Origin of the sequence: Kitasatospora xanthocidica (assembly GCF_014656195.1) — a bacterium.
GTDB classification, from domain to species: Bacteria; Actinomycetota; Actinomycetes; order Streptomycetales; family Streptomycetaceae; genus Kitasatospora; species Kitasatospora xanthocidica.
This window is the reverse complement of record NZ_BNBY01000012.1, coordinates 111,832-167,441: the sequence shown is the minus strand read 5'-3', so window position 1 is coordinate 167,441 and position 55,610 is coordinate 111,832. Positions and strand designations below refer to the sequence as shown.

Genomic DNA, 55,610 nt, shown 5'->3' with positions numbered 1-55,610 from the left:
GGGTGGACAAGGCCACCGCGCGGCGCCGGGCCGCCGAACTCCTCGACCTGGTCGGCATCCCCGCGCCCGACCGGGCCCTGGACAGCTTCCCGCACGAGTTCTCCGGCGGCATGCGCCAGCGCGCGATGATCGCCATGGCCGTCGCCAACGAGCCCGACATCCTGCTCGCCGACGAGCCCACCACCGCGCTCGACGTCACCATCCAGGCCCAGGTGCTGGACGTGCTGCGCACCGCCCGCCGGGAGACCGGCGCCGCGCTCGTCCTGGTCAGCCACGACCTCGGGGTGATCGCCGGGACGGCCGACCGGGTCGCGGTGATGTACGCCGGACGGGTGGTCGAGACGGCCGGCGTGGACGAACTGTTCGAGGCCCCGCACCACCCGTACGCGCTCGGACTGATCGGCGCGCTGCCCCGGCTGGACGGGCGCGGCGGTCCGCTCGTACCCATCCCCGGCGCCCCGGCGCCGATGGCCGAGCTGCCGCCGGGCTGCCCGTTCGCGCCGCGCTGCCCGCTGGCGCAGGACCGCTGCTCGACGGCGGAGCCGGTGCTGGAGCCCGCTTCGGAGGGGGCGGGTGACCACCTGTCGGCGTGCGTGCGGTCGGCGGAGCTCGCCGGCCGCCGGCCCGCGCCGGCCGAGGTCTACCCCGTGCCCGAGCTGCCCGCGCCCTCCGGCGGCTCCGGCCGCTCCGGCCGCTCCGATGGCTCCGACCGCTCCGACCGCTCCGACCGCTCCGGGCGGGCGCCGGTGCTGGCGGTCAGCGGCCTTGGCAAAACGTTTCCGCTCCTCAAGGGCACGGTGTTCAAGCGCAAGGTCGGCGAGGTGTACGCGGTCGACGGCGTCGACCTGGACCTGCGGGAGGGCGAGACCCTCGGCCTGGTCGGCGAGTCCGGCTCCGGCAAGTCCACCACGCTGTTCGAACTGCTGCGGCTCGGCGCCCCGGAGAGCGGCCGGATCGAACTGCTCGGCCACGACACCGCCCGGCTCACCCGGGCCGAGGCCCACCGGCTGCGCGCCGAACTGCAGATCGTCTTCCAGGACCCGATGGCCAGCCTCGACCCCCGGATGCCGATCGGCGACATCGTCGCGGAACCCCTGCTCACCCAGCGCGCCCCCCGCGCGGAGATCGCCCGCCGGGTGCCCGAGCTGCTGCGCCAGGTCGGCCTCGACCCGGAGCACGCCGTCCGCTACCCGCACCAGTTCTCCGGCGGCCAGCGCCAGCGCGTCTCCATCGCCCGCGCCCTCGCCGTCCGCCCCAAGCTGCTGGTGCTGGACGAACCGGTCTCCGCGCTGGACGTCTCCATCCAGGCCGGGGTGCTCAACCTGCTGCAGGCGCTCAAGGCGGAGCTCGGACTCTCCTACCTGTTCGTCTCGCACGACCTCTCGGTGATCCGGCACCTCGCCGACCGGGTCAGCGTGATGTACCTCGGCCGGACGGTCGAGCAGGGCGAGGTCTCCGCCGTCTTCGACCGCCCCCGGCATCCGTACACCCGCGCCCTGCTCTCCGCCGTCCCGCTGCCCGACCCCGCCGCCGAACGCGCCCGGGACCGCGTCCTGCTCGCCGGCGACCCGCCCTCCCCCACCGAGCGCCGCGCCGGCTGCCCCTTCCGCACCCGCTGCCCCCGCTACGCCGGGCTCACCACCCCGGCCGACCGGACCCGCTGCGAGCAGGAGCGACCGGCGCTGACCGGCGATCCCGGGGCCGACCACCAGGCGGCCTGCCACCACCCGGAGCCGCCGCCCGCCGACGCTCACGGCGGGTGACCGCCCGCGCACGATTCGGTGGATCGGGCCCGCGCCGTGTAATGTCTTCGACGTCAGCAGGCGCCGCTAGCTCAGTTGGTTAGAGCAGCTGACTCTTAATCAGCGGGTCCGGGGTTCGAGTCCCTGGCGGCGCACATGGCAAGGTCTCAGGCCGTCCACTCCGGTGGGCGGCCTGAGTCGTTCCCGGACGTTCCCAGACGTTCCGGGACGGGTAGACCTGGGCTCCGTGAGCCTCTCCGACGTCCTTCCCCTCCCCGAGGAACTGCTGCTGCTCTGCGCCCATCCCGCCCACGGGCGCTTCCGGGTGCCGGCCAGCCAGTTCCACCACGTGGTCGCCGGTGCCGTCCTCGCCGAACTCGTGCTGGGCGGCGCGGTCACCGTCGAGAAGCACCGCATCACCGGCTACCAGCCCTTCGGCGCGCGGGACGAGGTCGCGGCCGGGGTGCTGGCCCGGCTGGAGGCGAGGGGCAAGAGCCGCTTCCGCCCCGGGCTCGACCAGGCGCTCGCCCAGGTCCCCGACCCGCCCGGGCACCGGTTCCACCTCGACCGGCTGACCGCGGCGGGGTACTACGCCGTGGAGGAGAAACGCTTCCTCGGTCTGCCCTGGCGCACCCACCGGCTGCTGCGGCCCGACCTCAGGGAAGAGACGGCCGCACGGGTCGCCGCCACCCTGCTGGCCCCCGACGGCGGAGCCGGCCGGCCGACGGCCGAACGGGACCGGCAACTGGCCGCCCTGATCCACGTCGCCTCCCTGGACCACCGCCTCTACCCCGGCCGGCCCGGCGCCCCGGTCCGGCGCGCCGCGCGGAAGCTGGCCGGGGAGCTGCCCGTCCCGCGGGCCGTCCAGCGGATCAGGTCCAGCAGCGACTGAGGGTGTGCTCAGCGGGTGTCGAGCACGGTGCTCAGCGGGTGTCGAGCACCGCCGAGGCCACCGCGTCCGGACGGTCGAACATCACCAGGTGCCCGGCCGGAGCCGTCGTACGGAAGTCCGCGCGGAGCAGTGCCGCGAGCTCCCGCTGCTCGGCCAGCCAGGTCTCGGTCCGGCGGGTCCGGCAGCCGTCGTCGGCGGCCAGCACGGTGACCGGCAGGTCCTCGGGCAGCGGCCGGGTGCGCCGCAGCTCCGCCAGTTCGGCCGCCACGTCGAGGTAGCGCGCGTTCTCCCGCAGCAGCGCGCGCAGCGCCCGACCGGTGCGGTAGCAGTGCCGGACCAGCGGCGCCGGGGCGAGGTCCTCGCGGCGGACGGTGGACAGCCGGGCAGTCGTCCGGCGCGCGGTCGGGCCGAGCAGGTAGGGCACGGCGAGGGCGGAGGCGACACCGGCCACCGCCCGGGCCGCCAGGTCCCGCGCCCCGGGTGCCGGGTACGGCCGGGCCGCCGGTTCGACACTGCCGTCGACCAGGACCAGCCCGGCGGTCCGCTCCGGGTGCAGCCGGGCGAAGGCCTCCACGTGGAAGCCGGCCAGCGAGTGGCCGACCACCGTGCAGGGCCCGCGCAGCCCCAGGCCGTCCAGCACCGCCAGGATCCGCCCGGCCTCGCCCACCGCCGTCGGGGCGGGCCGCCCGGTGGCCGGCTCGGCGGCGCTCAGCCCGTAACCGGGCCGGTCGAAGCGGACCACGGTGCGGTAGGGCGTGAGGAACGGGACGACGAGGTCCCAGTCGAACCAGCTGCTGCCGAGACCACCGCTGAGCAGGCAGACCGGGCCGCTGCCCTCGGTGCGGACGTGCAGCGGGACGCCGTCGACGCGCAGGAAGCGCGCGTGGGTGCGGGGGTCGCGGGAGGTGGCGGGGGTGCCAGGGGTGCCGGGGTCGCCGGGGGTGGTCATGCCGGCCTCCGTTCCGGGGACGGCTCGGCCGGGCGGCGCGGCTCCGGTCCGCCGTCCTGGTCCTGCTGGTTCTCCCGGTCCCGTCGGTCCTCCCGGTCGGAGCGGGCGACGCCCAGGGCCAGGACGGCCAGCCAGAGTGCGACCAGCAGCACCTGCAGCCGCTGCCCGGCCCCGAGCGCCCAGTGGCCGTGCCCGGCCTGGAAGGCGGCGATCGCGGCGAGGCTCCATCCGGTGGCAAGCAGTTCGGCGCCCAGCAGCCAGGGCCCGAACCGGCGCACCGGCGGCCACCGGCCGTAGCGGCGGGCGGCGACGGTGAGGGCGACCAGTGCGGTGAGGGCGCCGGCCATCGCGAGGCTGCTGGTGACGGCGTGCGCGGTGTGGGTCGCGGGGACGAGCCCGGCGGTCTCCCGGGCGGCGCACATCTCGTCGCTGGTGGGGGTGCAGCTGAGCGGGAGCCGGGAGTCGGCGGCGGTCGCGGCGCCGAACAGGGCGAGGGCGGACCAGCCGACGAGTGCCCAGCGGCGGTGCCGGAGGCGGTCGGCCCACCCGGCGGCGAGGCCGGTGCCGAGGGCCGCGCCGGCGGCGGCGAGCAGGCAGAGCCCGGCGACCAGGTCGGTGGCCCGGAAGAGGCCGCCCAGTGGTTGGTCCTCGGCGGCGAGTTCGCTGATGTACGCCTGCACCGGGTCGAGCCCGGTGCTCAGCACGACCTCCAGCACCCAGGCGGTGTACGCCACGGCGCTGAGCAGCAGCAGCGCGGCGACCGTCGTCCGCCCGGTGCGGCGTCCTGGCTGGGGGCTGGGCACGGTTCCACCCTAACCAGCGGCGAACTCCGGCCCAACCGGAAGGAAAGGGACGGATCGGGCGGGGGTGACCGGGGCCGGTTCGAGGCACCCCTCGGGACCGTGTATTGTTTTCCAGGTCAGCAGGCGCCGCTAGCTCAGTTGGTTAGAGCAGCTGACTCTTAATCAGCGGGTCCGGGGTTCGAGTCCCTGGCGGCGCACAGACATCGGGGAGCCTCTCGCAGCAGCGAGGGGCTCCCCGATTTTTTGGCCCTCGAAGTCCGATTTGTGTGTGATGTCGGTCTCGATTGGCGATCCGGCGGAGCCATCCGGCCCGTCCCGCTCGTCCAGGGCAGTACAACCGGAAACCGGGGCAAAGGTCCCGAACCACCGATGTCCCCCCGCCCGTGCAGGCTGCTTCGTCCCGCTTGCAGGAAAGGCCGCGCTTTGCCCAGGAATGCCCAGAGCGGCCCTCGCACGCCGTCGATCAGTCTCCGCCCGGTCAAGCGGTTCAAGCGCCCCGCCGGCGGGTCCGGTGCGGCCGGTTCGTCCAGCGGTTCCGGCGGGCCCGGCGGCAAGAAGGCGCGCCGTCCGAAGCGGACCGGCTGGCGCCGGCTGATACCCACCTGGCGGATGACCCTGCTCGGCTTCGCCTCGGCGCTGCTGCTCGGCGTCGGCCTGTTCGCGCTGGGGATCGCCCTGGTGAAGGTCCCGGACGCGCACGCCGCCGCGACCGCGCAGAGCAACACCTGGCTCTACTCGGACGGTTCGGTGATCACCCGCACCGGCCAGACCAACCGGCAGAACGTCACCCTGGACAAGGTCTCCCCCGCCGCCCAGCACGCGGCGCTGGCCGCCGAGGACCGCAACTTCTACAACGAGGGCGCGGTCAACGTCCAGGGCCTGCTCCGGGCCGCGGTCAACACCGCCAAGGGCGAAGGCACCCAGGGCGGCTCCACCATTACCCAGCAGTACGTGAAGAACACGTACCTGAACCAGAAGCAGTCGGTCACCCGCAAGGTGAAGGAACTCTTCATCGCGATCAAGGTGGACGCCACCGAGAGCAAGGACGAGATCCTCTCCGGCTACCTGAACACCTCCTACTACGGCCGCGGCGCCTACGGCATCCAGGCCGCCGCCCAGGCGTACTTCGGCATCGACGCCTCGGCGCTCAACGCCGCCCAGGGCGCCTACCTGGCCACCCTGCTGAACGCGCCGAGCGCCTACGACGTCGCCACCGCGACCGCGGCCGGCAAGCAGAACGCCGTCAACCGCTGGAACTACGTGCTCGACGGCATGGTCAAGGAGGGCTGGCTCCCCGCCGAGGAGCGGGCCGCCACCACCTTCCCCGACGTCCGCGACCCGCAGCCCAACCCGGGCCTGTCCGGCCAGGCCGGCTACCTGGTGAACGCGGCCACCCAGTACCTGACCTCGACCGGGGTCATCAGCGAGACCGAGCTGGCCAAGGGCGGCTACACGGTCAAGCTGAGCATCGACCCGGGCCGCCAGCAGGCCCTCCAGGACTCCGTCCAGACCCAGCTGCACGACACCCTGAACCCGGACAAGCGGAAGAAGGACGCGGCCGCCCAGGCCGGCGCCGTCTCCGTGGACCCGAAGAGCGGCGCGATCGTCGCCCTGTACGGCGGCGTCGACTACGTGAAGCACTACGTGGACAACGCCACCCGGCGCGACTACCAGGCCGGGTCGACCTTCAAGGCGATCGCCCTGGCCGCCGCCCTGGAGAACGACGCCAAGACCCAGGACGGCCGCACCGTCACCCCGCGCACGGTCTACGACGGCACCAGCGGCCGGAAGGTCCGCGGCGGCAAGGGCACCGCGTACGCGCCGCCGAACGAGGGCGACAAGAGCTACGGCCAGATCACCCTGCAGCAGGCCACCGACTGGTCGGTCAACTCGGCGTTCGCCCAGCTCGCGCAGGACACCGGGCTGCAGAAGGTCAAGGACACCGGCATCGCGCTGGGCCTGCCCGGCAACACCCCGGGGCTCGACCCGCTGCCGTCCATCCCGCTGGGCACCGCCACCCCGAGCGTGCTCGACATGGCCGGCGTGTACGCCACGCTGGACAACGGCGGCAAGCAGATCACCCCGTGGCTGGTGCAGTCCGTGGACCGCGAGGGCGAGAGCGTGCCGCTGCCCGCGCACAAGACCACCCAGGCGATCAGCGCGGACACCGCCAACGAGGTCACCTCGATGCTCCAGGGCGTGGTGAGCGACCCCGGCGGCACCGGCTGGCGGGCGAAGGCGCTCGGCCGCCCGGCGGCGGGCAAGACCGGCACCACCGACGACCAGAAGTCGGTCTGGTTCGTCGGCTACACCCCCGAGCTGGTCACCTCCGTCGCCCTGTTCGGCCAGGACCCGGGCACCGGCGCCCAGGTCAGCCTGAGCGGCGTCGGCGGGATCGACGGCGCGGCGGGCGGCCAGTACCCGGCGCAGATCTGGACCGGCTACATGAAGGCCGCGCTCAAGGGCCAGCCGGTGACCGACTTCCCGACCCCGGCCGACGACGACCGCTCCGGCGCCACCGACCTGCCGACCGCCCCGAGCACGCCGAGCGGCACCCCGTCGACGGGCGCCCCCACCGGCGGCCCGAGCACCGGCGCCACCCCGCCGGGCGGCTCCGGTCAGAGCACCCCGACGGGCGGCACCGGCGGCGGACCCACCACCACACCGACGGCCCCCGCGACCGACCAGCCGACCAGCACGCCCACCTCCCGGCCGACCGTGCGGCCCACCCCCAAGCCGACACCCACCACCCAGCCGACCCCGACACCGACCACCCAGCCGACCGTCCAGCCCCCGGTCGGGGCGGACTCGCTCACGGGGGCGGGGTCGGCGGGCGGGTGATGGGGTGACCCGGGTGATTGTGCCGCTGCGCACAGTTCTGTGCAGGACCAAATGACGAAATGGCGCCTTACCGAAGCATCGGTATGACTGTCACAATGCGTCGGTGCACAGATCAACGGCCTCGCCCACCCTCCCTTCGGGCAGAACCCTCGGCCTCAGCCTCGCCCTGGTCTCCGCCCTCGCCTTCGGCGGCTCCGGCACCGCGGCCAAGCCGCTGATCGAGGCCGGGCTCTCCCCGCTGCACGTGGTGTGGCTGCGGGCCGCCGGCGCCGCCGTCGCCCTCCTCCCGATCGCCTACCGGCACCGGGACGCCGTCCTGCGCCGTCCCGGCCTGCTGCTCGGCTTCGGCCTGCTCGCCGTGGCCGGGGTCCAGGCCTGCTACTTCGCGGCGATCTCCCGCATCCCGGTCGGCGTCGCCCTGCTGATCGAGTACCTCGGGCCGCCGCTGCTGATCGGCTACGTCAAGTTCGTGCAGCGCAAGCCGATCAGCCGGGGCGCGGCCATCGGCGCCGGCGTCGCGGTGACCGGGCTGGCCTGCGTGGTCGAGGTCTGGAACGGCCTGAGCTTCGACGCGCTGGGCGTGCTCTTCGCCCTCGGCGCGGCCTTCTGCCAGGTCGGCTACTTCCTGCTCGCCGACGCCGGCCGCCGGGGCGAGCGCCCGGTCGACCCGCTGGCCGTCAGCGCCTACGGACTGCTCATCGGCGCCGTCCTGCTCACCGCCTTCACCCGCCCCTGGCAGGCCGACTGGAGCCTGCTCGGCGGCGACGTGGTGATGAACGGGCACAGCCTGCCCGCGTACGTCCCGGCCCTGTGGATGGTCCTGATCGCGACCGTGCTCGCCTACCTGACCGGCGTGATCTCGGTCGGCTACCTCTCCCCGCCGGTCGCCGGGGTGGTGGCCAACCTGGAGGCGGTCGTCGCCACCGTGCTGGCCTGGGTGCTGCTCGGCGAACACCTCGGGCTCCCGCAGATCGCGGGCGGCCTGCTGGTGCTGACCGGGGCCTTCGCGGCGCAGGCGAGCAAGCCGGCGGACGCACCCGAGGCGGCTGCGGTCACGGCTCCTGTCGCGGTCCCCGCCACGGCTCCCGTCACGGCCGCGGAGCCGGCACCGGGGCCGGCACCGGGGCCGGCTCAGGCTTCGGCTCCGGCTCCGGATCCGGCCTCAGCTCCGGTTCCGTAGGGCCGGGGCGGATCCGCCGGGGCGACGGGCCGGGCCCGCGCGAGCGGGTGACCGCCGAGCGCCGGGTCAGCGGCCGGTCCAGCCGAACCAGTCGAGGTGATCGAGCGGCCACACGACGCCCGACACCGGGCCGACCACGTTGCCCACCGGCACGGCGCCGCCACCGGGGCCGTGCTGGTGGAAGCGGGAGTCCGCGGAGTCACTGCGGTGGTCGCCCTCCACCCAGACGTAGCCGGCGGGCACCTTCACCGGGCCGAAGTCCAGGCCCGCGCAGGAGTCGTCCCCCGGGTGCAGGTACGGCTCGTCGACCTTCCGCCCGTCGACGCTCAGGGTGCTGCCCTCGCACTGGACGGTCTGGCCGCCGGTCGCGATGACCCGCTTGACCAGGTAGTTGTCGTCCTTCGGCGGCACCAGCCCGACGAAGCTGAGCGCCGAGCTCACCGCGTTGGTGAACGGGTTCGGGTCGGCGGGCTGCGGCGGCAGCCAGCCCCCCGGGTCCTTGAACACCACCGGCTGCCCCGGCTCCGGCTCCCAGCCGGTCAGCGGCGCCAGCTTGTTCACGCCGACCCGGTCGCCGATCCGCAGCGTGTTCTCCATCGAACCGGACGGGATGGAGAAGACCTGGAACAGACAGGTCTTGATCAGCAGCGCGACCACCAGACCGACCGCGGCCATCACCGGCAGCTCGATCCACCACGGCCGGGGACGACGGCCGGAGCGGCCCTTCCCGTCCGGGCGGGCGGCTCTGCGGCCGCGCGAACCGCGGGCCCGGCGGCGGGCCTCGGCGCGGCCGCCGGACACCTCCTGGACGGCGGAATCGCTGGGGGCTCCGCTGGGCGTTTCGGGCAGGTTCACCGCCATCGTCGCTGCTCCACCTCTCCGGCTGGGGAAACCCGCACGCTACGCCAACCGTGGAGCCTGACGAAATCGGTCATTTAGTCGCCACCGACATCGCCGGGAGCGCCCGCCGCCCGCTGTGAACGTCGCGGGGGCGTTCCGTGAAGGCTCCCGAGGCGCTCCGGGCGCGCGCCGGACGTCCCTCGGGCTCGCTCCGGCCTCGCTCCGGGCGTGGGCGGGACTCCCGTCAGCCGACGCGGCCGCCCCTTCAGGCGCGGGCGATGGCCTCGTGGTGGCGGATCACCTCGGCGATGATGAAGTTCAGGAACTTCTCGGCGAAGACCGGGTCCAGCTTCGCCCCGGCGGCCAGCTCCCGGAGCCGCTTGATCTGGTCCCGCTCGCGCGCCGGGTCGGCCGGCGGCAGCTTGTGCTCGGCCTTGAGCCGGCCGACCCGCTGGGTCGCCTTGAAGCGCTCGGCCAGCATGTGGACCACCGCGGCGTCGATGTTGTCGATGCTCTCGCGCAGGCTGGTCAGCTCGGCCCGTACGGCGTCGTCGATCCCCTCGGTCACGCCGGCGTCGGGGGTCGTGGGGTGGTCCGTCATCGGGTCGGCTCCCGGTGTCTGAGTGGGCGCCCGACCGTACGGCGGCCGGGCTCGGGCCCGGGCAAATCTAACAGGGCGCCCGCTGCGGGCCCGCACCGCTGGACGGATCCGTCCACGATCCGGACAGCCGCCCGGACCTCCGGCGCCCCGCCGGAAACCCTCGCGCCACCAGGCCCACGGCACGGCGTGACACGCCGGGCCGGCGGCGGGGCTGCCCGTAGGCTGGTGCGTGCATGACCGGAAGTGACCGCTGAGCAGTCCCCCTGAAGGCCCCCGCATGGCCCCATGCGTGGCCCCGGCAATGGAGGTACCGATCGTGGCAACCACCCGCACCGCCCGTACGGCCTGGGAGGGCGACCTCGTCCACGGGCAGGGCCAGACGACCTTCGTCTCCTCCGGGATCGGCACCTACCCGGTGTCCTGGCCCGCCCGCACCGAGCAGCCCAACGGCAAGACCAGCCCGGAGGAGCTGATCGCCGCCGCCCACGCGTCCTGCTTCTCGATGGCCCTCTCGCACGGCCTGGCCGGCGCCGGCACCCCGCCCCGCACGCTGGACACCCAGGCCGACGTCACCTTCCAGCCGGGTGAGGGCATCACCGGCATCCACCTGACCGTCACCGGCGACGTCCCCGGCCTGGACGAGGAGGGCTTCGCCAAGGCGGCCCAGGACGCCAAGGCCAACTGCCCGGTCAGCCAGGCCCTGACCGGCACCACCATCACCCTCACCGCCCGGCTGGCCTGACGCCGCCCAGGCGCGGCCCGGCTCGGCCCGGCTCGGTTCGGCCGCGCCGTAGTCCTCTCCTCCTCCGCTACCGCCCCGCCCCGGCGCGCAACCGGCGCCCGAGGGCGCGGCTTCGGCGCGCACGCCCCTGGCGCACATCATGTGATGTGTACCGGGGGCGTCTGCACGTACCGCCATCCATGATCACAAAGAGGGCGAATCACCCTGGCGGCGGTCACCGCGCGTTGCCGTCGCGGCCTATGATCGGCCGAAGCGCCCTGTTCCTTCACGCGGGTCCCCGCGCGACAACGCCCCGCGGCGGGCGTCCCGCAGCGGACCGACCCCGAGGACCGCGACAGAGCGCGGAGCCGGCCGCCGGGAGCCCGAATGACCGGCCGGAATCATCGTCAAGCGTCAGCAGCGGACGGGAGCATGCCGTGCCGGGCCAGAACGAGGGGGCCGACGCACACCACCCGGGCGTGCGGCACGAGGAATCACCGCACCACCGCCACCTCGCCGCGCCGGTCATCGACCCGGCCGCCGGTTCCGCTGCCGCCAGTCCCGTTGCCGTCGGCCCCGGTGTCGCAGGTTCCGTCGCCGTCGGCCCCGGCGCCTGCGGGACCTTGGAGGAGCCCGAGGTGCTGCTCTGCCCCACCTGCTCGGCCCCGCTCGCCGACGGCATCCACCGGGGCGCCGCCGCGGGAGCCGGCCGGGCGGACGGCGGCGGGGCCGACCGGCTGCTGGCCGCCCTGCGGGCCAGCGAGTCCCGGTTCCGGGCCGCCTTCTGCGACGCGGTCATCGGCATGGCGCTGATCGACCCCGAGGACCGGATCATCGAGGTCAACCCCGCCTTCGCCAGCCTGATCGGACGGAGCGTCGGCGAACTCGTCCGCACCCACCTGCACGAGATCATCGACCCGGAGGGCATGCCGGACCGGCTGTTCTCCGAACTCGTGCGCGGGGAGCGGGAACGGTTCCGCGTGGAGAAGCAGCTCAAGCACCGCGAGGGCCACGAGGTCTGGAGCAAGGTCACCGTCTCGCTGATCCGGGACGGCGCCGGACGCCCCCTCTACACGCTCGCGCTGGTGGAGGACATCACCGAGCAGCGGCGGCTCGGCGACCGCCTGGAGTACCAGGCCCTGCACGACCCGCTGACCCGACTGCCCAACCGCACCTACTTCTTCGAACGGCTGGACGCCGCCTGCCTCTCGGTGACCGGGGAGCCCACCCCGGCCCCGGCCCTCGGCGACGCCCGCCGGGTCGGCGTCTGCTACCTGGACCTCGACGGCTTCGCGGCGATCAACGAGGCCCTCGGCCACCACATCGGCGACCAGCTGCTGATCGCCGTCGCCACCCGGCTGCGGCGCGGGTTCGACGGGCACGACACCCACCTGGTGGCCCGGATGGGCGGCGACGAGTTCGCCGTCCTGGTCACCGACAGCCTGGGCAGCGAGCAGCTGACCGAGCTGGCCGGCCGGATCCTGGAGGCGCTGGAACGCCCCTTCGACATCGCCGGGCACCGCCTGGTGATCACCGCCAGCGTGGGCGTGGTCGAGCGGTCCGTGCACGAGACCACCCCCACCGACCTGGTCAAGGACGCCGACGCCACGCTCTACTGGTCCAAGGCCGACGGCCGCGCCCGCTGGACCCTCTACGACCCGGACCGCGGTGCCCACCAGCTCACCCGCCAACTGCTCGCCACCGCACTGCGGCCGGCCCTGGAGCGCGGCGAGTTCACCATCGAGTACCAGCCGCTGGTCGGCCTGGCCGACGGCGCCGTGCACGGGGCCGAGGCCCTGGTCCGCTGGCGCCACCCCCGCTACGGGACGCTCTCCCCCGACCGCTTCATCCCGCTCGCCGAGGAGTCCGGCGCGATCGTGCCGCTCGGGAAGTGGGTGCTGGAGGAGTCCTGCCGCCAGGCCCGGCAGTGGCTCACCGAGTTCCCGGACACCGAGACCTTCGTGAGCGTCAACCTGGCCGCCCGTCAGATCTGGGACTCCGACATCGTCGCCGACGTCGCCCGCGCCCTCGAGCTCACCGCCCTGCCGGCCCGGCTGCTCCAGCTGGAGATCACCGAGAGCGCCCTGCTGGGCCCCGGCGGACGCCCGCTGCAGGCCCTGCAGGCGCTCGCCGACATGGGCGTGCGGATCGCGATCGACGACTTCGGCACCGGCTACTCCAACCTGGCCTACCTCTCCCGGCTCCCGGTGCACGTGCTGAAGCTCGACGGCACCTTCATCGAGGGCTTCCGCGACCCGGCCCCCGCCGCCGACCGCCCCGGCCTCCCCCGGCTCGGCTCCCGCCGCAGCGACGCCGACGAACAGATCGTCGGCGCGATGGTGCAGCTCGCCCACACCCTCGGCCTGACCGTCACCGCCGAGGGCATCGAGAGCGCCGCCCAGGCCGAACGGCTGCGGCTCACCGGCTGCGACACCGCCCAGGGCTGGTACTTCGCCCGGCCGGGCGAAGCCGCGCTGGTCGCGGCCATACTCCGCGAGGGCCGCCCCGCCCTGGACGGACGGTAGCGGCGGGCGGGAGGCGTCGGGCTGCCAGGGCGCGGGCGTCGGGCCGTGGGTCTCGCGGTACGCCTCGGCGGTGGGCGTCGGGCCTTGGACTGCCGGGGCCCCGGGTGGTCGAGCCCCGGGTCGCCGGCGTCGGCCGTCAGGCGTCGGCGGTGAGGCCGTACGCCTCGGCGATCAGGCCGTAGGAGCGGAGACGTGCCTCGTGGCCGTGGATGTGCGAGGTGACCATCAGCTCGTCCACCCCGGTCCGCTTGCGCAGGGCCTCCAGTCCGTCGGCGACCCGGCCCGGGTCGCCGAGGACGACGTTGTCGAGCCAGCTGTCGACGAAGTCCGCCTCGGCCGGGCTGTACGGGTACTGCTCGGCCTCCTCCGGGGTGGGGATCGCGCCGGGGTTGCCTCGGCGCAGCCGGAGCATGCCGAGGGCCGCGGAGCGGGCGAGCCGGCGGGCCGAGGGCTCGTCGTCGGCCGCGACCGCGCTGACCCCGATCAGCGCGTACGGCTCGGCGAGCACCGCGGAGGGGCGGAAGGACGACCGGTAGAGGTCCAGGGCCGGGAGGGTGTTCGCGCTGCTGAAGTGGTGGGCGAAGGCGAACGGGAGGCCGAGGCGGCCGGCGAGCTGGGCGCTGAAGCCGGAGGAGCCGAGCAGCCAGATCGGCGGGCGGCCCTCGCCCTTGGGGACGGCGGTCAGCCGGGCGTAGGGGTGACCGGAGGGGAAGTCGCCGTCGAGGAAGTGGGTCAGCTCGGCGAGTTCCTGCGGGAAGTCGTCCGCGCCCTCGGCGTGGCCGCGGCGCAGCGCGCGGGCGGTGGCTGGGTCGGTGCCGGGGGCCCGGCCGAGCCCGAGGTCGATCCGGCCGGGGTGCAGGGCCTCCAGCAGGCCGAACTGCTCGGCGATGGCCAGCGGGGCGTGGTTGGGGAGCATCACCCCGCCCGAACCGAGTCGGAGCGTCGTGGTGTTCGCCCCGAGGTGGGCGAGCAGGACGGCCGGGGTCGAGCTGGCCACCCCGGGCATGCCGTGATGCTCGGCCACCCAGAAGCGGTGGTAACCCCACTGCTCGGCCTTGCGGGCCAGCGTGGTGGTGGCGGCCAGGGCCTCGGCGGGCGTGTAGCCGACGCCGACGGTGGCCAGGTCGAGGATGGAGAGCGGAGCGGGTGCCGTACCTCGGGCGGTGCCCCGGACCGCCGCGCCGACCGTCGGCGCGGTCCCGTGCTCCTGCTGGTCCTCGCTGGTCATGCCGTCCGCCCTTCTGGCCGTCCTTGAGCCGGCCTTCGTGTGGCGGCCGCACGGGCCCGGACGGCCCGGCGGTCGCTGCTGCCGACCGGGGTCAACCACGGCCGGGGGCCGACTGTTCCCGTCCGTGGGGTACCGGTCGTTCCAGGTCCGGGTACGTTTCGGCCATTCCTCTCCGTACTGCCGACCGCCCGTCCGCCTGACGGAGAGCCAGTGGGCGGACACGGTGAGCGACTTCGCACCGGTGTCGGGGCCTCCGGCGCCGAGGCTCGCGACGGGGGCCGGTGCGCGGCGGGCCGGCGACCAGGAGGGGACCGTACGGCCGGATCCCCGCGCCACCAGCAAGATCGTCGGGCCGGGACAGCTCCGAACGATCACTGCGAGCCCTCGGGGCGACACGTGCCCAGGGGGCTCGTCCGCCGTCCGGCGGCGCCCCGCCCTGCGGACGCCCCCTGTCCCATCCCTCCACCGCCGGTCGGCGCCCGCGCCCCGGCAGTCCGGCGGACGGCCGGAACCTGCGGTCGTGACCTGCGGCATACCGGGGTGCTTCAGGGCATGAAAAGTCGAGGCGCTAGCGTTGACCCCTACAGCCACCTGCTCGCTCGGGCGGCGTGGAGGGAGTAAGGGCCTTGAACTTCGTGGCGGCGATCGGATCCTCGTGGATCTGCGCCCTGGCTCTCGTTGCCGTACTCGGCGACGCCCTCCTCCCCTTCATCCCCAGCGGAACGCTGGTCATCCTGGCCGTGCTCAAGACGGCGCAGATCAACGGCGCCCCGCTGATGCTCGGCCTGGGCGTGGCGGTCGCCTCCTTCCTGGGCGACGTCCTGCTGCTCCACCTGGCACGGCGCGGCGCCCCGGTGCTGCACCGCAGACTCGCCCGGCGCCCCAAACTGGCGGCCAGCGTGGCCCGGGTCCAGGAGGCCCTGGTCGAACGCCCGCACGGCACGGCCGCCGCGATGGTGGTGATCGCGCGGTTCGTCCCCGCCGGACGAACCGTCCTCGATGTGGCCATCGGCCACTCCCCCGCCCATCCGCACCGATTCCTGCACTGGTCGGCGCTGGCGGCGCTGGTCTGGGCCGCCTACATCGTGACGCTGGGCTGGCTGAACAGCCACTGGTTCAACACCGCCTGGCTGAGCCTGGTGGTCTCCTGCGCCGCAGCCACCGCGATCAGTACCGCAATCGCGCGGATCGTGCGCCGCAACCGCCGGCTCGCCGCCCTCTGACCGACCCGGCCGGCCCCGGCCGGGTCGGCCCGCCCTGGCCGCCCTGGCCGCCCGCGCGGTTTCTCGCCCCTTCCCTCTCCCCCCTCTCCCCTTCCCTCCCCTCTTCCCCCTGCCTCGTCGCTCTCGCGCGCCCTTACCGCGCTTCGGGCCGCCCGGCCCATCAAGGGGCAAAAGTTTTCCCAAAAGGGCGATCAACCCGGCCGAACGCTGACGAACTGCCCCTGGAACCGGGCAGACCGCCGGTACCGTACTGCCCGGGCGACGAGGAGTGCGAAGCGTCACAGGACGGCAACAGACCCCGGATCCTTGCAGCCCAGCCGGACATACCCGGCGTGTTGAGAGTCGTCGGAGCTCGGCGACCTTGGTGGCCGCCGTAGCGACATGACATGCTAACGGCGGAATACTCATCAATTGCCCGATTTGACCGGTGCGGCTGCGGGCCGCCCCCACCACCGGCATCGGCACCCAGGGGAGACCATGACCAGCATCTCGCGCAGGACGGTGCTCAGTGCGACCGCTGCGACCGCGGCCCTCGGCGCGGTCGCGGCCTGCTCCAGCGGCGGATCCGGTTCGGGCCAGGGGTCCACCTCTCCGAGCTCCGGCGGCGGCGCGAGTTCCGCTCCGGGCGGCAGCACCGGCGATCCGACCCAGGCCGTGGTCCCCAAGGGCACCCCGATCGGTGACGGCTCCAACGCGGACACCGGCCCGCAGCCGAACCAGCCCAAGCCCGAGAAGCTCAAGCCCGGCGAGAAGCCGCCGCAGTTCGTGGTGTTCTCCTGGGACGGCGCGGGCGGCACCGACGACGGCCAGTTCCCCCGCTTCCTGAAGCTGGCGGAGCAGTACAAGGCCACGATGACCTTCTTCCTCTCGGGGATCTACACCCTGCCCAAGGGCAAGGCCGACCTGTACCACCCGCCGAAGCACTCGGTCGGCGCCTCCGACATCCCGTACCTGTCGGACGGCGCGGTCAAGAGCACCATCAAGCTCATCAGCCAGGCCTGGCTGGCCGGGCACGAGATCGGCACCCACTTCAACGGCCACTTCTGCTCCAGCCGCCCGGACAAGAACGGGGTCAACATGTGGACCCCGGAGGACTGGCAGAGCGAGATCGACCAGGCCATCGGCTTCGTCACCCAGTGGCGGACCAACACCGGCTTCACCGACGTCGACCCGCTCCCCTTCGACTACAAGAAGGAGCTCATCGGCGGCCGCACCCCGTGCCTGGAGGGGCAGAAGGCGCTGCTGCCGACCATCGCCAAGCTCGGCTGGAAGTACGACGCCAGTTCCTCGGGCGGCCTCCAGATATGGCCGCAGAAGGTGCAGGACGGCAAGGTCTGGGACTTCCCGCTGCAGTCCATCCCGTTCCCCGGGCACACCTTCCAGGTGCTGTCGATGGACTACAACATCCTGGCCAACCAGTCCAACGGCAGCACCAAGGGCGACCCGTCCAAGTACAACGACTGGCGCACCCAGGCCACCAACTCCTACCTGGCCGGCTTCGAGCGCGCGTACAACAGCAACCGGGCGCCGTTCTTCGTCGGCAACCACTTCGAGCAGTGGAACGGCGGCATCTACATGGACGCCGTCGAGCAGACGCTCAAGGCCGTCGCGAACAAGCCCGACGTCCGGCTGGTCTCCTTCAAGCAGCTGGTCGAGTGGCTGGAAGTGCAGGACCAGTCCACCCTGCGCAAGCTGCGCTCGCTCAACGTCGGCCAGGCCCCGGCGGGCGGCTGGGAGACCTTCCTCGGCACGGCCGGCTGACCTGTCGGGAGCGGTACGGCCGGCGGGGTGTCCGCACCCCACCGGCCGCCGTCGTCCCGGGCCCCACCGTCCCGGCCCCGCCGTCCCGTGCCGGCCGATCGGGCCGGCTATCCCGCGGCGGGGGCGTCCGCGAGCAGGCTGCGGACGATGCGGTCGGCCCCGGCCCCGCCCCAGAGGATCGAGTAGTGGTTGGTGTCCGGCACCGGTGAGGCCGGAACCCGTTCCGGGTCCAGCCGGGCCAGCCCGATCCGCCCGTGGTCGTAGAGGCCCTGCGGCTCGTCGAGCAGGCCGCGCTCCGCCCAGAGCAGTTCGGCCGGGCAGGGCAGTCGGTGCACCGCGGTGGCCGCCTCCTGGTCCAGGAGGACCTGGGCGCCGTCGGTCCGGACGGCCTCCAGTACGCAGGAGGAGCGCAGTTCGGGCGCCGAGCCGACGAGGTCGCGCTGCGTGTAGGCGTCGATCCCCTCGGACCACGCACCGGCGAAGGCCGGGTGCTTGCGCCAGAACTCCCGGTAGGCGTCACGGTCCGGGAAGGTCATGGACAACCGGGCCAGCGCGGGGCCGAGCACCGCCGCCAGGGCGTCCTCCTCCTGGACGGCCTCGGGCAGTGGGAACGTCACCGCACCGTCCACCAGCAGCACCCGGCGGACGAGTCCGGGGTGCCGGACGGCGGCCAGGGCGGTGACCCAGGCCCCCATGGAGTGGCCGACGAGCACGACGGGCCCCACGCCCAGGGCGGTGATCAGCGCGGCCACGTCGTCGGCGTGCCGGGCCAGCCCGTACGGTCCGGCGACCGAGCGACTGGCGCCGCGCCCCCGGAGGTCGGGGGCGATCAGGGTGACCCGCCCGGCGAGCCGGCGGGCGACCTCGTACCAGGCGAGGCCGTTGGCGGTGATGCCGTGCACCGCCACGACCGTCGGGGCCCCCGGCTCCTCGGCGGGCCAGCGCAGGACGGCCAGGTCCCCACCGGGCACGGGGACGGTCAACTCCTCCGGCTTCAACTCCTCCGGCTTCAACTCCTCCGGCTTCAACGGCGACTGGCTCACGCGGGAGTACCTCCGGTGGGACGGGCGGTCCGCACGCCGGCCGACGCGCGGACCGTGCGGGCGGATCGGGCGACGCGGACGCGGGCAGGCAGTCTAGCCAGGCCGCCGGGCAGCAGGTAGACCACGGCGACGAACAACGCGCCCAGCAGGAAGAGGGGTTGGGAGAGCGGCACGCGCAGCGCCGCGGGCAGGTCCGCGACGGCCGTCGAGTTGGCGAGGTCGCCGAGGCGGTGGCCCGCCCAGGTGTAGAGGACGCCGCCGAGCAGCGGCCCCCAGCGGGTTCCGGACCCGCCGAGGACGACCATGACCAGGAGCGCGAGCGTGGCGTCCGAGGTGGCGGCCTGCGGGGTGGCGCCGCCGGTCAGCAGCAGGTAGACCACCCCGCCCAGCCCGGCGAGCGCGCCGGACAGCACGAAGGCGACCACCTTGTAGCCGTAGGGGCGCAGTCCGAGCACCTCGACCCGGCGCTCGTTCTCCTTGATGCCCTCCCAGACCCGGCCGATCGGCGAGTTGACGGCCCAGTGGACCGTGGCGACCGTCAGCACCAGGTAGCCGACGGCGATCCAGTAGAGGTTGGCCGTGTTCTCGATCCCGAGCAGGCCGGAGGGAAGCAGGTCGGCCGGGGCCGAGCGCCCCTCCTCGCCGCCGGTGACACCACCGGGGTTGCGCTGGACGAGGATCGAGCCGGCCTGGGCGAAGGCGAGGGTGACCATGGAGAAGCCGATCCCGGTGACGCGCAGGCTCACCGAGCCGAGCAGCAGGGCCAGCAGCACGGTGCAGGAGACGCCGAACACCGCGGCGACGGCGAACGGCAGTCGCAGCTCCAGCATGCCGAGGTCGGTGGCGTAGAGGCCGGTCGCGAAGTAGAGCGCGTGGCCGAAGGAGAGCAGTCCGGTACGGCCGAGCAGGAGGTCGTAGCCGGTGGCGAGGGCCCCGTAGAGCAGGCACAGGGCGAGCAGTTGGAGACTTCCGGGGCTGCCGAGCGGGCCGTCGAGCAGTCCCGGGACGGGAAGCGCACTGTATGGGGCGACAAGGAGCGTGATCAGCAGGGCGATCGGCCACCAGCGTAGCGCTCTGTGCATCACTGTCCAGCGATTAGTGACTGATTCACCTGTTCGAGGGATGGCGCCGGGCTCGCGTGTGTGTTCACAATGGGTCTCGGCAAGGCTGGTGTCAGTCCCCCTTGCCACAGTGGCGGTGTCGGCGGAGCTGGTGTCAGTCCCCTCCGCGGACACGGTGGTCACGGCAGGGCCGGTGTCAGTCCCCCCTGTCGAGGCGGCGCCGCGGTCGGCCACGGGGCCACCGGTGCTCGTGATCGGCGTTTCGGCGCTCACGCGAGCCTCCCGGTGAGTCCACGGGGTCGGACCAGAAGCAGCACGGCGAGCAGGACGACGACCGAGAGGTCGCCGAGCCCGGCCCCGGTGTAGTAGTTGGCGAACTGCTGGACGAGGCCGACGCCCACCGAGGCGGCGGCGGCCCCGGTCACGGAGCCCATGCCTCCCATCACGACGACGACGAAGGCGAAGATGAGCAGGCCGGTCCCCTGGCCGGGATTGACCGAACCGAAGTAGAGGCCGCCGAGGGCGCCGCCGAGCGCGGCGGCCGCCCCGCCGATGGCGAAGACGAGGGTGAACGCCCTCCGGACGTCGATGCCGAGCGCCGTGACCATCGCCCGGTCCTCGACGCCGGCCCGGACGATCAACCCGTAGCGGGTGCGGGCGAGGAACAACCGAAGAGTGAGCAACAACAGCACAGCGGCAGCCACCAGCACGAAGCGGTTGACCGGGACGGTCGCACCGAACACGTGCCAGGTGCCGGACAGTAGGGCCGGCTGCGGGAAGGGGCGGGCGTCGGCACCCCAGATCCCCATGAGCAGGGCGGGTACGGCGAGCCCGACCCCGACGGTGGCGAGGATCTGGTCGCGTGGGCGGCTGTAGAGCGGCCGGATCAGGAAGAGCTCCAGCAGGACGGCGGCGACCGTCCCGACCAGGGTGCCGAACGGCACCGCGAGCCAGAAGGAGAGGCCGGCCTCGGCGCCGGCCCACCAGGTGGCGTACGCGCCGATGGAGAGCAGGGCGCCGTGCGCGAAGTTGAGCACGTCCATCAGACCGAAGATCAGCGACAGACCGGAGGCGACCAGGAAGTACAGCGCACCGAGACCGAGACCGGTACAGAAGAGGAGGACGACGGTGTCCATCAGGGCTTCACCTCCGTGGTGACGACAGGGGTGGCCGGGGAGGCGGCGGGCCGGGGCCCGCCGGCGAGCGGGTGACGGGAGCCGACGCCGAGCAGGCGGCGGGCGGCCTCCTCGTCGGCCAACAGCTCGGCGGTGTCCCCGCGGTGGGCGGTGCGGCCGTCGGCCAGGACGGCGCAGGTGCCGGCCAGCCGACGGACCAGGGCGAGGTTCTGCTCGACGAGGAGGACGGGCACGGCCTCGGCCGCACGCGCCAGCACCTCGGCCACCTCGGAGACGATCTTCGGCGCCAGGCCCTTGGTGGGCTCGTCGGCGATGATCAGCCGGTTGCGGTTGAGCAGCGTCCGACCGATCGCCACCATCTGCTGCTGGCCGCCGGAGAGCGTCCCGGCCAACTGTCCGGCCCGCTGCTTCAGTTCGGGGAAGAGCTCGTGGACGAGCGCGTAGTCCGGCTCGCCGCCCTCCTCCCCGCCACGGGCACCGCGCTCGGCGAGGCGGAGGTTCTCGGCGACCGTCAGGCCGGCGAAGATCCCTCGGTCCTCCGGCGCGTACCCGATGCCATGACGAACGACCAGATGCGTCGGAAGGGAGGAGAGTTCGGCACCTGCCAAGCGGACGGAACCGGTGCGCGGCACCAGGCCCATGACGGCCTTGACGGTGGTGGTCTTGCCCGCACCGTTGCGGCCGAGGAGCGCGGTGACCCCGGCGGGGGCCACGTCGAGGTCGACACCGTGCAGGATGTGCAGCCCGTCGATGACCACCCGCAGATCACGGACGGAGAGGAGGGGTTCGAGAGCCGACGACGTCGAGGCGGCCGCCCGCGGCGTGGAGGACGGAGAGGAGGGCAGCGAGGAGGTCACAGCGCCTCGCCCAGGTAGGCCTGCTGCACGGTCGGGTCGGCCATCACGGCCTCGGGGGTGTCCAGGGCGAGCAGGGTGCCGTGGTGCATCACCGCGAGCCGGTCGGCCAGGCCGAGCAGGACGTCCATGTGGTGTTCGACCATCAGGACGGTCCGGCCCAGGTCGCGGTGCACGGAGCGGATCAGCTCGGTGAGGGCGGGCACCTCCTCCGCGCTGACGCCGGCCATCGGCTCGTCCAGCAGGATCAGCCGGGGGTCGGAGACCAGCAGGACGGCCAGCTCCAGCTTGCGCTTCTCCCCGTGCGAGAGCGCACCGGCCGGGGCGTCCGCACGGTGGGTGAGGTCAGTGCGGTGCAGGGTGTCGGCCAGCTGCTCCTCGTAGCGGTCGGCGCGGCGCCAGAGCCGGTACGAGGCTCGCGGACCGGCCGCCGCCTGGGCGGCCAGGCGTACGTGGTCGGCGACCGTCATCCCCGGCCAGAGGGAGGAGGTCTGGAATGTGCGGCCGAGCCCCCGGCGGGCCCTGGCGTGCACCGTCTCGGTGGTGACGTCGGCACCGTCGAGCTGGAGGCGGCCGCGCGTCGCCGGGTAGATGCCGGAGATCAGGTTGAAGAGGGAGGTCTTGCCGGCGCCGTTGGGCCCGATGAAGGCGATGAACTCGCCCTCGCCGACGGAGAAGGAGACGTCCTCGACGATCGGCACACCGCGGACGGACCAGCCGAGCCCGTCCAGACTCAGCACCGGGGAGGAGGAACGCGAGGAGGACGCGACAGAAGACCCATCGGGAGACAGGGCAGGAGACACGGCAGGAGTGGAGGCGGTGCGGGCGGTGGGCATCGGGATCAGCCCGCCATCGGGGTGACCGGGGGCGCCACCTCGTCCGCGGTCAGGGTCTTCTCCACCGAGGGCTTGGCCGCGGCCGCGGTACCGGTCAGCCGGACCTGGAACATCGGCTGGAGGAGGGCGTGGTCCTCGGGACGGACCGTGGTCCTCCCCTTCACCCCGTCGAAGCTCCAGCCCTCCAGGGCCTTGACCAGGGCCGAGGTGTCGTCGGCGGAGCCGTGGCCGGCCTCGACGGCGTGCACGATCATCTGGGCGGCGGTGAAACCGTCCGGGGTGAAGATGTCGGGCTTCCCTCCGGCGGCCGTGACGGCCTCGACCATGGCCTTCTCGACCGGGGTGCCCGCGGCGCCGCCGAAGTAGTGGTTCAGGAAGGAGATCTTCTCGCCGGCCGGTCCGAACAACGGGTAGGAGGCGGCCAGGTCCAGGCCGGTGACGACCTTGGTGTCGGTGAAGACGTCCTGCTGGTTGAGCGCCGTCCACAGGGCCGAGGCGGTGTCGCCGGCCCAGGCGACGAACAGCAGGTCGGGTTTGGCGGTCTTGGCCTGGGTGGCGAAGGGGGTGAGGTCGGTGGCGCTCGGCGGGGCGAGCACCTGGTCGACCGTCGCCCCCTCGGCGCCCAGCACGGCCTTGACGGCGGCCACGTTGGCCTGCCCGAAGGCGTTGTCCTGAGCGAGCACGGTGACCTTCTTGCCCTTGGCGTCACCGACGAACGAGGCCGCGGTCCTGATGTCCTGGTAGGACTGGCGGCCGGAACGGAAGGTGTACGTGTTCAGACCGGTGACCTTGTCCGCGGCGGCCGGACCGCTGATGAAGAGCACCTTGTTCTGCGCGGCGATCGGGCCGACCTGGAGGGCCACGCCGGAGGCCGTGGAACCCGCCAGGACCTTGTAGCCCTTGCCGATCAGGTCCTTGGCGGCGGACACCGCCTTGGCCGGGTCGCCCGCGTCGTCCTGCTCCTCGACCTCGATCTTGTGCCCGTCGACCGCGCCGGTGCCCTTGGTCGCGTAGCTCAGGCCGGCCTTGAAGCCGTCCAGGTACTGCTTGCCGTAGGCGGCCAGCGGTCCGGTCTTGGAGTACACCAGGCCGACCTTGACCGGGCCCTTGCCACCGCCGTCCGCCGCACTCGTCCCGGCGGTGCCGGCCTTGGCGCAGCCTGCCGCGAGCAGCGCGCACGCCGCGAGCGCGGCGAGCTTCCGGGCCGGACCGCCGGTCAGGGACTCGCCCGGGCGGGCGCCGGAGGCGGTCCTGGTGAGGGCTGTCGAGCTGCGCATGGTGACCGACTCCTGAGGTGCGGCGGGGTGGATGCCGGAACCGTAGGTGTGCGGTGGGAACAGCGACATGTGGCCGGACGACGCATCAGCCCGATGTGTTGTGGCCCCGGCCGACATACCACCGCTCCGGCACCGCCTTCCGGCCGGTCGGGTGTGGGTCGCCGCCATGGGTCCGCGTCGGCCCATGGCGGAGGCCGCCATGGCTGGGACGGCCCGCGCCCGGTGACGGTGGAGGCAGTGCGCCGGTGGCCTCGGACGGACCCGCGAGCCGCGGGCCGGGCATGCCCTGCCACCGCGCACGCTCACCGCCCTTCCACCCACCTGCCCTCCCGTCCTCCCGTACTCCCGCCCGTCCGTCCTCCCACCGCCCGCTCCCCTTCCCCCTTCCCTTCACTCCCTCACGAGGTGATCCCTTGGACAAGGTCCTGGACTCCCCCGCCGATGCCGTCGGGGACATCCCCGACGGCGCGGTGCTGGCCGTCGGCGGCTTCGGCCTCTGCGGCATCCCGAGCACACTGATCGGTGCCCTGGTGGACGCCGGTACCACCGGGCTGCGCGTGGTCTCGAACAACTGCGGGGTGGACGACTGGGGGCTGGGCCTGCTGCTACGGGCGGGCCGGATCGCCCGGATGACCTCCTCGTACGTCGGGGAGAACAAGGAGTTCGCCCGGCAGTACCTCGCCGGTGAGCTGGAGGTCGAGCTGACCCCGCAGGGCACGCTGGCCGAACGGCTGCGGGCGGGCGGTGCCGGCATCCCGGCGTTCTTCACCCCGGCCGGGGTCGGCACCCAGGTCGAGGAGGGCGGGCTGCCCTGGCGCTACGCGGCCGACGGCTCGGTGGAGCTGGCCTCTCCGCCCAAGGAAGTCCGGGAGTTCGGCGGTCGGCGGTACCTGCTGGAGGAGGCGATCACGGCGGACTTCGCGCTGGTCCGGGCCGAAGTGGCGGACCGGCACGGCAACTGCGTGTTCCACGCGGCCGCCCGCAACCTCAACCCGCTCTGCGCGACGGCGGGCCGGATCACCCTGGTCGAGGCGGACCGGATCGTCGAGCCGGGCGAGCTCCCGCCGGACGCCGTGCACCTGCCCGGGGTGTACGTCGACCGGGTGGTGGCCGCCGACCCCGAGGACCGTCGCATCGAGCGCCGGACCGTCCGCCCCGCACGCCAGGAGTCCTGAACCGATGCCCACGTCCGCAGCCGTACCCGCCCCCGCGCCTGCCCCCGCACGGTCCGGCCCCACCCCCGCGCGGTCCGGCCCCACCCTCGCACGGTCCGGCCCCACCCCCGCACGGTCCGGCCCCACCCTCGCACGGTCCGGCCCCACCCCCGAAGCCCCCGATGCCTTCGACCCGCGCAACGCCCTGGCCGCCCGCGCCGCACGGGAGTTGCGCGACGGGCAGTACGTGAACCTGGGGATCGGCCTGCCCACCCTGATCCCCAACCACCTCCCACCCGGCGTCGAGGTGGTGCTGCACTCGGAGAACGGCATCCTCGGCGTCGGCCCCTACCCCGAGGAGGGCGCCGAGCACGCCGACCTGATCAACGCCGGGAAGGAGACGGTGACGGTCGCCCCCGGCGCCTCGTACTTCGACTCGGCCTTCTCCTTCGGCATGGTCAGGGCCGGCCGGATCGACGTCTCGGTGCTCGGCGCGATGCAGGTGTCGGTCGCCGGGGACCTCGCGAACTGGACGGTCCCCGGCAGGACGGTCAAGGGCATGGGCGGTGCGATGGACCTCGTGCACGGCGCCCGCCGGCTGATCGTCGTGATGGAGCACACCGCCCGGGACGGCTCGCCGAAGATCGTCGAGGAGCTGTCGCTTCCCGCGACGGGCCGGCGGGTGGTGGCCCGGATCGTCACCGATCTGGCCGTGGTCGACGTGACCCCCGAAGGGCTGCGCGTGGTGGAGACGGCGCCGGGCGTGGGGTTCGCCGAGGTCCAGGCGGCGACCGGCGCCACCCTGCTGCCGCCGCGCTGAACCCAGCCGGAACCACCGGAACCAGCGCACGGAACCACCGGTCGGAACCAACGGCCGGATCGCCCTTCGGGATTGGTCCGGCCGTTCTCCATGCCGAATTCGCCGCAATAGCATCAGTGCCCGCCATATTGGCCGAGAACCGCGTCACCGTCACACTCAGGCGGTGATCATTGCCCGCAACGGTTGCCATCGCCGTTACGCTCCGGGAGAGTTGAGGATGCAAAGGGTCCCGCGCACCCGGAGGGGAAGACTGGAAGTGCGCCGGGGTCCCGCATTCGAGACCGCCGCACGGGCGCACGACCAGACGGGTCGTACACACTGGATGTGCGGGACAACAGCCCCGGAAACTGCCGGAGAACCGCAGTTCAGGGGGCGGTGTTCCACCCGGACGGCGCCAGGTCCGGCCCTGCGGAGCGAAGCGGGGCCGGGCAGAGCCGAGCAAGCGAAGCAAGGCGCGAATTCCGGGGGGAGCACTCATGACCATGCCGTTCGCACGACGCAAGGGCGTCGGAACGGCCCGCGGGCGAGGTACCGGGCGACTCGACGAGAGCGCCCTGAGCGAGTTACCCATACCCGAAGCCCCGTACGACTACGGCCACTTCAGCCGCCTCGCCGGTCCGGCGCACGACCCGGACGAGGACGACGACCTCGGCGGCGGGGTCTACCGCCCCGAGCCGGCCACCCACCACCCCGCGCCGGACACCGGCCCCACCCCGGGCACCCACCCCACCGCCCAAGCGCCCTGGCCACAAGCACCCGGGGCCCTGGCTCCCCTGACACAAGCTCCCCGGCCCCGGCCCGAGTCCCAGCCCGAACCCCCGGCACCCCAGCCCGACCTCCCGGTGCCCCTGCCCGACCTCCCGGCGGAGCCCTACCGCGTCCGGTACCGCAGCCTGTTGCGCCGCGAGCCGCACCGGATCCGCGCCGCCCTGCTGATGCTGGCCGCCCCCGTCGTGGAGGCGGTGCTGCTGATCTGGCTGCTGCTGCCGGAGCACTGGCCGGAGCGGCTGGACGAGACGAACGTCCTGGTACTGCTCGGCGACAAGGTGATGATCGGGATCATCGCGGTGGTCGAGCTGTTCCGGCTGGTCAACGTGGTCTCCAACACCCATGCGACGCTGGTCGCCCGCGACCCGGTCCCGGTGACTCCGCAGCCGGGCACCCGGGTCGCCTTCCTCACCACCTGCGTGCCGGGCAAGGAGCCGCCGGAGATGGTCCGGGCCACGCTGGCCGCGGCCCGCGCGGTGCGGCACGAAGGACCGTACGACGTCTGGCTGCTGGACGAAGGAAACGATTCTGCAATGCGGACGCTCTGCGCCGAGCTGGGCGTCCGCCACTTCACCCGCGCGGGCCGGCCGCACTGGAACCGCCCCGAAGGCCGCTTCCGGGCCGGGAGCAAGCACGGCAACTACAACGCCTGGCTCCAGGAGCACGGCGACGAGTACGACTTCTGGGTCTCCGTCGACACCGACCACGTCCCGCTGCCGGACTTCTGCGAGCGCATGCTCGGCTACTTCCGCGACCCCGACGTGGCATTCGTGGTCGGCCCCCAGGTGTACGGGAACTACCGCAGCTCGGGTTCGGCCGTCACCAAATTCGCCGAGAGCCAGCAGTACCTCTTCCACGCCCTCATCCAGCGTGCCGGAAACCGTTACGGCGCGCCCATGTTCGTCGGCACCAACAACGCCGTCAGAATCCGCGCGCTCCAGTCGATCGGCGGGTTGTACGACTCCATCACCGAGGACATGGCGACCGGCCTGGAGTTCCACCGGAGCCGAAACCCGGAGAGCGGAGAACGCTGGAAGTCCGTGTACACCCCGGACGTGCTCGCGGTCGGCGAAGGCCCGTCCTCCTGGACCGACTTCTTCTCCCAGCAACTGCGCTGGAGCCGGGGCACCTACGAGACCCTGCTCACCCGGTACTGGCGGGTGCTCTGGCAGCTGTCGCCGGGCCGGCTGCTCAACTACTCGCTGATGGTGCTCTTCTACCCGATGGCCGCGCTCACCTGGCTGCTCGGCGGTGTGTCCAGCGTGCTCTACCTGGGCTTCGGCGCCTCGGGCGTCCACGTCTCGTCCGAGCTCTGGATGATGCTCTACAGCGACGCCGCCGCGCTCCAACTCCTGCTCTACACCTGGAACCGCAAGCACAACGTGAGCCCGCACGAGCCGGCCGGCTCCTCCGGGGTGGCCGGGATGATGATGTCGGCCCTCTGCGGCCCGATCTACGCGGCCTCGCTGCTGCAGGCGCTGGTGCGCCGCCGCAGCCGCTTCGAGGTGACGCCGAAGGGCCGCTCGGCCAGCACCGACCGGCTCACCACCTTCCGCTTCCACCTGTTCTGGACCCTGGTCCTCGGCGGGGCGATCGCCGCCTCCTACGTCACCGGCTACGACCACGTGGCGATGCGGGCCTGGGCCTGGATCGCCCTGGCGCTGACCCTCCTGCCGCTCCTGATCTCGGCCGGTGACGCCGTACGCCGCCGCCGGACCCGGCCCACCGCCACCCTCACCGTCACCGGCGGCCCGGCGGCTCCGGGGGTCCTCCTGGAGAAGCGCCGCCCGCGCCACGCCCGCGACCCCCGGGCCCCGCACCACACCCCGCACACCCCGCAAGCCCAACGGGCCCCACAGACCCTCCCCGAACCCGACCGGGCCGAGAGCGGCACCCCCATCCACTGAGGGAGCAACCACCGTGAGGATCCACAAGACCGGCCGGACCAAGCGCTTCGCCCTCGGCAGCACCGTCGCGCTCACCGTGGCCGGGATGAACGCGCCGGCCGTCCTCGGCTTCGCGTCCGAGCAGTACCACCACTACGTGATCAACCGCCCCGAGTACAAGGCGCAGTACGGCCACTGGCAGACGCTGACGCTGCCCGCCGAGTTCCGGGTCAACGCCGTCCACGCGACCCTGCTGCGCACAGGCAAGGTCCTGATCGTGGCCGGCTCCGGCAACGACGAGAAGCAGTTCGGCGCGGGCACCTTCAAGAGCCTGCTGTGGGATCCGGCCCGGAACACCTACAAGCTGGTCCCCACCCCGGCCGACATGTTCTGCGGCGGTCACACCTCGCTGCCCGACGGCCGGGTCCTGGTGGCCGGCGGCACCCAGCGGTACGAGAAGCTGGCCGGCGCGGTGAAGCGGGCGGCCGGCGTGATGCGGGTGCGCAACGAGAGCCCCGAGCGGGCCCGGACCTTCCCGAAGGGCACCGTCTTCGTCGCCGCGAACGGCCGCGAGTACGCCACCACCGTCCCGGTGACCGTCCCGGCCGCGACGAAGACCGGCTCCGGCCAGCAGACCGTCGTCGCCGCCGGCGAGCAGCACGTGTTCGTGGAGGCGGTCGGCACCGGTCCCGAGTACGTCGCCGCCTCCTCCGCCCAGTACCGGATCAAGGGCCTGAGCGGGACCGACGCCCACAACCTGTACGGGCAGAGCGACAAGCTGACCCTGGACAAGCAGGAGTACCAGGGCATCCGCGCCGCCTTCGAGTTCAACCCGGACACCGAGCTGTACGAGCCGGTCACCGACATGACGTACGCCCGCTGGTACCCGACGCTGACCGGGCTCGGCGACGGCCGGGTGGTCACCGTCTCCGGGCTGGACGACACCGGGGAGATCCTCGACGGCAACGACAACGAGGTCTACGACCCGAGGACCAAGTCCTGGGCGAAGGCGCCCGACCGCTACTTCCCGACCTACCCGGCGATCTTCCTGACCGCCTCCGGCAAGCTCTTCTACTCGGGCTCCAACGGCGGCTACGGCCCCGCCGACAAGGGCCGCGAACCCGGCGTCTGGGACCTGTCCACCAACGCCTTCCAGCCCGTCCCCGGTCTGCGCGACCCGGGCCTGACCGAGACCTCCTCCTCCGTGCTGCTGCCGCCCGCGCAGGCCCAGAAGGTGATGGTCCTCGGTGGCGGGGGCGTCGGCGAGTCGCCGCTGTCCACGGCCCGCACCGACATCGCCGACCTGGCGGCCGCCGTACCCGCCTTCACCCCGGGGCCGGACCTGCCGGCCGGCGGTACCCGCTACCTCAACAGCGTGATCCTCCCGGACGACACCGTCTTCACCACCGGCGGTTCCAGCGGCTACCGCGGCCGCGGCGACAGCGACCTGCTCAAGGCGCAGGTGTACCACCCGGACACCAACGGCTTCACCCCTGTCGCCGAACCGACCGTCGGCCGCGACTACCACTCGGAGGCGCTGCTGCTGCCGGACGGGCGGGTCGCCGTGCTCGGCTCCAACCCGCTCTTCGCCGACAAGGCCGAGACCCAGCCGGGCGGCTTCGAGCAGCGCATCGAGATCTACACCCCGCCCTACCTCTACCGCGGCGACCGCCCGCGGGTGGACGCCGCCCCGCAGGCGGCGAAGCTCGGCGGCACCGTCCGGGTCGGCACCTCCCGGCCGGACGCGGTCGCCACCGCCAAGCTGATCCGGCCCAGTTCGGTCACCCACGTCACGGACGTCGAGCAGCGCTCGGTGGCCCTGGACATCACCGGGCGGACGGCGGACGGGGTCTCGCTCGCCCTCCCCGCCAACCCCAACCTGCTGCCGCCGGGCTGGTACATGCTGTTCCTCACGGACGCCGCCGGCACCCCGTCCGTCGCCCGCTGGATCCAGGTCACCGGCTGAGGACCGGCCACCGCGAGGTCGACCCCGGCGCCAGACACCCGGCGCCCGACACCCGACACCCGACACCCGACACCGGCGGCGGGCGCGGGCCCGGGGCGGCGTCAGCGCGCCGCCTGCGCCAGCCCCAGCGCGTACGGCAGCCAGAACTCGCCCGCCCGGGGCTCGCCGCGGCCGCAGTCGCCGTCCGACTCCCCCGGGTTCTTGATCCACAGGTAGGCGTCCACCCCGGGCCGGCCCGTCTCGGCGGTGGGCCGCTCGCCGAGCGCGCGCCCGGGCGGGTTGCACCAGGAGTCGCCGCCCAGCGCGCCGTTTCCGCTGCGGCTGGTGTCGATCACGAAGCGCTTCCCGCCCAGTGCGGCGGAGAGCCGGGCCCCGTACGCCACGTTCCGGTCGGTGTCGTAGAAGTTGGCGACGTTCACGGCGAAGCCGTCCGCGGCGGCGATGCCCGACTTGCGCAGGGCGCCGGCCAGCTCCTCCGGGTCCTGCGCCCAGCCCGGGTTGCCCGCGTCCAGGTAGACCCGGACGTTCGGACGCTTCTTCAACTCCTGGACGGCGAAGGCCAGCAGGCCGTACCGCTCGGCCGCCAGGTCGCCCTTGACGCCGCAGGTGTCCAGGGTGTGCGCGACGGCGTCCGGCTCCAGCACCACCCAGGCCTTGCGGTCGCCCAGGGCCTGCGCGACGTCGGTGATCCAGGCCCGGTAGGCGGCGGCGTCGGAGGCACCGCCGGCCGAGTACTGGCCGCAGTCCCGGTGCGGGATGTCGTACGCGACGAAGACCGCCGTCCGGCCCGCCTCGGCGGCCCGGCGGCTCACCTGCTCGGCGATCTGCCGGGCGCCCTGCTCGCCGAGCCACTGCGAGGAGGGCTGGGCGGCGATCCGCAGCAGCGTGTCGGCCTCCGCCGTGCGGCCCTGGCCACGCAGCGCGGTCACCTGCCGGGCGGCGTTGGTCTGGTCGGAGACGTAGAAGGCCTGCCCGGGCAGTTGGGCGAGACCACCGGGCCCGGTGGCCGGGCCCGCTCCGTCGCCCCCGCTGCCGGCAGCAGAGCCGGAGCCGGTACCGGAGCTGGAGCCGGTACCGGAGCCGGTACCGCCGGCAGCAGCCGTGGCGGCGGCCGAGGAGCCCGGTCCCGGGCCCTTGCCGCCCCCGTCGGCGCCCCCGTCCGCGCCGCCGCACCCGGACACCGCCACCAGCACCCCGGCCAGCGCCGCCCCCACGGCCCAGCGCGGGGCCCCCGCCCACCGAAACGCCCTCGTCCGCCCCAGCCCGTGCACGTACCGCCCCTCCCAGGACCGGTCCGGCGACCGGTCGGCACCAGCTAAGCACACCCGGCACCGGCCGCCGGCAGCCGACGGTGAACGGCAAGTGGCCGTGGGCGAACGGGAGATCGACCCCGTCCGGCCCACGGCCACCCGGCGCTCCGGCCCCGCTCGCGGCGGGACCGGAGCGGCCCTCAGCCCTGCTTCAGGTCGGGCACCCGCCAGTCGATCGGCTCACCGCCGAAGCCGTCCAGCGCGGTGTTGATCTGCGAGAACGGACGGCTGCCGAAGAACAGCTTCGCGGACAGCGGCGACGGGTGCGCGCCCTGCACCACCACGTGCTTCTCGGTGTCGATCAGCGGCAGCTTCTTCTTCGCGTAGTTGCCCCACAGCACGAAGACCACCGGCTCCTCGCGCTCGCTCACCGCCTTGATCACCGCGTCGGTGAACTTCTCCCAGCCCTTCGCCTTGTGCGAGTTGGCCTCGTGGGCGCGGACCGTGAGCACTGCGTTGAGCAGCAGCACGCCCTGCTCGGCCCAGTGCATCAGGTAGCCGTTGTCCGGGGCCGGGATGCCCAGGTCGGCGTCCAGCTCCTTGAAGATGTTGCGCAGCGACGGCGGCGTCCTGGTGCCCGGCAGCACCGAGAAGCTCATGCCGTGGGCCTGGCCGTTGTCGTGGTACGGGTCCTGCCCGAGCACGAGCACCCGGACCTTCTCGTACGGCGTCGCCTCCAGCGCGGCGAACTCCTGGCCGCTCGGCGGGAAGACCTCGTGCTCCGCGCGCTGGGCCGCCACGAAGGCCGCCAGCTCGGCGAAGTACGGCTTCTCGACCTCGGCGCCCAGCACCCCGCGCCAGGACTCGGGCAGCTCCAGCCCGCCGCCCGCGCCGGCCTCGACCACGCCCGCCTCGACCGTGTCCGTCACGACATCTACCTCCCACACCGCGGCTGCTGCGCCGCACGCCCTCTTTCACCCCGAACGCTACACAGGCCCACCGACAACTCACTCCCCCGGAGCGGCAGCGGCCTCCGGCGCGGGAACCCGAGCGGCGGCCTCCGGCACGGGGACCCGGGCGGCGGCCCGGGCGGCGCGCTCCACCCGGAGGTGCTCCAGCACGTTGAGCGCCACCAGCAGTACGGCCAGAACCACCAGCACCACCAGCGCCGGCAGCCGCACCATCGCGGGCAGCAGCGCCAGCACCACCGCCGCCGCCGCGATCCGGGTCGTCGCGACCTGGCGGAACATCATCCAGCGGGTGTACCCGAAGGTCAGCAGGTACAGCCCGCACCCGCCGTACAGCAGCGTCACCGACCCCGGGCCGAGCGCCCGCCCCGGGTCCGCGACCGTCTCCCCGAAGCCGACCGCCACCCCGATCACCCCGGCGACCAGCGCCAGGTGCCCGTACTGGAAGACCCGCCGGACCATGTCCCGGCGCGAGTCGGCGATCACCACCGCGTGCCGCATGGCGTCCGCCGCGAACACGAAGTACTGCCACCACAGGCCCGCCGAGATGGTGAACGCGACCGCCACGGCGGCGAGTTCGGCCGCGTCCAGCCGGGCGGAGGCCGCCGTGCCGCCGATCCCGACGATCGACTCCCCGAGCGCCACCAGCAGGAACAGCGCGAACCGCTCCGGCATGTGCGCCGGGTGGTAGGCCACCTTCGCGAGCCGGCGCCGGAACACCAGCGGCGCGCCCAGGTCGCAGAGCGAGGCCGCCGCCCACAGGGCCAGCCGCGGCCCCTCCGGCAGCAGCCCGCCGGCCACCAGCAGCGGCCCGCTGACCAGCACGCCCACCCCGTACGGGCCGCGCCAGACGCCCGGGATCCGGACCAGCAGGAGCAGCAGCACCACCCGGGCCAGCCAGTACGCGGCACCGAGCAGCACGCCCCGCCCGCCGTACGCGCCCGGGACGGCGAGGGCCATGAACAGGCCGGTCAGGCCGACCAGCAGGATGCCCAGGCGGTCCCGCAGGTTGTCCACGTCCCGGATGTTGGCCTGCACGGTGGTGCCCACCCAGCACCAGTACACCGGCACGAAGACCACCAGCGCCCGGACCAGTCCGGCCGCGTCGTGGTGGTGGTGCAGCAGGCCGGAGACCTGGGTGATGGCGAAGACGAAGACCAGGTCGAAGTAGAGCTCCGCCCAGGTGACCCGCTTCTCCTCCGGGCCCTCCGACTCCGGACTCACCCGTTCCGGGCCCCCCGACCCCAGGCCCGTCACCTCCAGGCCCGGTGACTCCCCCGTCGTGCTCATCCGCGCATTGCCTCCCCGCAAGCCGAAAACGTACGAATCGGGCCCCGCCCCGGCGAACGGCCGGAACGGGGCCCACGACAGCACCGCAGAGGCTAGACCAGCTCGACCAGGTCCGCGATCGACTTCACCACGCGGGTCGGCCGGTACGGGAAGCGCTCCACGTCGGCGGCGGCGGTCAGGCCGGTGAGCACCAGGATCGTCTCCATGCCGGCCTCCATGCCCGCGACGATGTCGGTGTCCATCCGGTCGCCGATCATCACGGCGGTCTCGGAGTGGGCGCCGGCGGTGTTCAGCGCCTCGCGCATCATCAGCGGGTTGGGCTTGCCGACGAAGTACGGCTCGACGCCGGTCGCCTTGGTGATCAGCGCCGCGACCGAGCCGGTGGCCGGCAGCACGCCCTCGGTGGAGGGGCCGGTCTCGTCCGGGTTGGTGCAGATGAACCGGGCGCCCTGGTTGATCAGCCGGATCGCCTTGGTGAGCGCCTCGAAGGAGTAGGTGCGGGTCTCACCGAGGACCACGTAGTCGGGGTTGTTGTCGGTCAGGACGTAGCCGGCCTGGTAGAGCGCGGTGGTCAGCCCGGCCTCGCCGATCACGTAGGCGGTGCCGTTCGGGCGCTGGCCCTTGAGGAACTTCGCGGTGGCCAGGGCGGAGGTCCAGATGCACTCCTCCGGCACCTCCAGGCCCATGCCGGCCAGGCGGGCGCTGAGGTCGCGCGGGGTGTAGATCGAGTTGTTGGTGAGGACCAGGAAGGGCTTGCCGGACTCCCGCAGCCTGCGCAGGAACTCCTCCGCCCCGGGGATCGGCGTGCCCTCGTGGATGAGGACCCCGTCCATGTCGGTCAGCCAGGACTCAATGGGCTTGCGGTCTGCCACGTGCGTGTCTCCCGGAATGTTGCAGCGTCTTGCGTCGTGCGAGGGCCCTGACGCGGCACAGCCTAATCCGCACACCTGGCCGACGGCAGTACGTCCCGCCCACCGGAACGGTGCCGGTGCCCCTCCCGCCGCGGTCGGCAGGGGCACCGGCACCGGGCGCGGGCCGGAACCGGCCGCCTAGCCGCGAACCGGGGCGGGCCCGGGCGCGGGCCCGGACGCGGACGCGGACGCGGGCGCGGGCGCGGGCCCGGACGCGGGCGCGGGCGCGGCCGCGGGCGCGGGCAGCGGGACGGCCGGGAAGTCGATCTCGGTCCGGCCGACCGAGTTGAACCAGTTGGTGAAGGAGTTCAGCGCGACCGCGCCCACGATCTCGCCGATCTCGCCGTCCCCGTAGCCGGCCGCGCGCACCTCGGCGAGGTCCTCGTCGGAGACGAAGCCCTTGCTGCGCAGGACGGCCCGGGCGAACCGCAGGGCCGCGGCCTCCTTCGGGTCGGCGGCCCCGGCGTGGCCGCCGGCCGCGAGGTCGGACGGGCTGACGCCCGCCTTGGCGCCCAGCACGTGGTGGGCGGCGTAGCAGTAGTCGCAGGCGTTCTCGACGGCGGTGACCAGGGCGATCTGCTCCCGCAGGCCGGCGCCGAGACGCCCCTTGGCCAGGGCGCCGCCGAAGGCCAGGTAGGCCTCCAGGACGGCGGGCGAGGAGGCCATGGCGCGCATCATGTTGGGCGTCACGCCGAGGGCCCGCTCGACCTTGTCGAGGAGGGCCTTGGCGGCGGGTTCGGCGGTCGCGGGGTCGACCGTGCCGAGTCGGGGCATGGCTGTGCTCCGTTCGCTTCGTTGGCAGTGCCAAGCGATTGTTGGCAGGGCCAAATATAGTTGGCACTGCCTAGAATGCAAGGGCGTCGAAGGACGCACGGCTCGCGGGCCGACCGAGGAAGCCGACCAGGGAAACCACCCAGAGGAGAGGACCGGACACATGGCCGACCCACTGCCCGGACTCTCCCCCGGCGAACAGCTGCTGCTCGGACTCACCCGGCTCGGCCAGGCCGTCCGCCTCAGCACCTGGCACAACACCGGCCCGGCCCGGCTCACCCCGCTCCAGGCCGACATCCTGCTGTTCCTGGCCGGCGACCGGCGGCCCCGCCGCCAGGGCGAGATCGTCACCGCGCTCGCCTCCACCGCGCCCACCGTCAGCGACGCCGTCCGCACCCTCGCCGGCAAGGAACTGGTGGACCGTCAACGCGACCGCGCCGACTCCCGCGCCGTCACCCTGACCCTCACCGACGCCGGCCGGGCCGAGGCCGAGCGCCTCGCCCAGGTCCCGCCGCCGCTCGGCGAGGCGCTCGCCGCCCTCGACCCGGACACCGTGGCCGCGATGCTGCGCGGCACCACCACGATGATCCGCACGCTCCAGCGCCACGGCGCCGTCCCGGTCTCCCGCACCTGCGTCACCTGCCGCTTCTACCGGCCCGACGCCCACCCCGAGGACCCGGACGCACCGCACCACTGCGACTTCGTCGACGCGCCCTTCGGCGACGGCAGGCTGCGGGTGGACTGCCCGGACCACGAGCCGGCGGTCTTCCCCGAGGCCCCGGGCGACCCGGCTGCCCCGGCCGACCCGGCCGACGCCCGCGGCTGACCCGGCGGCCCTCGCCCCGCCCCGGCCCCCACCTCCGCACCCTCCATACCGACGCCGAAACCGGGAGCAACCGGGCGCCTCGTGATTGAGTGGGCCGCATGAACCCGCAGACCTCCCACCGCCCGCTCGACCGGCCGCTGCGCGTCGGCCTGATCGGCTACGGCCTGGCCGGCTCGGCCTTCCACGCACCGCTGATCGCCACCACGCCGGGGCTGCGGCTGGACGCCGTGGTCACCGCCAACCCCGAGCGGCGCGAGCAGTTGCGGCGCGAGCACCCCGACGCCCGTGCCGTGGACACCCCCGAGCAGCTGCTCGCCGACCCGGACGCGCTCGACCTGGTCGTCATCGCCTCGCCGAACCGCACCCACGCCCCGCTCGCCGGCGCCGCCCTGCGGGCCGGCCTGGCCACCGTGGTGGACAAGCCGCTGGCGGGCACCGCCGCCGAGGCGCAGGAGCTGTGCCGGCTGGCCGAGGAGCGGGGCGTGCTGCTCTCGGTGTTCCAGAACCGGCGCTGGGACGGTGACTTCCTCACCGCCGGCCGGCTGGTGCGCGGCGGCGCGCTGGGCCGGGTGCACCGCTTCGAGTCCCGTTTCGAGCGGTTCCGGCCGAAGCCCAAGCCGGGCTGGCGCGAGCTGGCCGACCCGGCCGAGGTCGGCGGCACGCTGTACGACCTGGGCAGCCACCTGGTGGACCAGGCGCTCACGCTGTTCGGCCCGGTCGAGACGGTGTACGCGGAGATCGACGTGCGGCGCGACGGCGCGGTCGTGGACGACGACGCCTTCCTCGCCCTCACCCACGCCTCCGGCACCCGCTCGCACCTGTGGACCAGCGCCGTCACCCCGCTGATCGGCCCCCGGCTGCGGGTCCTCGGCGACACCGCCGGCTACGTCAAGGCGGGCATGGACCCGCAGGAGGCCGACCTGCGGGCCGGTCTGCGCCCCGACGGCACCCGCCCCTGGGGGGCCGACGAGCCCGCGCACTACGGCACCCTCGGGACCGACGAGTCGGCGATCACCCTGCCGACCGACCCGGGCGACTACCCCGCCTTCTACGCGGGCATCGCCGCCGCCCTCACCGACCCGGGCACCCCGCCCCCGGTCGACCCGCGCGACGCGGTGGCCACCCTCACCGTCCTGGAGGCCGCCCGCACCTCCGCCGCGACCGGGACGGCGGTCCGCCTGGCCTGACAGGCCGTCGCACGGCCCGTCGCTCCCCTCTCCCGACCCCACCGGGCCGGACGGCGCGCCCGTACGGATCGCGGTGGTGTGGCTCGGGCGGTCCCGGGCCACACCACCAGACCCCTGAACGACGACGACCCGGTCGGACAGGACGGAACCGCCGCCCTCACACCCCGATGACCTCCACCGCCGAGCCCAGCCCCCGGAAGTCCGCCACGTTGCGGGTGTACAGCGGCAGCCCGTGGGCGGAGGCCACGGCGGCGATCATCAGGTCGATCCGCCGCGGCCGCGGCTGCCGTCCGGCGGCGATGGTGAGGGTGACCAGCGTCCCGTAGCGGGCGGCGGCGGCCGCGTCGAAGGGCAGCGGGTCGAAGTCGGCCATCGCCGCGCCCAGCACCTCCAGCCGGGCCGCCCGGCTGGCCGGGTCGCGGGCCATCGACACGCCCTGCTGCAGCTCCGCGAAGGTGATCGCGGTCAGCTCCGGCACGGCCGGCAGGTCCGTCGGGTTGAGCAGCGCCAGGTCGATGTAGACACAGGTGTCCAGCACCCCGGCGGGCCGCCGCCGGGACGCCCTCCGGCGCTCAGCCACGTCGGCGCTCGAACGGGTCGTCGCGCTCGTCGCCCGCCAGCTCCTCGGGCCCGAAGTCCTCCTCGGCCTCCTTGCGCATCTGCTGGTAGTCCACCCGCGGCAGCTTCACGTGCCGCGCCACCAGCTCCTCCGCCGTGAGCCGCCGCCGCCCGGACACCGGCCGCAACTCCGCGACCTCGACCCCGTTCCTGGTGATGTGGAAGGTCTCCCCCGCCTCCACGGCGTCCATCACCGCGGCGGAGTTGTTCCGGAACTCCCGCTGGGAAATCGTCTTCATCCTCCCAAGGTAGCCCCGCGTAGCACCGATGGCTACACCCCCGCAAGGCCCCGCACGGTCCGGCAGTTCCGTAGGGGATTTCCCTGATGGAGGTGGGAACCCGGCGGGCCGTAGGATCGTCCTGCTTGTACGTCCGGTAGCCGGCGAGACACCGAGGGGGGAGTGGCCGTGACCGTTGTCGCGATGGTGCTGGGGCTGCTCCGGGTGTTGACCGGGGATCTGGTGGGCGGCGACGGGACTTGGGCCTCCGTGGCCGCCGTCGCGGCCGTGGCGCTGGTGGCCGGGGCGGTCGCCGGGGCGTTGGCGGGGGCTCGGCTCCTGGGTGCGCGGGCGCCGGCGGCGGTGCGCAGCGGGGTGCTGCGACGTCGGGCGTTCCGTACGGCGTTCCTTCCGCAGCGTGATCCGGATGCCCGGGGCCGGCGACGCCCCAGGGCGCCGGGGGCGGCCCTGGCGGCCGCGTAAGCCTTCGCAGTTCCGTACGAGCAATCCCCGTACGGCTGTTCCGTACCTCTTCGCGGCCGTCCTCCGCCGATCACTCATGTTCTGAGACCCCGGAGGGCTCGCTTCACCATGTCCGTTCTCGCCGTTCTCGATCCCGCGGTCGCCGTCGCGCACACTGTCGTCGCCGCCATCGCCCACGTCCTTCCGACCGCCCTCGCGATCGTCCTGTTCACCGTGGCCGTTCGGCTCGCGCTGCATCCGCTGGCGCGGGCGGCGGCGCGGGGGGAGAAGGCGCGGGCCGTGCTCGCGCCGAAGGTCACCGCGCTGCGGAAGAAGTACGAGAAGCGTCCGGAGAAGTTGCAGGAGGCGCTGGCGGAGATGTACCGGAAGGAGCAGGTGTCGCCGTTCGCGGGGTGTCTGCCGCTGCTGGTGCAGATCCCGTTCTTCTCGGTGATGTACCGGTTGTTCACCACGCCGAACGACCTGCTCGACCACACCCTGTTCGGGGTGCCGCTGGGTCTGCACGTGGGCGGGGCGCAGGGTGCCGGGCAGGTGGCGGTGTTCGGGGTGCTGTACGCGGGGCTGGCGGCGGTCGGGTTCGTCAACTACCGCCGGGCCCGGCGGGCGGCCGCGGCGCAGCCCGCCCCGCAGCCGGGGGCGGGACTGCTGCCGTACCTGTCGTTCGGGTCGGTGCTGTTCGCGCTGCTGGTGCCAGTGGCCGCCGCGCTCTATCTGCTGACGACGAGCGCGTGGTCGGCGGCCGAGCGGGCCTGGCTGTACCGGGACGGGGCTCCGGTGTCGGCGGCCGCGCTGGTCGGCTGAGCGCCGGTCAGAAGTGGCGCAGCAGTTCGGTGAAGGCGCCGAGCTGCAGCGTCGCCTCGTCGGGGCCGAGTTCCTCGTGCTCCAGCACCCAGGTGTGCTCGTGCGGGATGTAGACGGTGCGCAGGCCGGCCCGGCGGGCGGGGGCGATGTCGGACTTGGGCGAGTTGCCGATCATCCAGGTCCGGTCCGGGTCGAGGTCGAGGTCGGCGGTGAGCTGCCGGTAGGTGTCGACGGACTTCTCGGCCACGATGTGGACGCCCCGGAAGTGGTGGTCGACGGTGGACACCGTCACCTTGCGCTGCTGCTCCTCCTGGTCGCCCTTGGTGAGCAGGAGGAGGTGGTGGCGGTCGGCGAGCGCGGCGAGGGTGTCGGCGACCCCGGGGATCAGCTCGACCTCCCGCCGGTTCAGCGGGGTGAGCAGTTCGTCGATCCGGGCGAGCTCGGCCGTGCTGGGGGTGCGGTCGTTCAGCCGCTGGAGGCAGTCGGCAAGGCTCTGCCGGAAGACGGTGGCGCCGTAGCCGAGGGCGGCGGAGTTGGCGGCCTCGATGCCGTCCAGGAGGGAGCGGGTGGCGGCCCGCTCGGCCGGGGTGGCGACCCAGTCCAGGAAGCCGTCGATGACCCGCTCGAAGAGGACGTTGTTCTCCCAGAGCGTGTCGTCGGCGTCGAAGATGAGGATCTGGTCGGTGTGCATCCGGTGGTCTCCAGGGGAGGTGCGTCGGGCGGGAGGTACGTGGGGCGGGAGGCGCGTCAGGCGGGCGGGAGCAGGCGGGCGGCGCGGGCGAGGGTCTCGCGGAGGTTGTCCTCGGTGGTCCGCAGCGCGGCCTCCTCGACGGTGAGCCACTCCAGCGGGGAGGCCGGGTTCTCCGGCCGGGCCAGCTCCGGGGTGTCGGTGGCGAGGAGGAAGCGCAGGTCCGCGTGGACGTGGGCGGGTTCGACGGCCGAGGCGGGCACGGGGACGGCGACCAGGTGGACGAGGGCCGCGTCGGGCCACGGGGTGAGGTCGTCCAGGCCGGTCTCCTCCCGGCCTTCGCGCAGGGCGATGTCGAGCGGCCGGGTCTCCCCCGGGTCGCCGTGGCCGCCGATCTGCAGCCAGGCCTGCTGGCGGACGTGCCAGCGCAGCAGGACGCGGCGGGTCGGCGGGTGGACGATCAGCGCGGAGGCGGTGAAGTGGAGCGGGAAGGTGCCCCGGTTCCAGGGGTCGTCGGCGTCGAGGAGGCGGCGGGCCCGCTCGTGGTCGGCGGTCTCCACCGGGCCTTGCGGACGGTGGCCGTCCAGCAGTCGGGCCAGGTCGGGGCGGTGTGGCGCGGCGCCCGTGGTGTCCATGGGTCTGGCAACTCCTCGTTCCGGTCCGGGGCCGTTCCCCGGTCGCTCCGCGGCCGTTCCCCGGTCGCCCCGCGGCCGCTCCCCGGTCGTCGCGGTGCACGTCAACGGGCTTGCGGGGCAAGGGTGGTCGGGCCCGGTGCTTCCGGTTCCGGCGAACCCGCGCAGCCTAGCCCGGGGCCCGTCGGCGGGCCCACCGGTTTTCGCCCGGCCGCACCGGCGGCGGGCGGGGCCGCGGGAGCCGTACCGGCTGGTCGGGGCGCTCCGTGCAGGCCGTAGCCTGTGGTGATCGTTACGGGACAGGTGGAGGGATGTCGTCATGGTGGCTGCTCCGGCGCTCGCCGAGCTTCGCGAGGTGTGCCAGCCGCAGGCCAAGCTGCAGAGCCGCAACGGTGAGCACTGGGCGGGTCGGCTGTACATGCGGCGGATCTCGCTGCGGACCACGCGGCAGCTGGTCCGCACCTCGGTGTCCCCGAACACCCTCACCTGGGTGATGGTGGTGTGCGGGGTCGGCGGCGGCGCCGCCCTGCTGATCCCGGGCCTGACCGGCGCGGTGCTGGCGGCGGTGCTGTTCCAGCTGTTCCTGCTCTTCGACTGCGTGGACGGCGAAGTGGCGCGCTGGAAGCGCCAGTTCAGCATCGCCGGGGTGTACGTGGACCGGCTCGGCGCCTACCTGGCGGACGCGGCGCTGATGATCGGCGCGGGCGTACGGGCCGCGCGCGGCGGCTCGGAGCTGTGGGTGTCGGTGGGCCTGGCGGCCGCGCTGGGCGTGGTGCTGCTCAAGGCCTCGACGGACCTGGTGGACGTGGCCCGGGCGCGCAGCGGGCAGCCGCCGGCGGACGAGGAGTCGACGCAGCCGCGTTCGCAGGGCATCGCGACGGCCCGCCGGCTGGCCTCGGTGTTCAAGATCCACCGGGTGACCAACGGCATCGAGGCCTCGCTGGTGCTGCTGACGGCGGCCGCGGTGGACGCCGGACTGGGCAACCTGGACGCGACCCGGGCGACGCTCGCCGGGATCACGGTGATCACCTGGGGCATGGTGGTCGCGCACCTGGCGTCGATCCTGTCCTCCTCGCGCCTGCGCTGAGCACGGGCGGGGGGGCGCTCCGGCGGCGGGCGTTCCCGGCGGCAGGCGTCCCCCGGTGTTCCCCGACGGCGGACTGAGGCATCCCTCCCCCGCGCGGTGGTCCTGGCGGCCTCGCTCGGCGCGGCGGGGCTGGCCCTGCTCTGGACGCCCTTCGCCGGGTGGTGGGCGATGCCGGGGACGGACATGACCCCGGCGGGCCACTTCCTGGTGGGCTTCCGCTACCTGCCCACCGTGGCCTGGGCCCCGCTGCTGGCCGCCGTCACGGTCTCGTACCACCGCCGCCACCGGGCAGCGGCAAGGACGGCGGCGCCGGCGACGGGGCGGTGATCCGGGATCGGCCCGGGCGGCGTACTGCTCCCTTCGAGGCGAACCATATAGTCAGTCAAACGACATATACCGCCATCAGAAGAATCCGTTAGGAGGGGTGCGGCCCATGCGGCCTCTCAGATCCACCCTGCCCGCCGTCACCCGGTGGGTCGCCGCCCGGCCGGGCATCGCCCTGCTCACCGGTTACGTCGCCGAGCTGCTGTTCCGGCTCGTCCTCGTCCGGCACCTGAACTTCCCGTCCGTGCACCCCGACGAGGACTCCTACCTCGTCCTGGCCCGCGTCCTGGCCGGCCGCCCGCCGACGGCGATCCCGGTCGGCGAGGTCCTCCCCGGCGGCTACCCGCTGCTGATCTCCCCCGCGCTGCGGCTGGCCGACGACCCGGTGACCGCCTACCAGCTGATCATGGGCCTGAACGCGGCGGTCAACGCGCTGATCCTGCCGCTCGCCTACGTCGCGCTGCGCCGGCTCGGCCTGGACCGGCGGCTCGCGTACGTCTTCGGCGCCGTGACCGCGCTGCTGCCGCCGGTGATCTTCTACTCGCAGTTCGTCATGACCGACGCCGTGCTGCCCGTCCTGATCCTCGCCTGGCTGCTCTGCCTGCACGGCTGGCTCGCCGACGGCCCGCTGCGGCGCCGCGTCTGGCATGCCGTGGGCGCGGGCGCGGCCGCCGGGTACGCGATGGCCACCCATGACCGCGGCGGCGTGGTGGTCGCCCTGACCGCCGCCGTGTTCCTGGGCGTCCTGCTGCTGCGTCGGGCGCCGTGGCGGAGCACCGTCGCCGGGCTCGCGACGCTCGGCCTCGGCGTGCTCGGCGGCAAGCTGCTCTCCGCCTGGCTGCGCGCCCGGTTCGGCGTCGCGAACAGCGACGTCGGCGGGTTCCTCTGGCGGGGTCTGACCGACCCGGAGGCCGCCCAGCGGACGCTCACCCGGACCGCCGGACAGATCTGGTACTTCACCGTCTCCACCTGGGGCATCGGCGGGCTGGCCGTCGTCGCCTGCCTGTTCGCGGTGTTCGACCGCCGCGCCCCGCGGGAGCTGCGGATCACCGGCGGCGTCCTGGTGGCGCTGCTGGTCGGCACCGCCCTCGCCGCCGCCGCCGCGCTGCCCGCCGACGGCCGGATCGACGACTGGGTCTACGCCCGCTACACCTCGTACCTCGTCCCGTCGGCCTTCCTGGTCGGCGCCGCCGTGCTGGCCGGGTCCGGGCGCCGCGTCCTGGTCCGCACGGCGGCCCTGGCGGCCGGACTGACGGTGCTGCTCGCCGGGGCGGTGGTGCTGTCGGCCGGTTCGAAGCTGCGCGACGAGCTCTTCGTGCTCTGGGGCCTGCCGGACGTCTCGTTCCTGGCCGCCGACTGGACCAGGCTCAACATGTTCCGGGCCACCGCCGCCGCACTGGTCGTGCTCGCCGCGGTGGTCATGGTGCGCTTCTCCGGGGGCCGGCGGGTGCTCCCGGCGATCGGCCTCTCCCTGGCGCTGTTCGGCGCCTTCGCGACCGCGACGATCACCGCGCACATCTCGGTGCCGCACGAGAAGGTCAGCCAGGACACGGCGGGCACCTTCAGGCGCGACTCCGGGATCGGGCAGGCCGAGAACGTGGTCTTCGCCTGGGACGTCAAGGGCTCGCTGCGCGACACCTACGCCTTCGAGGCCTACGAGGGCCGGGTCTGGTACCGCGACCCGCGCTGGCAGCCCGTCCCCGCGGAGGCGGACGTCCTGGTCACCCCGCTGCCCTTGGCGGGACAGCCGCCGGAGGCCTGGTGGCCGGGCCACCCCGCCGACTGGTACGTCGACCGGGCCGACGCGACGCAGAACTGGGTGGTCTGGCGGCGGCACTGAGCCCCGCCGACCCCCCGCACCCGGCCTCCCCCGACCGAGCCTCCCCGTCTGGCCCTCCCCGCCTAGCCCTCCTCGCCGCCCTCGACCCGCGCACCCGCCCCGGCCCCGGACCCGACCCCGGACACCGCCCCGGACGCGGTGCGGTCGTGGGCGGCGAGGACGGTGTCCAGGAGGCCGGGGAAGCGGTGCTCCAGGTCGGCCGCGCGCAGTGCGGAGAAGCGGCGGTTGGCCTCCTCGCGCTGGCTGATCAGGCCGGACTCGCGCAGCACCTTGAAGTGGTGGCTGAGGGTCGAGGGCGCCACGTCCACCGGGAAGGTGCCGCAGGCCCGTTCCGGCTCCGCGCGCAGAACACGCACGATGGTCATCCGGGTGGGGTCGGAGAGCGCGTGCAGGACGTCGAAGAGGTCGATCTCCTCGGTCGCGGGGTGCGCGAGCGCCGGTCGGCGGCGGGTGCTGCGGGGCACGGTGGGACCTCCCTGATCTGCGATGTTCGACATCCATCGAAGCGACGTGGTACCACTGTCCCGCGTCAATTTCGTAGTTCGTCGAACATCGTAGTCGAGGGGGACCGACATGCGCGCACTGGTGATGACCGCACCCGGTGGGGCCGAGAACTCGCAGATCCGGGAGATCGAGGCGCCCAGGCCCGGGCCCGGACAGGTGACGATCGACGTCGCCTACGCCGGACTGAACTTCGTCGACGTGATGACCCGCCGCGGCGACGCCGCGTACGCCGCCGACTGGCCGTACCGGCCCGGCAAGGAGGTGTCCGGCACCGTCCGGGAGCTCGGCGAGGGCGTCACCGGGCTGGCCGTGGGCGACCGGGTGGTCGCCGCACCCGTCGGCGCCGGGCTCGCGGAGGTCGTGACCGCCGAGGCGGTGCTCACCGTGCCGCTCCCGGACGGGGTGGGGCTGCGCGAGGCCGCCGCCGTCCCCCTGGGCCTGGCCACCGCGATGCTGCTGCTGACCGACGCCGGCCGCTTCACCGCCGGGGACACCGTCCTGGTGCACTCGGCGGGCGGCGGGATCGGCCACGCCCTCGCCCAGCTCGTCCCGCTGCTCGGCGGCGGCCGGCTGATCGGCACCGTCGGCCGCCCCGAGAAGGCCGCCGCCGCGCTCGCCACCGGCTACCACCACGCCTTCGCCCGCGACGAGGACCTGGCCGAGGCGATCCGGACCGCCACCGACGGCCGGGGCGTCGACCTCGTGCTCGACCCGCTGGGCACCGAGGCCCTGGACCTCGACCTCGCCGTGGCGGCACCCGGCGCCCGGATCGTCCTGTTCGGCAACGCGGGCGGCGGCGCCGTCGCCGACCTGCCCCCGCTCGGCCGTCTGATGGCGGGCAACCTGAGCGTCACCGGCTTCAGCCACCGCGGCTTCGCGGCCACCGCCCCGGAGCGGCTCGCCCGGGCCATCCGCCGGGTCGTCGACCTTCTCGCCGACGGCGGCCTGGAGCTGCCCGTCACCGAACTGCCCGACCTGGCCGCCGTCCCGGCCGCGCACGACGCGATGGAGGAACGGCGGGCGACCGGCAAGTACGTGGTGCGGGTCGGCTGAGGCCAGGGCTACGGCCCCAGCCCCCGGCCGTCAGACGGTGAAGGTCGCACCCGGGTCCGCGTGCGCGACCGGGCCGGCGAAGTGGGCCGCCGCACGGCCGACGGCCTCGGCCGGGGTCATGGTGCGGCCCACGTGGGTGACCACCAGCCGGGCGGCGCGGGCCGCCGCGGCGGTGGCACCGGCCTGCTCGGGGGTGTGGTGCAGCCCGGCGCCGGCGTCCGGCTCGGGCTCGGCGATCTCCGCCTCGCAGAGCAACAGGTCGCAGTCCCGGGCCAGTTCGGTGAGGGCGGGGCACGGGGCGGTGTCGCCGGAGTAGACCAGCGACCGGCCGCCGGCCGCCACCCGGAGGGCGAAGGCCGGCATCCCGTGCTCCACCGCCCGGCTGGTCAGCGTGAGCGGGCCGACCTCCATCCGGTGGCCGTCGGTCAACTCGGTGACGGCGAAGGCTGATTCGACCGGGCTGCGGCGCGCCGTGTTGGTCAGGAAGTCCGCCAGCCGGTCGGCGGTGCCGGGCGGGGCGTAGAGCGGGATCGGCGCGGCGAGCCGGAGGTCCGCGTAGAGGGCGCCGTAGTAGGCGGTGAGCAGGTCGGCGCAGTGGTCCGCGTGCAGGTGGGAGATCCAGATCGCGTCCAGCTCGTCCAGCCGGACGTGGCGCTGCAGCGGGCCCAGGGTGCCGGTGCCGGCGTCCACCCAGACCCGGGCGCCACCGCCGGACACCAGGTAGCCGGAGCAGGGGTTGTCGGCGCTCGGGTAGGGCGTCGCACTTCCCAGGACGGCGAGCCGCAGGTGTTCGTCGGGCATCCGGCGAGCCTAGCGCCCGGGGCCGCAGGGCCCGCCCCGGTCTACAGGGCCGGCCCCGGCTTATTCGGGTGATCCGGCGCTCCCGGGCTGTTTGACTCCTCGCCATGAGCACCTCCCGAGCCCTTCCGGTCCTGCGGACGCCGGACCTGCGGGCCGCCCACGACGCCGCCCGGCGGCTGCTGGCGCTCGCCGTACCGATGGACGGCTTCCTGGTCGAGGGCGAGACCACCGCCCGGACGCCGGCCGAGGCGCGCCGCCTGTTCGCGGCCTTCCCGACCGGCCGGGGCGCCACCCCCTGGCCGAACCACCCCCGTCTCGGATACGAGGAGGTCCGGGGCCTGTTCGACGCCGGGGATCCCCGGTTCGACGGGCTGGGCCCGCTCGAGTTCCAGGCGAAGGCGGAGCCGCCCGGCGGGTTCGAGGAGCTGTTCCTGGACGTCGTCGGGAGCGGCCCCGGCTCGCTGTCCTGGACGCACTTCTTCTGGCCCGCCGTGCCGGAACTCGGCCTGGAGCCGCGCGCCAAGGACACCCATCTGCAGATCGCGGTCAACAGTCGCAACGTCGACTTCGACCGCCCCTCCGACGACCACACGCTGTTCGTCCACTTCCGTGGCGGCGACCTCGAACGGGCCCGGTGGCTGGCCCGCCAGGTCGGCCTGGAGCCGGTCGGCCCGGAGGAGTGCGGCTGGTAGGCGACCGGGCGCAGCAGCTCGGACACGGCGCTCGGGCACAGCGCTCGGGCACAGCGCTCGGGCATAGCCCCCGGCCACCCGGTGTTGGGCCGGGCATGACCAAGATTCTGGTGATCGGCGCGAACGGCAGTGTGGGCAGGCACGTCGTGGCCTCGCTGGCCGAAGGCGGCCACGAGGTACGGGCGTTGGTGCGGGACAGCGCGAAGGCTTCGCTGCCCGCGGGGGTCGAGGCCGTGCGCGGCGACCTGACGGACCCGGAGAGCCTGGAGCCGGCCCTGGCCGACGGGGTGTCGGCGGTCTACCTGATGTGGCCCGGGCTGCCGGTGGAGCCCCGGGTCGTCGAGCTGATCGCCCGGCACGCCGAGCGGGTCGTCTACCTGTCGGCGGACGTGGCCGACCTCGCGGACGACGAGCCGGCCGCGGTCTTCCACCAGGAGATCGAGCGGCTGATCCGGAATTCGGGCCTGGAGTGGACCTTCGTCCGGGCGATCGACTTCGCCGGCAACCTGCTCGCCTGGGCCGGCCAGGTGCGCGAGGGCGTGGTCCGCTGGCCGTACGGGCGGGCGCGCCGCTCGCTGGTGCACGAGCGGGACATCGCGGACGTCGCGGTGCGGGCGCTCACCGAGGACGGGCACGCGGGCGCCCGGTACGTCGTCACCGGGCCGGAGTCGCTCGCGCACGCCGACCTGGCGGCGATCATCGGCGAGGAGCTGGCCGTCGACCTGCGGTGGGAGGAGCTGGCGCCGGAGACGGCCCGCGAACAGCTGACGGCGGCCTGGGGGAACGCGGCGTTCGTGGACTCCCGGCTGCGGGCCTGGGAGTCGTTCACCCGTGAGCCGGAGCGGGTGACCGACACCGTGGAGCGGGTGCTCGGGCGGCCGCCGCGCGACGTCCGCTCGTGGGTCCGGGACCACGCGGTGGACTTCCGGTAGGCAGCCGCCCGCCGTACGGCCGGGGCCCACACGCCTGGGCCCCGACCTTCTGGCACGGCTTCAGGAACCGACCGTCAGCACCGCCTTGCCGTGCAGCCGCCCGCCGAGCAGGGCGTCGACCGCCTCCGCCGCGCCGTCCCAGCTGCCGCGCCAGGTGATGCCGGGGTCCAGCTCGCCTGCGGCGACCCGGTGGGCGAGCCAGCCGAGGTCGCGGCCGAGGCCGGTGCAGGCGGGCAGGAAGAAGGTGACCACGGAGCGGTCGTGCCGGGACCGGTCGCCGAAGAGCGCGCCGAACGGGAAGTCCTCGCCCCGGCCGGCGCTGTGTCCGGCCGCGACCAGGGTGCCGCCCTCGCCCAGGATCTCGTAGGCCTCGACCAGTTGGGGTCCGCCGACGAGATCGACCACGCCGTCGACCGGTCCGGCGGCCTCCTTCGGTGTGGCGACCACCTGGTGGGCGCCGAGGCGGCGCAGCAGGTCGCCGTTCTCGGCGGGCGAGCCGGTGGACGCCACCACGTGCGCGCCCGCCGCGCGGGCGAGTTGGACGGTGTAGCGGCCGACGCCGCCGGTGGCGCCGGTGACCAGGACGGTACGGCCGAGCAGCGGGCCGAGGCGGTGCAGGGCGCGCAGGGCGGTGGCGCCCGCGACCGGAACGGTGGCGAGCGCGCCCGGGTCGGCGCCGGCGGGCGCCACGCCGAGCACGTCGGTGTCGACGGCCCGCAGTTCGGCCCAGGCCCCGGCGGGCATCAGGGTGACCACGGGGGTTCCGACGGCGGGTCCGGAGCCGTCGGCGGCGGCGCGTTCGACGACCCCGGCGGCGTCCCAGCCGAGGACGGTGCCGTCGGGCACCGAGTCGAGGGCGAAGGCGACCTCGCCGTAGTTGAGCGAGGTCGCGGTCACCCTCACCAGCGCCTGGTGCGACGCCGGTTCGGGGTCCGGAGCCGTACCGAGGCGCAGGCCGCCGGGGGCCGAGCGGTCGACCAGGAGTGCACGCATGGAAGATCCTCCCCAAGATTCTGCCACTGAGTGGCATAAGCCTACAGGTGGCACCTCTGCCCCGAATACACTGGCCGCGATGACTTCCGAGAAGACCGCCGCGAAGACCGCTGCGAACGGCACCGAATCGGCCGCCGCGCTCCCGCTCCGCGAGCGCAAGAAGCTGCGCACCCGCCAGGCGCTGATCGACACCGCACTGGAGCTGTTCGACGCACACGGCTTCGACGGGGTGACGCTGGATCGGCTGTGCGAGGCCGTCGAGGTCTCCAAGCGGACCTTCTTTCGCACCTTCACCAGCAAGGAAGACGTCGCGATGGCGCCCACCCAGGACCTGTGGGCGGCGTTCCTGGAGGTACTGGAGAGCCACCCGGCGGAAGGACGCCGTCTCGTGACGGTCCTGGAGGAGTCCCTCGCCGGGGCGATCGGCCGGATGCCGGCCGACGGCTGGGCCGATCGCGTACTGGCGAGCCGGCGACTGGCCGCCCGGACGCCCTCGATGGACGCCCACGGGCTGGCCTTCTGCGACCGGACGACCCGGGCGGCGGTGTCGGCGATCAACCGGCGCTTCAGCCTCGCACCCCCTGCAGGCCCCGCAGACCCTGCGAGCTCCGCACGCCCCGGCACCGCCGAGCTGCGCACCCGGCTAGCGGTGGACATGTCGGTCGCCGCGTTCCACCAGGCCCTGGACGGCTGGGTGGCGCAGCCGTCCGGGCACACCCGCGAGGACCTCGTACGGCGGCTCCGCACCGCCTGCGCCGAACTGCCGGGCGCGCTGGCGACGACGGTCGGACCGCACGACCGGAGCGGCGGGTAGGGCGCGACGGCGCTCAGTCCGAGGCGGTGAGCCGGGCCAGGACGAGCCCGGCGACGATCAGCAGCAGGGCGGCCAGCCGTCCCAGTCCGAGGGGTTCGTGCCGCAGGACCGTGCCGAGCGTGATGGCGCCGACCGTGCCGATCCCGGTGAACAGCGCGTAGGAGAGGCCCGCCGGGAGGTCGCGCATCGCCCGGGAGAGCAGGTAGACGGAGAGCGCGCCGAGCAGCACGCACAGGGCGGTGGGGCCGGGCCGGGTGAAGCCGTCGGTCGGTTTGATGCTCTGCGACCAGACGACCTCCACCAGGCCGGCGGCGAGCAGGAGGAGCCAGGGCACGACGTACCTCCGGAAGCACTAAGCGGACATCGTGTCCACTTGACTGGGGCCGATGCTAGCCCCCAAGTGGACGGTGCGTCCACTTGTTAGGATCGCCCCATGCCACCCGCCGAACGCGCCGATGCCGCCCGCAACCGAGCCAAGGTCCTGGAAGCGGCCGAGCAGCTGTTCGCCACCCGCGACCCGGCGACCGTGACGATGGACGACATCGCCAAGGCGGCCGGGGTCGGCCGCGGCACGCTCTACCGCCGCTACCCCGACCGCGCCTCGATCGCCCGCGCGCTGCTGGACGCCCACGAGCACGAGATCCAGGAGCGACTCCTGCGCGGCGAGGGCCCCTTGGGTCCGGAACCGGCCACCACCCCGGCCGAGCGGCTGAGCGCCTTCTACTCGGCGATGGTCCGACTGCTGGAGCGCCACTCCCACCTGCTGCTCGGCGCCGAGACCGGCCCGGCCCGCCTGACCACCGGCGCCTACGGCTTCTGGCGCGCCCACGTCCGGATGCTCGCGGCGGCGGCACACGCCCCGGACCCGGACGTGCTCGCCGACCACCTGCTGGCGCCGCTCGCCCCGGAGGTCTACCGCCGCCACCGCGACCAGGGCGTCTCCCCCGAGCGCGTCGAGGCGGCGCTCCACCTCCTCGCCCACCGACTGCTCGGCGACCGAACCCCGAACTCTTGAGCCCCCCGAGCCCCGAAGGCCCCCAGGCCCCCTGAGACTCGCTCAACCGCCCGCCGGAACCTCCAGCGAATCGAGCCAGCGCAGCAGCCGGGTGCCCTCCCGGGTCATGACGTCCGGGTCGCGCAGGGCGTTGGCCAGCAGCGACATTCCCTGGTAGCCGGCGACCAGGGTGAGCGCCAGGCCGTCCGGGTCGGGCAGGCCCAGCTCGCGGAACTGCCCGCCCACCCATTCCAGCAGTTGCCGGATCACCGCGCCGGCCTCCGCGTCGAGGACCCCGTCGGCCCGCTTGTCCAGCTCGACGGCCAGGGTGCCGGCCGGGCAGCCGAACCGGGCGGCGACGTCGCGCTGCCCGATCCAGGCCTCGACGAGCGCCTTGAGCCGGCCCCGCGGGTCGGCCAACCGCCCCAGTTCCTCGGCGAGTTCGCCCAGGTGCGTGCCGTGCTCGGACAGCGCGGCACGGACCAGGTCGTCCTTGGTCTTGAAGTAGTAGTAGACGTTCCCGACCGGGACGTCCGCCTCGCGCGCGATGTCGGCGAGCGTCGTGCGCTCGACCCCCTGCTCGTGGAGGACCCGGGCCGCGGCCGCCGTGAGCCGTCGGCGCTTCTGGGACGCCGCTACGCGCCGATTCACTGAGTCAGTCACCCAACTCACTATAGACAGCCGCCGGTGGACGCGTGCTACGGTCTTTCTAAGTCAGCCGACTAACTCACAACGGGAGGGGATCGCGATGATCACAGTGACGGGTGCCACCGGCAACATCGGACGGACGCTGGTGGAGCTGCTGGCAGGGGCGGACGAGGAGGTCGTGGCCGTGTCGCGGCAGGCGCAGCCCGCACACCACACGGCCGGCGTCCGGTGGGTCCGGGGCACCGTCGGCGAGGCCGCGAGCCTGCGGCCCGCCCTCGAAGGGTCCCGGGCGCTGTTCCTGGTGCTGGGCGGCGAGCTCAACAGCCGGGGCGAGAGCCCGGACACCCTGCTGTCCGCCGCCGCGGACGCCGGGGTCGAGCGGATCGTCCTGGTCTCCTCACAGGCCAACGCCACCCGCCCGGACTCGCCGTCGCACGCCCGGCTGCGGGAGTTCGAGGCCGCCGTGCGCACCTCCGGACCGGAGTTCACCGTCCTGCGACCCGGCGGCTTCGCCTCCAACGCCTTCGCCTGGGCCGAGACGGTCCGCGCCGAGCGCACGGTCTTCGCCCCTTTCGGCGACGTGGCGCTGCCCCTCGTCGACCCGGCCGACATCGCGGCGGTCGCCGCGGCCGCGCTGCGCGAGGACGGGCACGCCGGCCGGACGTACGAGCTCACCGGCCCCGCGCCCGTCAGCCCGCGAGAGCAGACCGCGGCGCTGGCCGAGGTCCTCGGCGAGGAGGTGGCCTTCGTCGAGCTGTCCCGCGAACAGGCCCACGCACAGCTGGCGCGGTTCATGCCCGAGGAGATCATCCCCGGCGCCCTGGACGTCCTCGGCCTCCCGTTCCCCAGCGAACTGGCGGTCAGCCCGGACGTGGCGGCAGTCCTGGGCCGCCCGGCCGCGCCGTTCGGCGCATGGGCCGCGCGCAACCTGCCCGCATTCCGGTAGCGGCGGGCGGCCGCCGTTGCCGCGCAACCGGTGCCACAGTCGCTCCTCGACAAGGCGAACCGCGGGAGCCGACCCGCCGACGGCTGAGCTCCCCCGGTGGTTGACGACTGTCGGCCCGACAGCCTCCGCAGGGCGGAGGCCTGCGCGGGAAGTCGGCCGGGCCGACTTCCCGCGCTCGTTGGCGTCGACACCCTGTGCGGGCTACCGAGAGGCCCTGCTCTCAGGCACGGCGGCGGCCGCAGCCACCCGATCGAGACTCCCGTCCGACCAGGACGCCTCGAATCGGAAGGCCAAGGATCACCGGGTATTGCCGAGCAGGGCCTGCCCCGGTCGTGCCAGGATGCTCGACATGTCTGCACGGGCACTGAGCTTCGGCGCGATCGCGGAAGCCTACGAAAGGTTCCGGCCGGGGTATCCCGAAGAGCTCTTCGACTTGGTGACGACGTATGCGGGCCGACCGGTTCGGACGGCCTTGGAGATCGGTGCGGGGACAGGCAAGGCAACCCGCCTGTTCGCGGGGCACGGGGTCATGGTGACGGCGACCGACCCCGACGCTGCCATGCTTGCCGAGCTGAACAAGACCGTTCCCGCGAACGTGACGACCGTGCGGGCCGCGTTCGAGGACCTGCGGCCGAGCGAACCCCATGGGCTGGTCTATGCGGCGGCGGCCCTGCATTGGACACGCCCGGAGGGTCGATGGTCGAGAGTGGCGGCGCTCCTTGAACCGGAGGGCGTGTTCGCTTCATGCGGTGGCCCGGTCCAGCCGGCCGACCCAGCCGTCGAGGAGTCGGTGCGTGCTGCCCGGGCGCCGTTCCTGGAAAGCGATGAGATTCCTTCTCCCGACGGAACCGCTCCGGATGAGGAGATGCAGTGGCCGGGTACGGAACTGCAACGGTCCCAGCTGTTCCTCGACGTTCAGCAGGCCGTCGTCGAGCGGCGCTTGACGATGCGGTCCACTGACTACGTCGGCTACCTGTCGACCGTCTCGGCGTATCTCCAGCTGCCGCGATCGAGGCGCAGGCAGGCGTACGACGCGATCACGCGGGTCCTGCCCGAGACGGTCGAGATCACCGCCGACATCACCGTCCATCTCGCACGCCGGCGACCCGAGTAGGGCAGGCAACGGCCGGCCGGGAGTCGCCTTGACCTGAAGTGAGCTTGAAGTCCTAGCGTGACCTCCGGTTGATCATTTCGAACACCGGGAGGGACGCTCATGATTCTCGTCACGGGAGCCACGGGAAACATCGGAAGTGCACTCCTCAAGGAGCTGCGGGCGCACGGCGCCGGGCCGCTCAGGGGGCTCACCCGCGATGTCGCCGGGGCCGGGCTCCCCGAGGGCGTCGAGGCCGTTGCGGGCAGCCTCGCGGACGTGGCCTCGCTCAAGCCCGCGCTGACCGGGGTGCGTTCGCTGTTCCTGGTGTCGCGGCTGGGGCCGGACGAGGAGATCCTGGAGGCCGCCCGGGAGGCGGGGGTGGAGCACGTGGTGCTGGTGTCCTCCATCACCGTCCAGACCCATTCCCACCTCGGCCCCGCCGCCGAGAACCTGGCGGTCGAGCAGGCGCTCAAGAGCAGCGGAATGGACTGGACGATCCTGCGGCCGACCCAGTTCGCCTCGAACTCCCTGATGTGGGCGGCCTCGATCCGCGCCCACGAGACGGTCCACGCGCCGTACGCGGACGCCGCGCTCCCCACGATCCACCCCGCGGACATCGCGGCGGTGGCGCGGGTGGCGCTGACCGAGCCCGGCCACCACGGGCGGACGTACGCCCTGACCGGCCCCGATCCGGTGACCGCCCGGCAGCAGACCGAGGCCATCGCGGCGGCCCTGGGCCGGGAGGTGCCCTTCACCGAGATCAGTCGGCAGGAGGCCCACTCCGCGATGGCCACCGTCTTCGGGGAGGAGGCCGCGGACGCGGTGCTCGACGTCTCCGGCGGGGACCTCAACGACGCGATCCGTGCGGTGCGCGACACCGTTGAACAGGTCACCGGCTCCCCGGCCAGGCCGTTCCGGCAGTGGGCGGCGGAGAACGCCGCCGCCTTCCGCTCATGACCTTGCTCGCCCCAGCGCGGTCGCTGCCGTCGAGGCCGACGAAACCCAGGCCGGCGATCGCACCGAGGCCGGCCGCGCGCAGATGAGCGGTGCTGGTTTCCGCGGTCCCCCTGTCTGTTGACGTGTTGTCATCTATGATCTGAATGTGACCGTCAAACCCCTGGGCACCGCCGGACCGTCACGCAACTCCGCTGCGGACGGCGCTGGTTGGCCTGCACGAACCGCCTGGGGTGCTCTCACGCTGCTGCTGGCCGCGTTCGCCGTTTTCGAGAGCCAGAAGTACGGCCTGCCGACCACGGCCGCGGCACTGGCGTTCCTCGTACTGCCCGACCTGGCGCGGCTCGCCGGCATCCGCCCGCCCAGCGTGCTCTACCGGACCATCAACCGTGGCTGGATCCCACTCGTGATACTCGTCGGCTACTCCGTCGGGCCGATCGTGTGGCCACCGCTCTTCACGGCCGGCCTCGGCTGGCTAACCCGCATCGCCTTCGACAGGACGCGTGGGCGCGGGCCCGCCTCGGCCTGACCGACCTTCCCGACGGATCCTGGTCGTGGCACGCCAGTTCTTCAGGTGCGCGAAGCCGTGCTCGACCGGTCCCCGGACCGCGGCCGGAGCCCTGTTGGACAGCTTCTCGATTCGCCGTCGCCGCTCAACGAACTTGCTGGAACCTGCTCGATCCAGCGGCACTGGGCATCAGGTCTCCCGGCACGGGCCGTGCCCCGAGATCTTCGGGGCGCGGCCCGTTTGTGCGGTCAGGCAAGGGCGGCTCGGACGGTGTGGGCCCGGGCTTCGCAGAGGGCTCCAAGGAGGGCGGCCAGAAGGTTGAAGGTCAGGAGTCCGAGCATCGGGGGTGGGCGTCCCGGTGGCGCTTGTACTCGCGCAGGAGCGCGAGGAGGTTGATCACGGTACTGGCCGGAATGTTGCCGAGGTTGATCAGGCGGCGGCCGTGGAGGTTGGTCTCGCCCGGGGCGGCGGAGGGCCAGAGGAGGCCGAACTCGCGACCCTCCGTCCGGAGTTCGACGATCAACTCGGAGAGTTGACGGGCGGTGAGGTGCAGCAGGGCCGGGTCGGCGGGGTGGATGGGGTGATGGGCGCTCACGCGGCACCGTCCAGCTCGAACCAGATGCTCTTGCCCAGCTGTTGGGGGTCGACACCCCACCGGTGGGTGAGGCCCGCGACGA

Annotated in this window: 55 protein-coding genes and 2 tRNA genes (2 of these 57 only partly in view); 30 read left to right on the top strand and 27 right to left on the bottom strand. The window is 73.7% G+C overall.

All coding sequences use genetic code 11. From position 1 onward, the window contains the following. From IE332_RS22485 to IE332_RS22475, 3 genes are all read left to right on the top strand, one after another. A protein-coding gene (locus IE332_RS22485; RefSeq protein ID WP_189919352.1) for a dipeptide ABC transporter ATP-binding protein crosses the window boundary here: on the top strand, positions 1-1,763 show its 3' portion. It extends 391 nt beyond the left edge of the window; only the last 1,763 of its 2,154 coding nucleotides appear in the window; its start codon lies off the left edge, out of view; it ends in the stop codon at positions 1,761-1,763. Between the two features lie 60 nt (positions 1,764-1,823). Further along, positions 1,824-1,897: transfer RNA gene (locus IE332_RS22480), tRNA-Lys, on the top strand. Positions 1,898-1,989: 92 nt separating this feature from the next. After that, positions 1,990-2,634 carry a GOLPH3/VPS74 family protein gene (locus IE332_RS22475; protein WP_189919343.1) on the top strand — a complete coding sequence of 215 codons (645 nt, stop codon included), beginning with the start codon at positions 1,990-1,992 and terminating at the stop codon, positions 2,632-2,634. A gap of 31 nt (positions 2,635-2,665) precedes the next feature. Here IE332_RS22475 and IE332_RS22470 read toward each other — a convergent pair whose 3' ends face one another. Beyond that, complete coding sequence (locus IE332_RS22470) at positions 2,666-3,583, bottom strand: alpha/beta fold hydrolase (protein ID WP_189919341.1); 918 nt, start codon at positions 3,581-3,583, stop codon at positions 2,666-2,668. Beyond that, the gene (locus IE332_RS22465; RefSeq protein ID WP_229928811.1) at positions 3,580-4,386 is read right to left on the bottom strand and encodes a DUF998 domain-containing protein; all 807 of its coding nucleotides are present in this window, start codon (positions 4,384-4,386) and stop codon (positions 3,580-3,582) included. The genes IE332_RS22470 and IE332_RS22465 overlap by 4 nt, the downstream gene beginning before the upstream one ends. Positions 4,387-4,509: 123 nt before the next feature. Between IE332_RS22465 and IE332_RS22460 the strand changes: the two genes are divergently transcribed. From IE332_RS22460 to IE332_RS22450, 3 genes are all read left to right on the top strand, one after another. Continuing rightward, positions 4,510-4,583 (top strand) — tRNA-Lys (locus IE332_RS22460). Positions 4,584-4,809: 226 nt separating this feature from the next. Further along, the gene (locus tag IE332_RS22455) at positions 4,810-7,227 is read left to right on the top strand and encodes a transglycosylase domain-containing protein (RefSeq protein WP_189919339.1); all 2,418 of its coding nucleotides are present in this window, start codon (positions 4,810-4,812) and stop codon (positions 7,225-7,227) included. Positions 7,228-7,330: 103 nt separating this feature from the next. Continuing rightward, entirely contained in the window at positions 7,331-8,407 is a 1,077-nt protein-coding gene (locus tag IE332_RS22450) for an EamA family transporter (RefSeq protein WP_189919337.1), read from the top strand. Positions 8,408-8,473: 66 nt separating this feature from the next. On the opposite strand, the gene lepB is transcribed toward IE332_RS22450, so the two are convergent. Together lepB and IE332_RS22440 are read right to left on the bottom strand one after the other, a co-directional pair. After that, a complete protein-coding gene (gene lepB / locus IE332_RS22445; RefSeq protein ID WP_189919335.1) occupies positions 8,474-9,268 on the bottom strand; it encodes a signal peptidase I in 795 nt (264 codons plus the stop codon). Positions 9,269-9,512: 244 nt separating this feature from the next. Next, positions 9,513-9,848: a chorismate mutase gene (locus IE332_RS22440; protein ID WP_189919333.1), complete on the bottom strand. Its 336-nt coding sequence runs from the start codon at positions 9,846-9,848 to the stop codon at positions 9,513-9,515. A 316-nt stretch (positions 9,849-10,164) separates the two neighbouring features. Between IE332_RS22440 and IE332_RS22435 the strand changes: the two genes are divergently transcribed. Further along, positions 10,165-10,590: an OsmC family protein gene (locus IE332_RS22435; protein ID WP_189919331.1), complete on the top strand. Its 426-nt coding sequence runs from the start codon at positions 10,165-10,167 to the stop codon at positions 10,588-10,590. 416 nt (positions 10,591-11,006) lie between these two features. After that, positions 11,007-13,094 carry a putative bifunctional diguanylate cyclase/phosphodiesterase gene (locus IE332_RS22430; RefSeq protein WP_229928810.1) on the top strand — a complete coding sequence of 696 codons (2,088 nt, stop codon included), beginning with the start codon at positions 11,007-11,009 and terminating at the stop codon, positions 13,092-13,094. Positions 13,095-13,230: 136 nt separating this feature from the next. Here IE332_RS22430 and IE332_RS22425 read toward each other — a convergent pair whose 3' ends face one another. After that, complete coding sequence (locus IE332_RS22425) at positions 13,231-14,322, bottom strand: LLM class flavin-dependent oxidoreductase (RefSeq protein WP_189919328.1); 1,092 nt, start codon at positions 14,320-14,322, stop codon at positions 13,231-13,233. A gap of 635 nt (positions 14,323-14,957) precedes the next feature. Here IE332_RS22425 and IE332_RS22420 point away from each other — a divergent pair. Further along, positions 14,958-15,545: a DedA family protein gene (locus IE332_RS22420; protein ID WP_229928830.1), complete on the top strand. Its 588-nt coding sequence runs from the start codon at positions 14,958-14,960 to the stop codon at positions 15,543-15,545. Between the two features lie 477 nt (positions 15,546-16,022). After that, positions 16,023-17,306, top strand: coding sequence for a polysaccharide deacetylase family protein (locus IE332_RS22415; protein WP_189919324.1), 1,284 nt, complete (start codon positions 16,023-16,025; stop codon positions 17,304-17,306). A 107-nt stretch (positions 17,307-17,413) separates the two neighbouring features. Here the strand turns inward: IE332_RS22415 and IE332_RS22410 are convergent, their stop codons facing one another. The 6 genes from IE332_RS22410 to IE332_RS22385 all read right to left on the bottom strand — a co-directional run bounded on the left by IE332_RS22410 (position 17,414) and on the right by IE332_RS22385 (position 23,513). Next, a complete protein-coding gene (locus IE332_RS22410; RefSeq protein ID WP_229928809.1) occupies positions 17,414-18,349 on the bottom strand; it encodes an alpha/beta fold hydrolase in 936 nt (311 codons plus the stop codon). Further along, complete coding sequence (locus IE332_RS22405) at positions 18,346-19,431, bottom strand: branched-chain amino acid ABC transporter permease (RefSeq protein ID WP_189919322.1); 1,086 nt, start codon at positions 19,429-19,431, stop codon at positions 18,346-18,348. Before IE332_RS22405 ends, IE332_RS22410 begins: the two co-directional genes overlap by 4 nt. Positions 19,432-19,679: 248 nt before the next feature. Continuing rightward, positions 19,680-20,546, bottom strand: a complete 867-nt coding sequence (locus IE332_RS22400) for a branched-chain amino acid ABC transporter permease (protein WP_189919321.1) — start codon at positions 20,544-20,546, stop codon at positions 19,680-19,682. Beyond that, positions 20,546-21,310 (bottom strand): ABC transporter ATP-binding protein, encoded by a 765-nt coding sequence (locus tag IE332_RS22395; protein WP_229928829.1) that lies wholly within the window; start codon positions 21,308-21,310, stop codon positions 20,546-20,548. Before IE332_RS22395 ends, IE332_RS22400 begins: the two co-directional genes overlap by 1 nt. Before the next feature lie 89 nt (positions 21,311-21,399). Beyond that, positions 21,400-22,140, bottom strand: a complete 741-nt coding sequence (locus tag IE332_RS22390; protein WP_229928808.1) for an ABC transporter ATP-binding protein — start codon at positions 22,138-22,140, stop codon at positions 21,400-21,402. A gap of 101 nt (positions 22,141-22,241) precedes the next feature. Continuing rightward, entirely contained in the window at positions 22,242-23,513 is a 1,272-nt protein-coding gene (locus IE332_RS22385; RefSeq protein WP_189919315.1) for a substrate-binding domain-containing protein, read from the bottom strand. Positions 23,514-23,926: 413 nt separating this feature from the next. On the opposite strand from IE332_RS22385, the gene IE332_RS22380 reads away from it, so the two are divergent. From IE332_RS22380 to glxA, 4 genes are all read left to right on the top strand, one after another. Beyond that, complete coding sequence (locus IE332_RS22380) at positions 23,927-24,688, top strand: CoA transferase subunit A (protein ID WP_189919313.1); 762 nt, start codon at positions 23,927-23,929, stop codon at positions 24,686-24,688. A gap of 4 nt (positions 24,689-24,692) precedes the next feature. Then, complete coding sequence (locus IE332_RS22375; protein ID WP_189919311.1) at positions 24,693-25,487, top strand: 3-oxoacid CoA-transferase subunit B; 795 nt, start codon at positions 24,693-24,695, stop codon at positions 25,485-25,487. A gap of 476 nt (positions 25,488-25,963) precedes the next feature. After that, a complete protein-coding gene (locus IE332_RS22370; RefSeq protein WP_229928807.1) occupies positions 25,964-28,162 on the top strand; it encodes a glycosyltransferase family 2 protein in 2,199 nt (732 codons plus the stop codon). A gap of 13 nt (positions 28,163-28,175) precedes the next feature. After that, complete coding sequence (gene glxA, locus IE332_RS22365; RefSeq protein ID WP_373313794.1) at positions 28,176-30,107, top strand: radical copper oxidase GlxA; 1,932 nt, start codon at positions 28,176-28,178, stop codon at positions 30,105-30,107. Between the two features lie 101 nt (positions 30,108-30,208). Here glxA and IE332_RS22360 read toward each other — a convergent pair whose 3' ends face one another. The 5 genes from IE332_RS22360 to IE332_RS22340 all read right to left on the bottom strand — a co-directional run bounded on the left by IE332_RS22360 (position 30,209) and on the right by IE332_RS22340 (position 35,300). After that, complete coding sequence (locus IE332_RS22360; protein ID WP_229928806.1) at positions 30,209-31,378, bottom strand: glycoside hydrolase family 6 protein; 1,170 nt, start codon at positions 31,376-31,378, stop codon at positions 30,209-30,211. A gap of 179 nt (positions 31,379-31,557) precedes the next feature. Then, entirely contained in the window at positions 31,558-32,286 is a 729-nt protein-coding gene (locus IE332_RS22355; protein ID WP_229928805.1) for a uracil-DNA glycosylase, read from the bottom strand. A gap of 78 nt (positions 32,287-32,364) precedes the next feature. Further along, positions 32,365-33,549 (bottom strand): low temperature requirement protein A, encoded by a 1,185-nt coding sequence (locus IE332_RS22350; RefSeq protein ID WP_229928804.1) that lies wholly within the window; start codon positions 33,547-33,549, stop codon positions 32,365-32,367. 158 nt (positions 33,550-33,707) lie between these two features. After that, the gene (locus tag IE332_RS22345; RefSeq protein ID WP_189919306.1) at positions 33,708-34,487 is read right to left on the bottom strand and encodes an HAD-IIA family hydrolase; all 780 of its coding nucleotides are present in this window, start codon (positions 34,485-34,487) and stop codon (positions 33,708-33,710) included. A 177-nt stretch (positions 34,488-34,664) separates the two neighbouring features. Then, positions 34,665-35,300, bottom strand: a complete 636-nt coding sequence (locus IE332_RS22340; RefSeq protein WP_189919304.1) for a carboxymuconolactone decarboxylase family protein — start codon at positions 35,298-35,300, stop codon at positions 34,665-34,667. Between the two features lie 160 nt (positions 35,301-35,460). Between IE332_RS22340 and IE332_RS22335 the strand changes: the two genes are divergently transcribed. Together IE332_RS22335 and IE332_RS22330 are read left to right on the top strand one after the other, a co-directional pair. Continuing rightward, on the top strand, positions 35,461-36,123 hold the full coding sequence (locus IE332_RS22335) for a MarR family winged helix-turn-helix transcriptional regulator (RefSeq protein ID WP_189919302.1): 663 nt from the start codon (positions 35,461-35,463) through the stop codon (positions 36,121-36,123). Between the two features lie 98 nt (positions 36,124-36,221). After that, the gene (locus IE332_RS22330) at positions 36,222-37,310 is read left to right on the top strand and encodes a Gfo/Idh/MocA family oxidoreductase (protein WP_189919300.1); all 1,089 of its coding nucleotides are present in this window, start codon (positions 36,222-36,224) and stop codon (positions 37,308-37,310) included. A 157-nt stretch (positions 37,311-37,467) separates the two neighbouring features. Here the strand turns inward: IE332_RS22330 and IE332_RS22325 are convergent, their stop codons facing one another. Beyond that, positions 37,468-37,890, bottom strand: coding sequence for a type II toxin-antitoxin system VapC family toxin (locus tag IE332_RS22325; protein ID WP_229928803.1), 423 nt, complete (start codon positions 37,888-37,890; stop codon positions 37,468-37,470). Further along, positions 37,883-38,167 carry a type II toxin-antitoxin system Phd/YefM family antitoxin gene (locus IE332_RS22320; RefSeq protein WP_189919298.1) on the bottom strand — a complete coding sequence of 95 codons (285 nt, stop codon included), beginning with the start codon at positions 38,165-38,167 and terminating at the stop codon, positions 37,883-37,885. The genes IE332_RS22325 and IE332_RS22320 overlap by 8 nt, the downstream gene beginning before the upstream one ends. 168 nt (positions 38,168-38,335) lie before the next feature. Here IE332_RS22320 and IE332_RS22315 point away from each other — a divergent pair, with 168 nt between their 5' ends. After that, a complete protein-coding gene (locus IE332_RS22315) occupies positions 38,336-38,629 on the top strand; it encodes a DUF6412 domain-containing protein (protein WP_229928802.1) in 294 nt (97 codons plus the stop codon). A 108-nt stretch (positions 38,630-38,737) separates the two neighbouring features. Beyond that, the gene (locus tag IE332_RS22310; protein WP_189919296.1) at positions 38,738-39,430 is read left to right on the top strand and encodes a YidC/Oxa1 family membrane protein insertase; all 693 of its coding nucleotides are present in this window, start codon (positions 38,738-38,740) and stop codon (positions 39,428-39,430) included. Between the two features lie 7 nt (positions 39,431-39,437). Here IE332_RS22310 and IE332_RS22305 read toward each other — a convergent pair whose 3' ends face one another. Both IE332_RS22305 and IE332_RS22300 read right to left on the bottom strand, forming a co-directional pair. Continuing rightward, entirely contained in the window at positions 39,438-40,121 is a 684-nt protein-coding gene (locus tag IE332_RS22305) for an HAD family hydrolase (protein ID WP_189919294.1), read from the bottom strand. A 56-nt stretch (positions 40,122-40,177) separates the two neighbouring features. Next, positions 40,178-40,753 (bottom strand): NUDIX hydrolase, encoded by a 576-nt coding sequence (locus IE332_RS22300; protein WP_189919292.1) that lies wholly within the window; start codon positions 40,751-40,753, stop codon positions 40,178-40,180. 316 nt (positions 40,754-41,069) lie between these two features. Between IE332_RS22300 and IE332_RS22295 the strand changes: the two genes are divergently transcribed. The 3 genes from IE332_RS22295 to IE332_RS22285 all read left to right on the top strand — a co-directional run bounded on the left by IE332_RS22295 (position 41,070) and on the right by IE332_RS22285 (position 44,001). Continuing rightward, on the top strand, positions 41,070-41,837 hold the full coding sequence (locus tag IE332_RS22295) for a CDP-alcohol phosphatidyltransferase family protein (protein ID WP_189919290.1): 768 nt from the start codon (positions 41,070-41,072) through the stop codon (positions 41,835-41,837). Between the two features lie 96 nt (positions 41,838-41,933). After that, entirely contained in the window at positions 41,934-42,164 is a 231-nt protein-coding gene (locus IE332_RS22290; protein ID WP_189919503.1) for a hypothetical protein, read from the top strand. A gap of 106 nt (positions 42,165-42,270) precedes the next feature. Continuing rightward, complete coding sequence (locus IE332_RS22285; RefSeq protein ID WP_189919288.1) at positions 42,271-44,001, top strand: phospholipid carrier-dependent glycosyltransferase; 1,731 nt, start codon at positions 42,271-42,273, stop codon at positions 43,999-44,001. A gap of 62 nt (positions 44,002-44,063) precedes the next feature. Here IE332_RS22285 and IE332_RS22280 read toward each other — a convergent pair whose 3' ends face one another. Beyond that, positions 44,064-44,465 (bottom strand): ArsR/SmtB family transcription factor, encoded by a 402-nt coding sequence (locus IE332_RS22280; RefSeq protein WP_308437594.1) that lies wholly within the window; start codon positions 44,463-44,465, stop codon positions 44,064-44,066. A gap of 109 nt (positions 44,466-44,574) precedes the next feature. Here IE332_RS22280 and IE332_RS22275 point away from each other — a divergent pair, with 109 nt between their 5' ends. After that, positions 44,575-45,558 (top strand): quinone oxidoreductase family protein, encoded by a 984-nt coding sequence (locus tag IE332_RS22275; RefSeq protein WP_189919278.1) that lies wholly within the window; start codon positions 44,575-44,577, stop codon positions 45,556-45,558. A gap of 30 nt (positions 45,559-45,588) precedes the next feature. On the opposite strand, the gene IE332_RS22270 is transcribed toward IE332_RS22275, so the two are convergent. Further along, positions 45,589-46,359, bottom strand: a complete 771-nt coding sequence (locus IE332_RS22270) for an MBL fold metallo-hydrolase (protein ID WP_189919276.1) — start codon at positions 46,357-46,359, stop codon at positions 45,589-45,591. A gap of 104 nt (positions 46,360-46,463) precedes the next feature. Between IE332_RS22270 and IE332_RS22265 the strand changes: the two genes are divergently transcribed. Beyond that, on the top strand, positions 46,464-47,051 hold the full coding sequence (locus IE332_RS22265) for a hypothetical protein (RefSeq protein WP_189919274.1): 588 nt from the start codon (positions 46,464-46,466) through the stop codon (positions 47,049-47,051). A gap of 95 nt (positions 47,052-47,146) precedes the next feature. After that, positions 47,147-47,983 carry an SDR family oxidoreductase gene (locus IE332_RS22260; RefSeq protein ID WP_189919272.1) on the top strand — a complete coding sequence of 279 codons (837 nt, stop codon included), beginning with the start codon at positions 47,147-47,149 and terminating at the stop codon, positions 47,981-47,983. A gap of 60 nt (positions 47,984-48,043) precedes the next feature. On the opposite strand, the gene IE332_RS22255 is transcribed toward IE332_RS22260, so the two are convergent. After that, entirely contained in the window at positions 48,044-48,976 is a 933-nt protein-coding gene (locus IE332_RS22255; RefSeq protein WP_189919270.1) for a zinc-binding dehydrogenase, read from the bottom strand. Positions 48,977-49,055: 79 nt separating this feature from the next. Here IE332_RS22255 and IE332_RS22250 point away from each other — a divergent pair, with 79 nt between their 5' ends. Next, a complete protein-coding gene (locus IE332_RS22250) occupies positions 49,056-49,790 on the top strand; it encodes a TetR/AcrR family transcriptional regulator (RefSeq protein ID WP_189919268.1) in 735 nt (244 codons plus the stop codon). Positions 49,791-49,803: 13 nt separating this feature from the next. Here the strand turns inward: IE332_RS22250 and IE332_RS22245 are convergent, their stop codons facing one another. Beyond that, positions 49,804-50,124 (bottom strand): DMT family transporter, encoded by a 321-nt coding sequence (locus tag IE332_RS22245; protein WP_189919266.1) that lies wholly within the window; start codon positions 50,122-50,124, stop codon positions 49,804-49,806. 99 nt (positions 50,125-50,223) lie between these two features. Here IE332_RS22245 and IE332_RS22240 point away from each other — a divergent pair, with 99 nt between their 5' ends. Further along, positions 50,224-50,805 carry a TetR/AcrR family transcriptional regulator gene (locus IE332_RS22240; RefSeq protein ID WP_189919264.1) on the top strand — a complete coding sequence of 194 codons (582 nt, stop codon included), beginning with the start codon at positions 50,224-50,226 and terminating at the stop codon, positions 50,803-50,805. Between the two features lie 42 nt (positions 50,806-50,847). On the opposite strand, the gene IE332_RS22235 is transcribed toward IE332_RS22240, so the two are convergent. Next, positions 50,848-51,447, bottom strand: a complete 600-nt coding sequence (locus tag IE332_RS22235; RefSeq protein ID WP_189919263.1) for a TetR/AcrR family transcriptional regulator — start codon at positions 51,445-51,447, stop codon at positions 50,848-50,850. Positions 51,448-51,532: 85 nt separating this feature from the next. Between IE332_RS22235 and IE332_RS22230 the strand changes: the two genes are divergently transcribed. From IE332_RS22230 to IE332_RS22215, 4 genes are all read left to right on the top strand, one after another. Further along, positions 51,533-52,378, top strand: a complete 846-nt coding sequence (locus IE332_RS22230; RefSeq protein ID WP_189919260.1) for an SDR family oxidoreductase — start codon at positions 51,533-51,535, stop codon at positions 52,376-52,378. Positions 52,379-52,727: 349 nt separating this feature from the next. Beyond that, positions 52,728-53,492: a class I SAM-dependent methyltransferase gene (locus IE332_RS22225; protein ID WP_189919258.1), complete on the top strand. Its 765-nt coding sequence runs from the start codon at positions 52,728-52,730 to the stop codon at positions 53,490-53,492. Positions 53,493-53,591: 99 nt separating this feature from the next. Further along, positions 53,592-54,428 carry an NAD(P)H-binding protein gene (locus IE332_RS22220; protein WP_189919256.1) on the top strand — a complete coding sequence of 279 codons (837 nt, stop codon included), beginning with the start codon at positions 53,592-53,594 and terminating at the stop codon, positions 54,426-54,428. 145 nt (positions 54,429-54,573) lie between these two features. Further along, positions 54,574-54,954, top strand: a complete 381-nt coding sequence (locus IE332_RS22215) for a DUF4260 domain-containing protein (protein ID WP_229928801.1) — start codon at positions 54,574-54,576, stop codon at positions 54,952-54,954. A 304-nt stretch (positions 54,955-55,258) separates the two neighbouring features. Here IE332_RS22215 and IE332_RS22210 read toward each other — a convergent pair whose 3' ends face one another. Further along, positions 55,259-55,528, bottom strand: a complete 270-nt coding sequence (locus IE332_RS22210; protein WP_189919254.1) for a hypothetical protein — start codon at positions 55,526-55,528, stop codon at positions 55,259-55,261. Next, on the bottom strand, positions 55,525-55,610 hold the end of the coding sequence (locus tag IE332_RS22205; protein WP_189919252.1) for an ATP-binding protein. The gene runs 277 nt beyond the window's last position; only the last 86 of its 363 coding nucleotides appear in the window; its start codon lies beyond the right edge, outside the window; the stop codon is at positions 55,525-55,527. The genes IE332_RS22210 and IE332_RS22205 overlap by 4 nt, the downstream gene beginning before the upstream one ends.

Excerpts from the sequence above, each read along its gene's own strand:
- IE332_RS22470 (WP_189919341.1), bottom strand. The coding sequence starts at position 3,583 with ATGACCACCCCCGGCGACCCCGGCACCCCTGGCACCCCCGCCACCTCC.
- lepB (WP_189919335.1), bottom strand. The coding sequence starts at position 9,268 with ATGGCGGTGAACCTGCCCGAAACGCCCAGCGGAGCCCCCAGCGATTCC.
- IE332_RS22440 (WP_189919333.1), bottom strand. The coding sequence starts at position 9,848 with ATGACGGACCACCCCACGACCCCCGACGCCGGCGTGACCGAGGGGATC.
- IE332_RS22425 (WP_189919328.1), bottom strand. The coding sequence starts at position 14,322 with ATGACCAGCGAGGACCAGCAGGAGCACGGGACCGCGCCGACGGTCGGC.
- IE332_RS22415 (WP_189919324.1), top strand. The coding sequence starts at position 16,023 with ATGACCAGCATCTCGCGCAGGACGGTGCTCAGTGCGACCGCTGCGACC.
- IE332_RS22405 (WP_189919322.1), bottom strand. The coding sequence starts at position 19,431 with ATGCACAGAGCGCTACGCTGGTGGCCGATCGCCCTGCTGATCACGCTC.
- IE332_RS22400 (WP_189919321.1), bottom strand. The coding sequence starts at position 20,546 with ATGGACACCGTCGTCCTCCTCTTCTGTACCGGTCTCGGTCTCGGTGCG.
- IE332_RS22385 (WP_189919315.1), bottom strand. The coding sequence starts at position 23,513 with ATGCGCAGCTCGACAGCCCTCACCAGGACCGCCTCCGGCGCCCGCCCG.
- IE332_RS22375 (WP_189919311.1), top strand. The coding sequence starts at position 24,693 with ATGCCCACGTCCGCAGCCGTACCCGCCCCCGCGCCTGCCCCCGCACGG.
- IE332_RS22370 (WP_229928807.1), top strand. The coding sequence starts at position 25,964 with ATGACCATGCCGTTCGCACGACGCAAGGGCGTCGGAACGGCCCGCGGG.
- IE332_RS22340 (WP_189919304.1), bottom strand. The coding sequence starts at position 35,300 with ATGCCCCGACTCGGCACGGTCGACCCCGCGACCGCCGAACCCGCCGCC.
- IE332_RS22335 (WP_189919302.1), top strand. The coding sequence starts at position 35,461 with ATGGCCGACCCACTGCCCGGACTCTCCCCCGGCGAACAGCTGCTGCTC.
- IE332_RS22330 (WP_189919300.1), top strand. The coding sequence starts at position 36,222 with ATGAACCCGCAGACCTCCCACCGCCCGCTCGACCGGCCGCTGCGCGTC.
- IE332_RS22320 (WP_189919298.1), bottom strand. The coding sequence starts at position 38,167 with ATGAAGACGATTTCCCAGCGGGAGTTCCGGAACAACTCCGCCGCGGTG.
- IE332_RS22310 (WP_189919296.1), top strand. The coding sequence starts at position 38,738 with ATGTCCGTTCTCGCCGTTCTCGATCCCGCGGTCGCCGTCGCGCACACT.
- IE332_RS22305 (WP_189919294.1), bottom strand. The coding sequence starts at position 40,121 with ATGCACACCGACCAGATCCTCATCTTCGACGCCGACGACACGCTCTGG.
- IE332_RS22300 (WP_189919292.1), bottom strand. The coding sequence starts at position 40,753 with ATGGACACCACGGGCGCCGCGCCACACCGCCCCGACCTGGCCCGACTG.
- IE332_RS22295 (WP_189919290.1), top strand. The coding sequence starts at position 41,070 with ATGGTGGCTGCTCCGGCGCTCGCCGAGCTTCGCGAGGTGTGCCAGCCG.
- IE332_RS22285 (WP_189919288.1), top strand. The coding sequence starts at position 42,271 with ATGCGGCCTCTCAGATCCACCCTGCCCGCCGTCACCCGGTGGGTCGCC.
- IE332_RS22275 (WP_189919278.1), top strand. The coding sequence starts at position 44,575 with ATGCGCGCACTGGTGATGACCGCACCCGGTGGGGCCGAGAACTCGCAG.
- IE332_RS22270 (WP_189919276.1), bottom strand. The coding sequence starts at position 46,359 with ATGCCCGACGAACACCTGCGGCTCGCCGTCCTGGGAAGTGCGACGCCC.
- IE332_RS22265 (WP_189919274.1), top strand. The coding sequence starts at position 46,464 with ATGAGCACCTCCCGAGCCCTTCCGGTCCTGCGGACGCCGGACCTGCGG.
- IE332_RS22260 (WP_189919272.1), top strand. The coding sequence starts at position 47,147 with ATGACCAAGATTCTGGTGATCGGCGCGAACGGCAGTGTGGGCAGGCAC.
- IE332_RS22255 (WP_189919270.1), bottom strand. The coding sequence starts at position 48,976 with ATGCGTGCACTCCTGGTCGACCGCTCGGCCCCCGGCGGCCTGCGCCTC.
- IE332_RS22250 (WP_189919268.1), top strand. The coding sequence starts at position 49,056 with ATGACTTCCGAGAAGACCGCCGCGAAGACCGCTGCGAACGGCACCGAA.
- IE332_RS22240 (WP_189919264.1), top strand. The coding sequence starts at position 50,224 with ATGCCACCCGCCGAACGCGCCGATGCCGCCCGCAACCGAGCCAAGGTC.
- IE332_RS22230 (WP_189919260.1), top strand. The coding sequence starts at position 51,533 with ATGATCACAGTGACGGGTGCCACCGGCAACATCGGACGGACGCTGGTG.
- IE332_RS22225 (WP_189919258.1), top strand. The coding sequence starts at position 52,728 with ATGTCTGCACGGGCACTGAGCTTCGGCGCGATCGCGGAAGCCTACGAA.
- IE332_RS22220 (WP_189919256.1), top strand. The coding sequence starts at position 53,592 with ATGATTCTCGTCACGGGAGCCACGGGAAACATCGGAAGTGCACTCCTC.